Raw genomic sequence first — 57,671 nt, forward strand, 5'->3', positions numbered from 1 at the left:
AGCTTAAGTTTTAACCTTTGGTGTCCGTTTTCTTGGTCTTGCCGGGGTTGTGTGAGGGGGCTTGGCGGGCGTTTCGTGATCCTGGCGGGCGTCCTGGTCCGGGTCGGCTGAATTTCGGCGCGCCGGCGGGTGATCCCGCTGCCGGGCGAATCCGGCGAAATCCCCGCCGGACCCGGGCCGGCGACAGTCGTGCGGGTGCGGCGGGCGGGCGTTCCCAGGGGCGCCGGACGTCCTCGACGAGGCAGCGCGCCAGCCGGAGCTGGGCGTAGACCGCGATCGTCAGCCAGGTCCACCGGTCCGCTGCCTCGGGGGTCCGCAGGCGGGGCGCGGTCCACCCGAGGGTTTGCTTGAGGAACCGGAAGGTGTGTTCCAGGTCGAAGCGCCGCAGGAACGTCTGCCATAACCGGTCCACCAGTTCCGCGGTGGCCGCGGTGGCGGAATGCCACAGCCACAACGGTTTCGGGGCCGTGGCGCCGGGCAGCCGCTCGACCTGCAGCCGGATCACCGTGCCCTCCAAGATCGGGAGAGGGTCGTCGTGGCCGGTCCAGGCGCCGGTGCGGGTGAGCTTGGGGTGCAGCCGGTCCCAGGATCGGGCGTGCGCGGCGCCGTAGCGGGCGGTGTCGGCGGTCGTGGCGTGCGCCGGGGCAGGCCAGGTCGTCGGGTCGCCGAACACGAACCGGGCCCCGTGCCGGGCGCCGCGGCCCCGGGCGCCGGGCTGCCGGGGCGGCGCGGGGAAGGCCAGAACCCGGTCCGAGCGCATCCGCACCAGCACCCGGACCGGGAGGTCGGCCAGCAGGAACGCCAGACGGGGGCCGTCGTAGCCGGCGTCGCCGACGATCCAGATCTCGGGGTCGCCGGCCTGCCAGTGCCCGGCGGCGATCAGGGCGTCGATCACGGTGCGCAGCTGGGCGGCGGCCAGGGCGGTGCCCTCGTCGCCCGGGCGCGCGCGAAGCACGTCGAGCAACGCCGTCCACGACGTGCGGCCCGGTTCCAGCGCCGCGACGAAGGAATAGGGCCAGCCGGGGATCATCTGGGCCCGGCCCTTGCCTCGCGCGTAGGTGTGGCAGAACAGCCGGTCCGGGCTGGTGCCCGCGTCGGGCCGCAGCCAGTTGCTGATGTCGATGCCCAGCGTGATGCGGCCGTCGTCGCCGCGCGGGATCGCTTGGCGGGCCGCGACGTTGCGGAACCGGCCGACGTCGACCCCGCCCCGGTTCAGGCTGTCGTAGAGGCCGCCGTGACCGCGCCGGTGCTCAGGCTCCAGCGACAGCTCGACCAGCGAGCCCACCGGCCCGCCGGCGCACAGCACCGCGTCGGCCAGCTCGAACAACGCGTCCGCCCGCGCGGTCAGGCACCGGTAGAACTCCTGCCGGAACTCGGACAGGTCCCCCAGCGCGGTGGCCGCGCCGGCGTGGTGCACACTGTTCATCGAAGCCCTTGGTTGTGATCTTCCTTCTGTCGCAAGAAGAATGATCAACCAAGGGCTTCATCCATGATCAACCGGGCGCCCCCTCTGACACCCGGACCTTAAAACTCAAGCTCAGGTTCACCCCAAATGGTGGGCAGGGGCTTACGAGGGTTCAGGCAGCCGTTCGGAGCGATTGCTCGAAGTTGTGGGGACTGAGCATCCCGATAGCGGAGTCCCGCCGCACACTGTTGTAGTAACTGACCCATTTGTCAATCGCGGCAATGAGTTCTGTCTTCGTGGCATAGGCGTGCCGGTAGTAGTGCTCGTGTTTGAACGTCGACCAGAACGACTCCGCTGGGCTGTTGTCCTAGCAGATTCCGGTCGCGCCCATCGACCGGCGCAGGCCGTGCCGGAAGCACGCTTTCGCTGTCAGGTGCGCGGTGTACTCGCCGCCACGGTCGGAATGCAGGATCGTGCCACGGCATCTGCCGCCACGGGTGCCCACGGCGGCATCGATCGCGTCGGTGACCATCTCGGTGCCGATGTGGCCGGATATGCTGTAGCCCAACACTTTCCGGGAGTGTCCGTCCCGGATCGCGCACAGGAACATGTCACCCTGACCACACGTCAGGTACGTGATGTCGGTCAGCCAGACCGCGTCGAGCCGGCCCCGGTCGAAGTGCCGGCCGACCAGATCCGGCGGGAACGACGCGGCCGGATCGACCACGGTCGTCTTCACCCTGAACGTGCGCGGGCTGATGCCCTCCAGCCCGATCGAGGCCATGATCTTGGCGACGGTCTTCGCTGTGACCACCTCGCCCCGCTCACGCAGCTCGGCGGTGATCCGCGGCGACCCGTAGACCCCGCACGAGTCCTGGTGCGCCTGGGTGATCTTCACCTCGAGATCGGCTCGGCGTTGCTGCCGCGGCGTCAACACCGTTGCCGCCACACGTTTCACATGCGCGTAGTAGCCCGATGTCGACACGCCCAGCAACCGTGCCATACGCCGCACCGAGAACCGCGTTCGCTCAGGCGAGAGGGTGGTGCCGGCTAACTCGTCGGGGCCGGCGTACTTGGCCATCAGAGCGAACCGGGCCGGTTCTTCTGCATCGCGGCAAAGTATGCCGAGGCTTCTACCAGGAAGGCGTTGTCCTTCTCCAGCTCGGCCACCTGTCCGCGCAAGCGCAACAGCTCGGCCCGCTCGGCGGCCTCCAGAGGTTTGTCTCCGTGGACCTCGGCCGCAGTGACCCGTCGACGTTCGTCTTTGACCCAGACACTCAACATGCCCGCGTCGATACCCAGCTCGCGGGAAACCTCAGCGATCGTCCGGCCGGAATCGATCACGCGGTGAGCAGCCTCGACCTTGTACTCGGCCGTGTACGTCCGGCGCTTGCGAGGAGGCATGAGGACATCCTTTCAGCAGGACGACTGATCCTGCTAACTCGGTGTCCACTACCCGGGGTGAACCTCACGTACCCGTCGTACCTCTCCCACGGCACACGTCCTGACAACGCTCATCGCCTTCTCGCTCAGCAATACGGAGGTGTCCCGGGCGATGATATCGGGTCAGGCCGACATATTTCGCGTAGGCATCGTCGCTGAGCTGACCGCGAGTCTTGGACCATTGCGCGTAGCGATCGCGCCAGACACGTAGCCGGCGAACGCGCGCAGACTGAGCGACTACGCCGAGCTCCGCTGCCGTCCACCGTGCTGATCGTTCCTTGACTGTTGCCCATACAGTGCGCATATGGCCAGCTCACGGACTGCTTGGTGGGCCAAGGGGAAGCGTTGTGGCTGGCGTGCAAGATCGTCCTCCGACGCACGCCGTCGCTATCAGGCATCGACGCAGCGACATCATCTCGCGATCCGCACATCTCGCTGTGGGAGCATGTCGGCGACGACGCTCCGCGGCGGAGTTACCACCTGGCACCGACACCTCACGTGATGGGTTACGGTGCGTACGCGCGAGATGCTGAGGTTGAATTATGCCGGGCATACATCCTGCAATCGATTGGTTAGCGCCCTTGCGACCGCCTTCCGGCTTCGCGCCAAGGAGACCCGACCGCGATACGCACGCTCCCGCTAGCCCTGAGAGGTCTTCTCGACGCCGACTCCCCTGACGGATCAGCGGACGTATCGCCGCCGGACGGCACCCAGAGCGTGATCCAGCCAGACGAACCGCGATACCGACATCCATGATTCCGCATCCAAGGTGAGCCGATCCGCATATATTCATTGTTCTTCAAGCCAAGATCTGCGAATTTCGCGAAAATCAAACGAGCGTCACCCGTAAGCGTGAAATTTGTCGGCTCGCACCGATACCGTCTCCGCCATGAACGTCAATCCGGAGACCGTCCATGCCGAGCGGGAGCCTTCACTGATCGTGACCACTGCCGACGAAGTAGTAGCCACCTTCAAGGTCACCGAGGCGATGGAGAGGAAGTTCAAGAACTGGCATGACGACGAGTCCCGCTCTCAGGTAGTCGACCTCGTCACACGACACCGGACCGCCGAGCTTTACCGACTGACCCTCGACGACGTCCGTCGCGTGTGCACAAGCACCGATCACGCGCTGGGGAATGTCGAACGCAGGAAGGCCGAAAGCGTCGCTAAGGCCCGTGACTGGTGGCCGAAGTTCGCGTTCACCCACGTCATGCACCACTACCTCGAACAACAGCAGGAGCTGCCGACATGGCAGCACCTGCGCCAGTATCTCCTTGGCACCGACGAGGGGATGTTCTTGCTCGGAAACGACGCCACCGAGCTCAGCAACGAGCTCCTGCACGACGGCGTTCCCCAGGACCTCGCCAGGGACGCGATCCAGTGGCGAGTTGGCAACGCTTACTACAGCTTCCTGCGCGAGGTGTACACGATCGTCACACTCCGATCCCGAGGGCTCGACGTCCGTGTACATCCACTAGCCGACGCCCTGTTCCGGGTAGACGCCTGGATGGACAACACAGTGATCAGCCTGTTCGTCGAAAACGAGAACTACCGGCGACAAAAAGGTCTCCCTCCCACCGGCCGCAAGGACCGTCCCAGCGACCTTCTCCGCGGTGCCCTGCAACCGTTCCGGTTCTACGACATCGAGCTGGGCCGAGCGACCGCATGGGGAGAAGTCCACCTCCCCTCGAACACGATGCTCGACCGGGCGACCGCAGCCCTGCAGGCCGCTCGATCCCAGTCGGATCGGGGAACATCTGCCTTCGCCGGTATCGATCACGATCGACCCCAGGGTTCACAATCGGTCTAGGTGGCCCCATCTAGCGGCAAGGTCATCCCCGAGGTGGTGCCCAGCACCTTCGCGACCGCCCGTTCGGCCTGGTAAGCGCCGGGCCGAACGGGCGGAAAACAGGCTGACGACCACGGCATTGGACGCAGACCCGATAGCGTTCGCTGCTAAAATGATTCCCATCTTCATCGCATCGGCCTCAATGCATGCGGATGGTGCGGAAGTCGCCTCCAGGCAGACCGGACTTCCGCTCGGTTCGAGTCCGTATGCTGCCTTGAGCGGCAAGAGCCGTGCGGGATCTAGGCACCCTGAAGCGGCTGCTCGTGGGAAACGTAAGGTGAGTCCCGCAGACCGAGCACGCAGGAGGACACCATCATGGCGCACGGCGACCTGCTTCGTCGGCTGTTCGCCAGTCACGTGCGATCCGACGACGCGGCTTTCCGGCTGGCCGCCGGCGAGTTGATCGCGGAAGAACGTCGGAAGAACCACCGGCTGCTAGCCGATGAGCTCGAGCGCGAACTCAACACCGCAGTGCGGCCCGGTGCGTCGGCTCCTTTGACCTTCCGCGTTCTGCCGAAGAGCCGTGACGACCGGCCACTGCTGCGACTCGCGAAGCCAAAACATGAGCTGGCCAATCTCGTGCTCGCACCGTCCGTGCGGGCTCTCGTCGACGAGATCGTCAACGAGAATCAGTCACGCAGCGTGCTCTCAAGTCACGGGTTGCAGCCACGACGTCAGGTCATGATGATCGGGCTTCCGGGTACCGTACCGGCAAGAGTGCCACCGCGCACGCGATCGCCGCCGAGTTGAGTCTGCCAGCCGCGACCGCATCGCTAGCGGCGATCACGTCGTCGTACTTCGGTGACACCGCTCGGAACCTCGAAGCAATCGTCCAGTTCGCTGAGCAAACCCCCTGCGTGCTGCTGCTGGACGAGTTCGACGCCCTTGGCCAGGAACGCTCGCAACGGGGCGATCATGGCGAGATGCGCCGAGTTGTAGCCACCCTCCTCCAACTGCTGGACGACATGCACGGCGAATCGCTCGTCGTCGCGACCTCCAATCACCCGCAGCTGATCGACACGGCGGTGTGGCGCCGATTCGACGAGGTGATCATCTTCGACAAGCTCAGCGCGCCGCAGGTGGCCGAGCTCATCAGCCTCCGTCTTCGAGGTTTTCCCAGCTCGATCTCCGCTTCCGCTTGGGCGAAGAAGCTGATCCGACGCACGCCTGCGGAAATCGAGCTAGTCTGCTTCGATGCCCTCCGCAGAGCTGTCCTAACCGGGAAGCAATCAGTCGACAACGAGGCCATGACCAGTGCCTCCCGTCGTCTAGCTGAGCGCCTCACCGCGTTGGCCAGCGTCGATGAACCTGGAGAAACGGATTAGCCAATCCGGCTGATCTTGGCACCGGGCAGTATCGCTCGCTGCGTTGAGCAGGTAAGCCGGGAACCATGTCTCGTGCGCTCCAGCTCACGTTTGATGGTGGTCGCTCGCACGGCCACCTCAAGCTCGCTCGCGCATCGGACCCGCTCCCCAGGCGCAAGCCGAGCGGAGGCGGCGGTCGCGGCCCGACGTACCCGGATCCCCGAACACATGCACGCGACCTCGACCGGCAAGTCTCGTCGATCCGCGAGCGGCACAAAGCGCGCCAACCGGTGCTCGGCATCGATCCCGACCTCGTCGTCGTGATCGAATGCAACGACGCCCTCGCGAACCTCAGCGAGGCCCTGGAACGCGCTGGTCTGCAAGTCCTCGCGGCACGCGGCACGTCTGCGCTGGCAGCGTTCTCCGGCGACCCAGAAATGACGAGCTTCCTCGACCAGCGTGCCGCCTACGAATCCGAGACCACGCCCTCGGGCCACCCACGTTTCCAGCAACTCTTCGACGCGATAGACGTCATTCGCGCCCTTGAACCGTCCGATGTCATCGACGAGGACTTGGCGCAACGGATCGCCTCGGCCGAATCCAGCGACGCTCTGATCGTCGACTTCACCTGCTGGTGCACCGAGAACACTCCGGACAACGAGCGCCGCCACGAGGAGACAAAACGCGCTCTCGCTCGTGCCGGAGCCGCTGTCCTGGACAGCACTCGCCGTTTTGCGGTGGGCCTGTCTGTCATCCGCGCGGAGATTCCCTCGCCATTCGTCGTAGACGTCGTCCAAACTGAGCGAATCGCGCGCGCCTCACTCCTGCCGCGGCCGTTGCTCAGCCATCCGGAAGTCGCCCGCCGGACAATCAACCAGCTGCCGACGGTCCAGCCACCCCGGTCTGATGCGCCCATGGTCGCAATCATCGACTCGGGCATCCGGGCCAGTCATCCTCTGCTCGCGCCGGCGGTCTATGAAACATTCAGTGTGGCTTCCCAGTTGCCAGACGGCGGAGATGAATCCGGCCACGGCACGTTCGTAGCGGGTTTGGCTCTTTACGGTCCGCTGGAAAAACTGCTCGACGCAGGAGGAACGCTGCGACCGGCAGGCCGCGTGCTTGGCCTCCGGGTTCTCGACCATGAAAATGCGTTCCCCGACGCGAAGCTATGGCAGTCCCTGGTGGAGACAGCCCTTTCCACAGCAGCCGAACGTGGGGCCAAGGTGATCAATCTGTCGATCGGCGATGATCGGCATCCCTACCACCCGCCAGCTCCGGTCAACATCGCGGGCGTACTGGATAACCTCGTCCAGAAGCACGATCTCGTCCTCGTGGTCAGCGCTGGAAACACCGCACCCGGCGAACATCCGAGTTCGGAATACGCCCGCCACTTGGTTGCCGCCGACCAAACCGGCCTGCTGCCACCGGCGATGTCTGCGCTCGCGCTAACAGTCGGTGCACTAGTTCCCGACGAACATCAAGGGGCCCGTCCCGCGCGCGAATCCGTTTCCACAACACCGATCGGCAAGCCTGGACATCCCAGCCCGGTCACCCGCACCGGCCCTGGCATTGAGCAGGCGACCAAGCCTGAGCTGGTCGCACCGGGTGGAACGTACGTGTACGACAGTGACCGCAAGGCCGTCGACCAGCTCGGATCGGACAAGGCCCCGGTCCGCCTCGGCGGGTTGTACGCCCTGGAACGCCTGGCGCAAGACAATCCGGATCCGACCTTGCGCCAGACCATCGTCAACGTCCTCTGCGCGTACCTGCGGATGCCCCACGAACTGCCGGGCGACGCTCCCGACGCGAATGCCAACGCGGCAACTCATATCACCCATCGCGAGCTGCAACAGGAGCACCAGGTCCGCTTGACTGCACAGCGCATCCTCACCGCCCATCTCAACCCCGGCGACACCGAAGAACAGCCCCTTGCCACGTTCTGGCCTGACGTGGACCTCGACCTCACGGGTGCTGTCCTCACGGCCTTCAACCTCGCGGGATGCCACTTGCGCGCGGCCAAGTTCGACGAGGCGTGGTTTGAAGGCATTACCCACTTCAGCAGAGCACTATTCCAACACTCTGCAAGTTTCGGCGAAGCCGTGTTCACCGGTTTCGCCTTCTTCACCGAGACGAAGTTCACCAAGGCCTCATTTACTAAGTCGCAGTTCGCCGATGCCGCTTGGTTCGGCAAGGCCACCTTCACAGGAAACGCTTGGTTTACCGATACACGGTTTCTCAACGCCGCAGGATTCACCGATGCGCGGTTCAGAGGCCTGGCCTGGTTCAGCAGAGCGAGGTTCGAGGGCGACGCCGGGTTCAGCGGGTCTTCGTTCACCCATACTCCCGACTTCGACGACGCACTGTTCAATCGCCACGCCGAGTTTATCGGTACACAGTTCCCAAGAGAGCCCAAAGCTGAAGTCAGAACGTCCAGATCGCAGACATCGAGCCAGCGAAGCTGCTGGGCGCGGTTGGACGTGTCCCCAGCTGTCGCGCAGAAGCGGGCTTGGCCCGCGAGTTGGCGGATCAGAGATTCCACCGGCGGCTACCCTGACGGGTGGCACGACGGGCAATGGGCCCAAATTACCACAGCATTGATCAGCTATGAGAAAGACGACAGCAGCCGACGCACAGATCCGCCGACGAGATCCATTTGACCGTGAATGATGCATTGAGGCCTTCACGGCCCACGAGACCACACCCACGGACACCGCGCTGAACAGTCTCGAGTGTCGGACATAACCAGGGCTAGCACGAGATCGTGAGGTTCCCCCGGTGTGCCGGACACTCTGATCCTTGGCTTCGGCTTGGGGAAGGATGTTGTTGTGTCTGGTTCGTCGAGGTATCCGGAGGAGTTCCGGCGGGACGCGGTCGCGTTGGCGCGGTCGGCGTCGCGTCCGTTGGCGCAGGTGGCTCGTGAGCTGGGGGTGAATCACGAGACCCTGCGGACGTGGGTGCGCGCGGCCGACCGCGCCGAGAGCGCGGCCGCGGCTGGGGGCGACGCGGCGGAGCGGGAGCTGCGCGCGTTGCGCAAGCGGGTGGCGGAGCTGGAGAAAGAGAAGGAGATCCTGCGGAAAGCGGCCGCCTATTTCGCTCAGGAGATGGGTCGTTGACCCGCAGCTACCGGTTCATCTCCGCCCACCGCGACGCCTACGGCGTCGCCCGGCTGTGCCGTGTCCTCGGGGTGCGCCGCCCGGGGTTCTACGAATGGCTCGCCGCCAGCCCGGCGCGGGAGGAGCGGGCACGGGCCGAGGACCGGCTGGCCGGCGAGATCGCCGGGATCCACGCCGCCCACCGCGGCGCCTACGGCAGCCCGCGGGTCACCGCCGAGCTGCGGCGGCGAGGCCGAGCGGTCAACCACAAACGGGTCGAGCGGGTGATGCGCGAACAGCGGATCGCCGGGAACACCCGGCGCCGGTCGCGGTCGCTGACCCGGCCGAACAAGGCCGCAGCCGCGGTCCCGGATCTGATCGGCCGCGACTTCACCGCCGACGCGCCCGGGCAGCGGCTGGTCGGAGACATCACCTACCTGCCCACCGACGAGGGCTGGCTCCACCTCGCGACCGTGCTCGACCTGCACACCCGCGAAATCATCGGCCACGCCCTCGCCCCGCACATGCGCGCCGGACTCGTCTGCGACGCCATCGCCCTCGCCGCGGACCGCGGTCTGATCAATCCGGGCGCCGTGTTCCACTCCGACCGCGGCACCCAATACGCCTCCGCAGAATTCCGCGCCACCCTGACCGCCCACGGCATCCGCGCCTCGACGGGCAGAACCGGGTCCTGCTACGACAACGCCGCCGCCGAATCCTTCTTCGCCACCCTCAAAACCGAAATCGGCACCCGCACCTGGACCACCCGCCAGCAAGCCAGACGAGACGTCTTCGCCTACCTCGCCTACTACAACCACCACCGACTGCACTCCACCCTCGGCTACCGAACACCCCACGAAACCCGCACCAACTACCGTCCACGCAACACCCACGCAGCATAAAACCCGGTGACCGGCTCCCGGGGGAAACCTCACCCCCGCCGAACGCCTCGCTACACTCCTCACCAAAACCAGTTGAACCNCACCCACGCAGCATAAAACCCGGTGACCGGCTCCCGGGGGAAACCTCACACACTCACCCTTCGGGGTGCCCCGCCCCACCACCCGGGCGCAATGTCGCCCCCAGGCGACGAGCCGCCCCCGAACTACCGCCCCCGAACTACCGCCCCCGAACTACCGCCCCCGAACTACTCAGCCGCCATCCGCTCCCGAAGAGAACGGGGCCGCATATCCGTCCACACCTCGTCCACGTGCCGCATGCACTCCTCCCGGCTCCCCCGGGTCCCGTCGGCCCGCCACCCAGCCGGGACCTCCTTGTCCGCAGGCCACAGCGAATACTGCTCCTCGTCATTCACCAAAACCTGAAAAACAGCACTGTCGTCCATCGATTCTCCCTTTCACCATTCACTGACCGGAAGTCTCTTCAAGCTCACGAACCCGAGGCGCGGCAGGCAACCCCCGCAAAGTCCGGCTGAACGTCGTCGCCAAAGTGACCACCGCGATAGAGCCGGTACACGTCAACACAGCAGACACCGCGGGCAACGCCTCGACCAACCACCCGCCCAGCGCGGGCCCGGCGGCAGCGGCCAACCCGCCAGTCACCCCAAGCACTCCCCCGAGCCGCCCCCGCAGTCCGTCCGGGGTGGACAGCAACTGATAAGTAGCAATAGCAGTATTAGCCGCGGGCGGCAAAAACGCAACAGCCGCGAACAACGCCCCCATCACATATCCATTGTGGACGAACACGGCAAGCGGCGTCAGCACGGTCAAGGCCCAGAACACCCCGATGACCAGACCGTACGCGCTAATCCGCCGATGCAGATAAGGCGCGGCCAGCGACCCGAGAATCCCCCCGGCGCCCAACATCGCCGCCATCACGCCGATCTCCCCCGAGGATACCCCCCGCTCAGTGGCCAGCACAATGATCACGAGGTAATAAGCGGAAAAGAACAGGTTCAAACTGACCACGCACAAAACCGTCGCCCGCAACGGCGGCCGGGTCCACACCCACCGAAGTCCCTCGGCGATCTCCCGCCCCAGATGCTTCGGCGGCCTGTCCTCCGCCCGCTCCGGCCGCCGGGGCAACCGCACGAACAGCAACGACACGAACGCGAACACGTGCGCGACCACGTCGAAGAGGAACGGCACCGCCCGGCCCACCGCGAAGAGAAACCCGCCGAGCGCAGTCCCCGACAACTGCCCCGCACTGGTCCGGGCGGCATTCATCGCCACCGCGGAGGGAACCTGCTCTTCAGCCACCAACCGCGGCAGACTGGCCTCCTCGGCCGGCTCGAACAACGCCCGGCTCAACCCCATCACGACGGCCACCACGACGAGCATCCACACCTCCGCGGCGCCCCGGTACAACGCGAGCACCAACCCGCCCGCAGCGACCGCCTGCACTGCCTCGCACCCGAGCATGATCCGCTTGCGCGGCCACCGGTCCACCAGCGCCCCCGCGGGCAACCCGGCGACCAGCTGGCTGATCGCGACCGCCCCGAGCACCAGACCCGACTGCGCGGCCGACCCGGTGAGCGCCAGCACCAGCAGCGGAAAAGCGATGGTGGTCGTGCTGAACCCGGCCTCGGAGACGACCTGGCCGGTCCAGAGAAGCCGATAGTCGCGATTGCCCGCGATCCCGCTCATGCCCCTCCTCCCCCAGCTCCCTCAGGACGAGCCGCAGTGGCGCCCCCAGCGACGGAGCCCGGCTGACCGGCCCGCCGTGGCCAGTCGTGCCCGGCTGTCCGGCTCATCCTTCGTCCCTCCGACGGTCAGCGGCAGTGGCGGGCAACGCACCGGGCACGGCGAACCAAGCCCCGCAACAGCCCACAGCGGCAAACCCGCTCACGCCCCGGCAATCCGCCACAACAGCACGCACCGCACCCGCCACACCGGACGCGGCGAACCAAGCCTCGGAACCTGCTTGGCCACGCCCCTTGCCGAGAGACCCGCTCACGCCTCATCACCCCGGCAATCCGCCGCGATAGCCCGCAACGCGTCCGCGAACCCCGCGGCCACCCCGGCCACCGTCTCTCGCGAATGCTGATCCGGCTGGTAGTACCAGGAAAACTCCAACTGTCCCTCCCGCGCCCCGCCGACGACCTCCAGCGCGTGCGGCGAGCGGTTCGCCGGGTCCTGGTCCCGGCCCAGCGGCGGAAGCGAGCGCAGGAACAGCCCGTCGCCCGAGCCGGTGTTCTCGCCTTGGCCCAGGTAGTTGAAGGCGACCCGAGGGGCACCCCGGCCCAGGTCCGGGAACCGGAAGCACCGCAGGACCCCATGCCCGAAACCGTTCCCGGGCACCGCGCGCAACTGCCGCCGGACCGACTTGACCTGGTTTCGCCAGCTCGCGGCCGGATCCACCGCCAAGGCGACCGGGAACAAAGTCGTGAACCAGCCGACCGTCCGGGTCAGGTCGACGTCGTCCAGGATTTCCTCCCGGCCATGGCCTTCGAGGTCGATCGCCACCGCTGACTCGCCGGTCCAGCGCGTGAGCGTCCAGGCCAGCGCGGTCAGCAAGACGTCGTTGATCCGCGTTCGATAGGCACCGGGCGCGAGGTGCAACAGGGCATCGGTGTCACGTTCGCCGACGCGGATCGACACCGATTCCTGCGGTTCGGGGGCCGCACCCACCCGGTCCGCCGGAATGTCGCAGCCGGGCAGGTCGCGGGCCCAATGCGAGCGTTCGTCGTCCAGCGCACCGGATTCCGCGAACTCCCGCAGGCGGTGTGCCCAGTCCCGGAAGGACGTCGTCTTCGGGCCAAGGTCGGGCTTTTCCCCGGCTTCGATCTGCCGGTAAGCCCGTTCCAGGTCCTCCAGCAGGATGCCCCACGAGACCGCATCGACCACCAAGTGGTGCGCGACCAGGAAAAGGCACGGATGCTCGGCAGCATCCGACACGAGCGCACGCAGGTGCGGAGGCCGGGCCAGATCGAAGCTCGCCTGGGCCTCGCCTGCGGCCCGCTCCAGGTCCACAGTGGACACTCGGCGCAAGACGGACCCGGAGCCGGCCGGGTCGTTGTGCTGGATCCACCCCTCAGCGGTCCGCTCGAAGCGCAACCGCAGCGCGTCGTGGTGAGCCACCAGCGCGTCGACGGCCTGGCGCAGCACTTCTTCGTCGACCGGGCCGTTCAGCTCGATCAGCACGGACTGGTTGAAATGCGCGGGGTTGACCGGCGAAGCATCCAGGAACCACCGCTGGATCGGCGTCAGCGGGACGGCCCCGACCACGGCCTCGCGATCGTCCTCGGCCGCATCGGCGGGCTGGACCGCTTGAGCCAGTTCGGCGACCGTTTGATGGGTGAACAGGTCCTTCGACCGCATCGCCAGCCCAGCCTGCCGGGCGCGGTGCACGACCTGGATGCTGAGCAGCGAATCCCCGCCGAGTTCGAAGAAGTTGTCCGCGGCGCCGACCCGCGGAATTCCCAGCACCTCGGCCCACACGGTCGCCAGCAGTTCCTCCAAGCCGGTGCTCGGGGCGAGGTACCCGGCGGTCCGCAGCGCCGACAGATCCGGCGCGGGCAAGGCAATGCGGTCGATCTTGCCGTTGGGGCTCACCGGAACCGAATCGAGCGGCACGAACACCGACGGGATCAGGTAGTCCGGCAGCGTCTCGCCCAGGAAGGCGCGCAGCTCCGTGGTTTCGCCGACCACATAAGCGACCAACCGCTTGTGCCCGTTGGCTTCCCGAGCCACCACCACGGCCTCGTGAACCGCCGGATGCCGCCGCAGTGCCGACTCGATCTCGCCGAGTTCCACCCGGAATCCGCGGATCTTGACCTGGTCGTCCACCCGCCCGGCGAACTCCAGCTCACCCGAAGCGGTCAGCCGGACCACGTCGCCGGTGCGGTACATCCGCGCCCCGGGCGGGCCGTAGGGATCCGCGACGAACCGGTCGGCGGTCAGGCCGGGCCGGGACAGGTAGCCGCGCGCCAGGCCGACGCTGCGGACGTACAGCTCGCCCGCCGACCCGATCGGCGCCTCGCGCAAGCCAGCGTCGAGCACGCGCACTTCGGTGTTCCGGATCGGCTTGCCGATCGGCACCGTTCCGCCCGGTGCCAGCGGTTCGCTCCACGAGGTCACGACGGTGGACTCGGTAGGCCCGTACGCGTTGACCATCCGCCGCCCGGGCGCCCAGCGGGAGACCAGCTCAGCGGGGCAGACGTCCCCGCCGACGACGACGGTCCGCAGGTCCGGCAGCGCCGTCTCGGGCACGGTCGCCAGCGCGACGGGCGGGAACTGCGCGTGCGTGATCCGGTGCTCCGCCAGCAGATCGGCCAGTTGCGTGCCGAGCAGCGGGCCCTCCGGCGGCACGACGAGCGCGGCGCCGGAGGGCAGGGTCATGCAGAGTTCCGAGACCGACGCGTCGAAGCTGGGCGAGTTGAACGCCAGCACCCGGTCGCCCGGCCGGATCCGGAAATGCTCGATCTCGGCGGCGGCGAAGGACGCCAGGCCCGCGTTCGGCACGACGACGCCCTTGGGCCGCCCGGTCGAACCCGACGTATAGATGACATACGCGGGTTGATCGGGGTCGACGGGGACGTCGAGGTTCGTGTCGGCGTACTGCCCGGCGTCGAGTTCGCCGTCCACGACGAAGACCGGGTCGGCGTCGCGCAGCATGAACTCGATGCGCTCGGCGGGGTAGCCCGGGTCGACCGGCAGGAACGCGGCCCCGGTCTTCGCCACCGCCAGTTCGGCGAGGATAAGCGTGGTCGAGCGCGGCAGCCGGACGGCGACGATCCGTTCCGCCGCGGCACCCCGATCGACCAGCAGGCGCGCCAGCTGGTTCGCCCGCGCGTTCAGTTCGGCGAAGGTGATTTCTCCGGCAGCGGACACCAAAGCCGGAGCGTCGGGCGTCCGCGCGGCCTGGGCTTCGAACAGCTGGGCCATCGACGCGGCCGGGACGGCCACCGCGGTGTCGTTCCAGGCCCGCAGCTGGTCCAGCTCGGCTTGCGGCAGCAGCGGCAGGCAAGACATCGGCTGGTCCGGCAGCTCGGCGAGAACGGTCAGCGCGGTCCGCAAGCGATCGGCGAGACGCTCGATCGTCGCGGCGTCGAACAGGCCGGTGGCGTAGTTGATCGCGGCGTGCAGCGACCGGCCGTCCTCCTCGAATTGCACGAGCAGGTCGAAGGTCGCGGTCGTGGCGGGCAGGGCGACCTCCTCGGCGACCAGCGCGCCGCCGCCCGGCCGGTCGCCGGTGTTCTGCAGCACGACCATCGCCTGGAACAGCGGCGTCCGGCTCGGGTCGCGGACTGGCTGAGCGGCGTCCACGACGCGTTCGAACGGCACGTCCTGGTGGGCGAACGCGTCGAGCACCGTGTCGCGCACGCCGCCGAGGAACTCCCGGAACGACCCGCGCGAGTCCACTGTGGACCGCAACACCAGAGTGTTGACGAAGAAGCCGATCAACCCTTCCAGCTCGGCCCGCTCGCGTCCGGCGGCGACGGTGCCGACGGCGACGTCCTCCTGCCCGCACCACCGCGACAGCACGACCTGGAAGGCCGCGACCAGCGTCATGAACAGGGTTCCGTGCTGTGCGCCGGCCAGTTCGCGCAGGTTCGCGGCGACCTCGGAGGGGATGGCGAAGCCGAACCACTCCCCCTCGTTCGCGCGGACGGCGGGACGCGGCCGGTCGGTGGGCAGTTCGAGCGGCGCCAGCCCGGCGAGCCGGTCCCGCCAGTGGCCGAGCTGCTCGTCGAGGTCGGGGCTGTCGAGGAAATCCCGTTGCCAGGCAGCGAAATCCGCGTACTGCACCGGCAGCTCGGGCAGCTGCGGCTCCTCGCCGCGGAGGTAGCCGGAGTAGCAGGTGTCCAGTTCGGCGGCCAGCACCCCGGCCGACCAGCCGTCGGTGACGATGTGGTGCAGCACCAGCAGCAAGACGTGCGCACCGGATTCCTCGCGGAACAACCGGGCGCGCAGCAGCGGTCCGGTGCGCAGGTCGAAGGGCCGGAGCGCTTCGCGCACCAGGGTTTCCTCGTCGAAGTCCTCCACCGGGAGGTCGATCGGCGCGGGCTCGTGGACGATCTGCACGGGGTGGCCTTCGATCGCGTCGAAGGTGGTGCGGAGCGATTCGTGCCGGGCGACGACCGTGTTCAGCGCCTTCCGCAAGGCGGCGATGTCGAGTTCGCCGCGCAAGCGCAACGCGGTGGGAGAAATGTACTCCAGGCCGCCGGGTTCGAATTCGTCCAGGAACCACAAGCGTTGCTGAGCGAACGACAGTGGCAGCGCACCGTCCCGCGCGACCACCGGGATCGCCTCGGGCGCAGCCTGCCCGACCGCGAGTTCCGCGGCGAACTGGCTGAGCGCCGGCGCGGAGAACAGCATCCGCGGCGACACCTCGACGCCGAACTCCGCGCGCACCCGGGAGGTGATCCGCATGCTGAGAATCGAATCGCCGCCCAGTTCGAAAAAGCTGTCGTCGGCGCCCACGCGGTCGATTCCGAGGACGTCGGCCCAGATCGCGGCGAGTCGCTGTTCCTCGGTCGTCCGCGGCGCGACGTACTCGGCGGTTCCGGCGCGGCCGGGTGCGGGCAACGCGCGGCGGTCGAGCTTGCCGTTCCGGGTGAGCGGGAGCGTGTCCAGCGACACGAACGCCGACGGGACCAGGTGCTCCGGCAGCCGTTCTCGCGTCCACTCGCGCAAGCCCCGCGCTTCGCCGACGACGTAGCCGACAAGGCGGCCTTCGCGGGCGATGACGGTGACGTCGGCGACCGCCGGATGCCGGCGCAGCACCGTTTCGATCTCGCCCGGCTCGACGCGGAACCCGCGGATCTTGACCTGGTCGTCGACCCGGCCGAGGTAGTCGAGCGAGCCCTCGGCGGTCCAGCGGACCTGGTCGCCGGTGCGGTACATCCGCTCCCCCGGCGGGCCGAAGGGATCCGCGACGAACCGGTCCGCGGTCAGTCCCGGCCGGCCGAGGTAGCCGCGCGCGAGCTGCGGTCCGGCGAGGAACAGTTCGCCGGGCAGGCCGGGCGGCACGGGTTCGCCGGTGTCGCCGAGGACGTACGCGCGGAAGTTGGTCAGCGGACGGCCGATCAGCGGCTGGTCGCCGGTCACCGGCGCGTGGATCGAGTCGACGGTCGCTTCCGTGGGCCCGTAGTAGTTGTGCCCGGTGACGTCCGCGGCGGCCAGCTGCCGCCACAGCGTTTCGGTGGCCGCCTCGCCGCCGGTGATCACCGTGCGCGGCCGGACGTCGCCGGTCGCCAGCCCGGCCTCCAGCAGCTGCTGGAGGTAGGCCGGGGTGAGGTCGAGCAGGTTGAGCCCGTGCGCGCGGACGGCCCGGACCAGAGCGATCGGGTCGAGCCGGGTGTCGTCGTCCAGCACGTGCAGCTCATGGCCGTCGAACATCGCCAGCAGCGGTTCCCACGACGCGTCGAAGGCCAGCGACGCGGTGAGCGCCGCCCGTTCCCGCCCGCGGTCGAGGAAGATCGCGTGGTGCGCGACCAGCAGGTTCACCAGTGCGCGGTGCTCGACGACGACGCCCTTCGGCGTGCCCGTCGAGCCGGAGGTGTAAATGACGTACGCGGCGGTGTCCGCGTCCGGCCGCTTCGAGAGCCGCGCTGGCGGCGCGTAGCTCTCGTCCGGCCTGCCCAGGACGACCACCGGGCGCGCGTCGTCGAGCAGGAAGCGGACGCGTTCCTCCGGCAGGTCCGCGTCGATCGGCAAATACACCGCGCCCGCCTTGAAAATCGCCAAGACCGCGATGACGGCTTCGGCCGACCGCGGCAGCATGACGGCGACCACGCGCTCCGGCCCGGCGCCCCGCTCGATCAGCTCCTCCGCCAGCTGCGTGGCACGGGCGTCGACCTCCGCGTAGTCCAGGACGGTGTCGTGGAAGATCAGCGCGGTCTCGTGCGGCATCCGCGCCACGGTCGCGTCGAACACGTCCAGCACCGTCTCCGCGGGAAGGTCGGCGGTATCGCCGTGTCCCAGAGCCAGCACCTGGTCGCGCTCGCCGGCAGTGAGCAGCGAGAGCGAACCGACGCGACGCTGCGGGTCGTCGACGATCGCGCGCACCAGCTGAGCGAGGTGTCCGGCCAGCCGGTGCGCGGTCGAAGCATCGAACAGCTTCGGGTCGTAGGAAAGTTCGAGCCCGAGCCGGTCGTGGAGATAGGCGGTGAGGTTCAGCGGGTAGCTCGTGGTGTCCAGCGATTCGACGTCCAGCACCCGGACGCCGTCCTGTCCGCTGTCTTCGATCGGATAGTTCTCGAAGACCACCACGCTGTCGAACAACGACGAGCCCGCCGGCACCCCGGTGAAGGTTTGCAGCTGTGCCAGCGCCAGGAAGTCGTGCCGGCGCGCGTCCGCCTGCTCGGCCTGAATCGCGCGCAGCCATTCGGCGGTCGGCTGTCCATTCCGGACTTCCACCCGCGTCGGGACGGTGTTGATGAACATGCCGATCATCACCTCGACGCCGGGCAGCTCGGGCGGCCGTCCGGAAACCGTGGTGCCGAACAAGACGTCCGGCTCGCCGCTGTAGCGCGCGAGCAGCAGCGCCCACGCTCCCTGCACGACCGAGTTGACCGTCAGCGCGGCGGCTTTCGCCATGTCGCGCAGCCCCGCCGACTCCTCGGCGGACAGCTCGACCAGCACCGTCGCCCCGGATTCCGCGCGATGCGCCTCCGTGGGACGGCGGTCGTAGGGCAGCGGCGTCGGTGCGGCGAACCCGTCGAGCACGTCGCGCCAGTGTTCCTCCGCCGCGGCCCGGTCCTGCCCGGCCAGCCAGGCGAGGTAGTCGCGGAACGGCCGTCGCGACGTCAGTTTCGCCGGCGTGCCTTCGACGATCGCCGTGTACTGCTCGCACACCTCGCCGAAGACCTGGGCGGTGCTCCAGCCGTCGAGCAGGACGTGGTGCGAGGTCCACAGCAGCTGCACCTCGTCGTCGGCGACCCGGGCGATCTCCAGGCGCATCAACGGCGGCGTCGCCAGGTCCATGCCCGCGGCCAGGTCGGCTTCGAGCAGTTTCGCCAGCTCAGCCTGCTGCTCTCCGGGAGCGAGGCCGCGCCAGTCGTGCTGCCCGACCGGCACCCGGACTCCGCGATGGACGCGCTGCACCGGCTCGTCGACACCGTCCCACACCGTGCTGCTGCGCAGGATCGGCGTCCGGTCCACCACGCGCTGCCAGGCCTCGGCCAGCGCGCGCGGGTCCCGGACGCCGGCCAGCCGCAGCCGGAACTGGTCGAAGTACGCGCTCGACCCGGTGTCGACCAGGCTGTGGAAGACCATGCCCGCCTGCAGCGCGGTCAGCGGGTAGATGTCCTCGACCTCGCGGCCGTCCCCGGCCAACCGGTCCACCGTCGTCTGGTCGAGCCGGGCGAGCGGGAAGTCCGACGGCGTGCGGCCGCCCGCCCCGGCGCAGTGCGCGATGATCTCGCGCAGCGCCTCGACGGTTGCCCCGGCCAAGTCGCGGACGGTCGTCTCCTCGTGCACCTCGGCGGAGTATTCCCAGGTCAGGTGCAGTTCGCCGGATTCGACCACGCCGACGACGTCCAGCAGGTACGGACGGATGCTGCCGGGTGCGCAGTCGTGGCCGAGGTTCTCCCCGTGGCCCTGGTACAGCCCGTCCTCGGCGGTTCCGACGTCCCAGCGGCCGTGGTAGTTGAAGGAGATCTGCGGTGTCGGGTCGTTCCGCAGCGGCGACTCGGTGAGGTAGCGCAGTGCTTCGTAGCCGACGCCCTTGTTCGGGATGGCGCGCAGCTGTTCCTTGACCGACTTGAGGATCGCGTCCCAGCCGTCTCCGGGAACAGTCAGCGCGACCGGGTACTGCGCGGTGAACCAGCCGATCGTCCGGGACAGATCGAGCGACGCGGCAATGTCTTCCCGGCCGTGGCCTTCCATTTCGAGCACGACCTGCGACCGGCCGGTCCAGCGCGCCAGCACGCGGGCGACGGCGCTCAACAGGACGTCGTTGACCTCGGTCCGGTACGCGCCGGGCACGTCTTGCAGCAGCGCGGAAGTCTCGGCCCGGCCCAGGGAAACCGACACCGAGCGCGCCGACTCCGCGGTGTTGCGCCCGGAGCGGTCGACCGGGAGCCCGGTCTCGACGCCGCGCAGCGCGCGCTCCCAGTACTCCGCCTCGCCGTCGAGCCCGCCGGAGCGGACGTAGCCGGCGAGCGTCCGAGCCCACTGGGTGAACGAACTGCCCGCCGGTTCCAGCGGTTCGCCCTGATAGGCGTGTTCCAAGTCGCCCAGCAGGACGCGCCAGGACACGCCGTCCATGACGAGGTGGTGCGCGGTGAGGAACAGCTGCGGGGAGCGGTCGCGGAAGGTGAACAGGACCGCGCGCCACACCGGGCCGTTGACGACGTCCAAAGAGGTCTGCGCACGCAGGGCCTCCGCGTGCATCGCGGCCACCACGTCGTCCACTTCGGACAGATCGGCGTGCCGCAGGATGGCCGCCGGTTCCGCGGCAGCAGGTTCTTGCTGCCGGCTTCCGCCCGCTTCGGAGAACCGCATCCGCAGTGCGGCATGGCCGGCGGTGACTTCAGCGATCGCGGCGGTCAGCCGCGGAACGTCCACGCAGGACAGTACAAGGTGGACGGACATGGTCAGCCGCCACGGCGCGGCCAGATGCGCGAACAGCCACGACTGGATCGGCCCGAGCGGTGCGGGTCCGGCCTGCTCCGGCAGCTGCGCGACCGGTCCGCCGGTGCTGACGACGCGGCCCAGTTCGGCGATCGTCTGGTGCTGGAAGAGGTCCTTCGACGACACCGTCAGCCCGGCCTGGCGAGCGCGGGACACCACCTGGATGCTGAGGATCGAGTCGCCGCCGAGGCCGAAGAAGTTGTCCTCGACGCCGACCTGGTCGACGCCGAGCACCGCCGACCAGACCTCGGCGAGCAGGGTCTCGGTCTCGGTACGCGGGGCCGCATAACGGTTTTCGGCTCGCGCGCCGGGCGCGGGCAGGGCTCGGTGGTCGAGCTTCCCGTTCGCGTTGAGCGGCAGTTCGTCCAACGCGACGAACACCGCCGGGATCATGTGCGCGGGCAGCGACCGGGCGAGGAATTCGCGCAGCACCGCGGTTCCCGGCACGGTCCCGGTCAGGTACGCGACCAGCCGCCGGGCGTCGCCGGCGCCGTGCGCGACAGCCACCGCGCCGGTCACGTCCGGATGCGCCGACAGGGCCGCCTCGACCTCGCCCGGCTCGATCCGGAAACCGCGGATCTTGACCTGGTGATCGGCCCGGCCCCGGTAGGCGAGTTCGCCGTCCGGGGTCCAGCACAGCAGGTCTCCCGTGCGGTACATCCGGGTGCCCGGCTCGCCGAACGGGTCCGCGACGAACCGGGAGGCGGTCAGGCCGGGCCGGTTCAGGTAGCCGCGCGCCAGTCCCGCGCCCGCGACGTACAGCTCTCCGGCGACCCCGGGCGGCACCGGTTCGAGGCAGGCGTCCAGGACGTAAGCGCGCAGGTCTGGGATCGGCACGCCGACGGTCGCGCGGTCGTCCAGTTCGCGGTACGTCACGTGCACGGTGGTCTCGGTGATGCCGTACATGTTGACCAGCCGCGGGCCGTCGGGATGCCGCCGTCGCCATTCCTCCAGGCGCACCGGGTCCAGGGCCTCGCCCCCGAAGATCACGTACCGCAGGCTCAACGGCGCGGACGGCAGCGAGCCGAGCCGGTAGAACGCCGACGGCGTCTGGTTGAGCACGGTCACCCGCTGTTCGGCCAGCAGGGCCAGGAATTCTTCCGGCGAGCGGACGGTGCCGGACGGGACCACCACGAGGCGGCCGCCGTGCAGCAGCGCGCCCCACAGTTCCCAGACCGAGAAGTCGAAGGCGTAGGAGTGGAAGAGCGTCCAGACGTCCTGGTCGCCGAAGCCGAACCAGTGCTCGGTCGAGGAGAACAGCCGGGTCGCGTTCGCGTGCGGGACGAGCACGCCCTTGGGCACGCCGGTGGAGCCGGAGGTGTAGATGACGTACGCGGTGTTCTCCGGCCGGACTCGCACGCCGGGCTCGGTGTCGGGCTGGTCGTCCGCGGCGACCGTGTCCACGACGCACACCGGCTGCGCGTCGGCGAGCATCGCCTCGATCCGCGCGGGCGGGTAATCCGGGTCGATCGGCAGATAGCCCGCACCGGACTTCAGCACCGCGAGGATCGCGACGACCAGGTCCGGCGAGCGCGGCAGCCGCAGGGCCACCAGGCGTTCCGGCCCGGCGCCCTCGCCGATGAGCCGGTGCGCCAGGCGGTTCGCTCGCCGCTCCAGCTCGCGGTAGGTCAGGTCGATGCCTTCGCAGGTCACCGCGACCGCGTGCGGGGTGCGGGCGGCTTGCGCGGCGAACAGCCGGTGCAGCGTCGGCTCCGGGGGCGCGACGGCGACCGGGTTCCATTCGCGCAGGACGCGGTCGCGCTCGGCGGAGGTGATCCACGGCAGGCGGCCGAGCGGCTGCGCGGGCGTCGCCGCGATTCCGGCCAGCAGGATCCGCAGCCAGCCGCTCAGCTGCTGGACGGTGGCCGCGTCGAACAGGTCGGTGTTGTAGTTGACGACCGCGTCGAGCCGCCCGGCGGTCTGCTGGAAGTGGATCGCCAGGTCGAAGCCGGCGGTCACGATCGGCGGCGCGACCTCCTCGACGGCGAGCCCGGGCAGCGCGGGCCGGGCGTCCGGGGTGTTGTGCAGCACGACCATGACCTGGCACAACGGCGTGCGGCTGGGGTCGCGTTCGGGTTGGACGTCGTCGACGACGCGGTCGAATGGCACGGCCTGGTGCGCGAACGCGTCGAGCACGGTGTCCCGGACTTCGCCGAGGAAGGCGTCGAAACCTCGGTTCAAGTCCACTGTGGACCGCAGGACGAGAGTGTTGGCGAAGAAGCCGATCAGGCCTTCCAGCTCGGTGCGTTCCCGGCCGGACACGACAGTGCCGACCGCGACGTCGTCCTGTCCGGACCACCGCGCGAACAGCAGCTGGCAGGCGGCGAGCAGAGTCATGAACAGCGTGCTGCCCTGGTGCCGGGACAGCTCGGCGAGCCGCGCGGTGGTGCCGGCCGGGATGCTGAACTCGTGCAGGGCGCCGTTCTTCGTGCGGACGGCCGGGCGGGGCCGGTCGGTCGGCAGTTCCAGCGGCTCCAGACCGGCGAGGCAGTGCCGCCAGTAGCTGAGCTGACCGTCGAAGTCGGTGCGGTTCCGTTGCCAGACCGCGTAATCGGCGTAGTGCACGGGCAGCGGCGGCAGCCCTGGCTCGTCGCCGCGGGTGAACGCGGTGTAGCAGGCGGCGAGTTCGCTCAGGAGCACGCCGGCGGACCAGCCGTCGGTCACGATGTGGTGGAGCACCAGCGTGAGTACGTGGTCGTCGGGGCCGAGCCGGGTGAGCGCGGCGCGCAGCAGCGGGCCGGTGTGCAGGTCGACCGGGCCGGTCGCGGCGGCCAGCGCGGTGGCGAGATCGCCGTCGGCTGCCTGGAGATCGACGGCGTAGGGCGGGTGGACGATCTGCCCGCCCCGGCCCTCGGCTGTCGCGAAGGTCGTGCGCAGCGATTCGTGCCGGGCGACGAGTGCGGTGAGCGCCTGGTTCAGCGCACGCACGTCCAGGTCGCCGCGCAGCCGCAGCGCCGTCGGCGAGACGTACTCGGTGCTGCCGGGGTCGAATTCGTCGAGGAACCAGAGTCGCTGCTGGGCAAAGGAAAGCGGAGCTTCGAACGGTCCTTCGCCGCGCGGGATCAGCGGGATCGCTTCCTGCGGCGCGGAGGCGGCGGGCAGTCGCGCGGCCAGCAGCGCCGGGGTCGGTGCGGTGAAAACGAGCCGGGCGGGCACGTCGGCGCCCAGTTCGGCGCGCAACCGCGCGACCACGCGGATGCCGAGCAGCGAATCGCCGCCGAGGGCGAAGAAGTCGTCTTCGACGCCGACTCGCTCCAGGCCGAGCACCTCGGCCCAGACGTCGGTCACGAGCCGTTCGCGCTCGTCTCGCGGAGCGAGGTACTGCGCTGACGCGGAAACCTCCGGCTCCGGCAGCGCCCGGCGGTCCAGTTTTCCGTGCCGGGTCAGCGGCAGCCGGTCGAGGCGGACGAACGCCGACGGCACCAGGTGGGCGGGCAACGACTGGGTCAGCGCGGCGCGCAGTTCGGCGGGCTCGGCGTCGCCGACGAGATACGCGACGAGCCTGCCGTCACGCGCGTCGACGGCGGCATCGACCACCTGCGGCTGCGCGCGCAGCGCGGTCTCGACCTCGCCGGGCTCGATCCGGAAGCCGCGGACCTTGACCTGGTCGTCGGTCCGGCCGAGGTGTTCCAGCTGCCCCTCGGCGGTCCAGCGGGCGCGGTCGCCGGTCCGGTAGAGGCGGGTTCCCGGCGCGCCGAAGGGGTTCGGCACGAAGCGGTCGGCGCTCAGGCCTGGCCGGCCGAGGTAACCGCGCGCGAGCTGGGCTCCGGCGAGGCAGAGTTCGCCGGGGACCCCGGCCGGGACGAGGCGGAGCTGTTCGTCGAGAACGTACGCGCCGACGTTCCCCAGCGGACGGCCGATCGACGGGCGGTCCCCGGTCACCGGAGCCCACGTCGAGTCCACAGTGGACTCGGTCGGGCCGTAGTAGTTTCCGGCGGCCACCCCGGATCCGGCGAGTTCGTGCCACAGGCTCGCCCCGATGGCCTCGCCGCCGACCATGAGGAACCGCGGCCGCTGTTCGCCGTCGAGCAGTCCGGCGGGCAGCAACTGCCGCAGGTAGGACGGGGTCACGTCGAGGAAGCCGATGCGCTCCTCGCGGACATAGCGGGTGAGCGCGGCCGGGTCGAGCCGGGTTTCGTCGCTGATCAGGTGCAGTTCGTGGCCGTCCGCCAGCAGCAGCGGCCCTTCCCACGACGTGTCGAACGACAGCGACGCGGTGAGCGCCGCGCGCAACCGTTCGCGGCCGAACGCGGACCGGTGGTTGGCCAGCAGGTTCGCCAGCGCCGCGTGCTCGACCACGACGCCCTTGGGCGTGCCGGTCGACCCGGAGGTGTGGATCACGTAGGCCGCGTCCGACGGCTTGGGCGCGGGCGGGCGCGGACCGTCGGTGAAGCCGCCGATGCGGTCCAGCACCACCGCCGGCCGGGTGTCGGCCAGCAGCGTCTCGATCCGCTCGGCGGGCAGGCCGGGATCGATCGACTGGTGCACCGCCCCGGCTTTGAGCACGGCGAACAGCGCGACGATCGCGTCGGCCGAGCGCGGGAGCAGCACAGCCACCACCCGGTCCGGCCCCGCGCCCCGGCCGGCGAGATCCGCGGCGAGCACGTCGGTGCGCGCGGCGAGTTCGGCGAAGCTCAGCCGGACGTCGCCGCACACCAGCGCGGTCGCCGCCGGCTGGGTCCTGGCCTGGTGGTCGAGGAGGTCGACGATCGTGCCGTCCGGGACGTCGAGCACCGGGCCGCGCCAGCCGAGCAACCGGGCTTCCTCGGTCCCGGTGGTCAGCGGCAGGTCGGCGATGCGGCGGCCCGGGTCGGCGGCGATCCCGGCCAGCAGCCGCAGCAGGTGGGCGATCAGCCGGTCGATCGTCCCGGCCTCGAACAGTTCGGTGCTGTACTCGACGAGCCCGGCCAGGCGGCCGCCGGATTCTTCGAACTCGACAGTGAGGTCGAAGGTGGCGGAATCCCGTGCCACCCCGGCCGGTTCGGCGGCCAGGTCCGGGAACACCGGCCCGGTCCCGGTGGCGTTGTGCAGCAGCACCATGACGTCGAACAACGGGTTGCGGCCAGGGTCCCGGCCCGCGTGCACCGCGTCGACCACTTCCTCGAACGGAACGTCGTCGTGGGCGAAGGCGTCGAGGACGGTTTGCCGAGCCGCGGCCAGGTGGTCGGCGAACGGAGCCGACCGGTCTACTTCGCAGCGCAGGACGACGGTGTTGACGAAAAACCCGACCACCCGCTCCAGCTCCGGGCGGTCCCGGCCGGAGACGACGGTGCCGAGCGCGATGTCCTCCTGCCCGGTGTAGCGCGCGAACAGCGCCTGGCAGGCCGCGAGCAGCACGGTGAACAACGTGGTTTCCGAGGTGCGCGCCAGGTCCGCGAGCCCGCGCGCCACGTCGGAGGGAACGGCGAACTCGCGCACCGCACCCGCTGTGCCGCGAGCAGCCGGACGCGGCCGGTCGGTCGGCAGGTCGAGCGGGGGCACACCGGCCAGCTGCCGGGTCCAGTGCTCCAGCCCGGCCGCACGGGTCGGGCGATTGTGCTGCCACACCGCGAAATCCGCGTACTGCAACGGCTGCGGCGGCAGGTCCGCGCGCTCGCCGTCGCGGTAGAGGAGGCCGAGTTCTTCGGTCAGCACGCCCATCGACGCGCCGTCGGTGGCGATGTGGTGCACGCACACCAGCAGCACGTGCTCGGCCGGACCAAGCCGCACGAGCACGGCGCGCAGCAACGGCCCGTGCGAGAGGTCGAAGGGCCGCGAATACTCCGCCTTCAGGACAGCGTCGAGGTCTTCCGGCGCGGCGTCCGCCACTGCAAGCGCCACCTCGTACGGCGGCCGGATGACCTGCCGGGGTTCGCCGCCGGCTTCTTCGAAGGTCGTGCGCAGCGGTTCATGCCGAGCGACCAGCAGCCGCAACGCCGTCGCCAACGCCTCGACGTCCAGCTCACCGGTCAGCCGCAAGGCGAACGCGCTGTTGTACTCGGGATCGTCCGGGCGCAGCTGGCTGAAAAACCACAGCCTGCGTTGCGCGGACGACAAAGGGACTGGGCCGGAACGGCCGGCGGCCGCCGGGATCTCCGGCGCGCGGCCGGCCGTTCCGGCCATCCGGCGGCGCAGCGCTTCCTGCAGGTGAGCGGGCAGCGCCGCGATGCGGTCCGCACGGGACGAGGTCATGGGGGTCCTCACGATTCCAGTTCTGCGGCAAGCCGTTCCAGCTCGCTCAGCACGAGGTCTTCGACGGTTTCGGCCAGCGCCGCGACGGTGCGCGCGGCCAGCACGTCGGCCGGGGTGAGCCGGACGTCGAACAGCGCGCTGGCTTGGGCGGAAATGTGCAGGCCGCGCAGCGAATCGCCGCCGAGGGAGAAGAAATTGTCCTGGGCGCCGACGCGGTCCGCGCCGAGCACCCCGGCCCAGATCCCGGCGAGCGCGCGCTCGGTCTCGGTAGCCGGTTCGACGTGCCCGGTTTCCGCCGCCTGCGGGGCGGGCAGGGCACGCCGGTCGAGTTTTCCGTTGGCGTTCACCGGAAGCCGGTCGAGCGCGACGATCGATGACGGCACCAGGTAGTCCGGCAGGGACCGGGCCAGGAACTGCCTGAGCGTGTTCTCTCCGGCCGCCGAGACGACGTAGGCGACCAGCTGCTTCGCGCCCGGCCGGTCCTCCCGGACGAGCACCGCGGCCTGCGCGACGTCCGGATGCCGGGCCAGCACCGCCTGGACCTCGCCCGGTTCGACCCGGAACCCGCGCAGTTTGACCTGGTCGTCGCGGCGGCCGAGGTATTCCAGGGCGCCGTCGGGCCGCCAGCGGACCACGTCGCCGGTGCGGTACATCCGCTCCCCCGGCGGGCCTTCCGGGTCGGCGACGAACCGGTCCGCGGTCAGCCCCGGCCGGTCCCGGTAGCCCCGGGCCAGGCCCGCTCCGGCCAGGCACAGTTCGCCGGGCACGCCGGGCGGCACTGGGCGCAGGTCCGGGTCGAGCACCCGGGCGTGGGCGCCGTCCAGCGGGCGGCCGATCGGGATCCGGTCCGGCGGCGGCGCGTCCATCGGGTAAGCGGTGGCGAACACGGTCGTCTCGGTCGGGCCGTAGCCGTCGACGACCCGCAGCCCGGGACACGCGGCCAGTACCCGCCGCACCGCCTCCGCCGGGACGACGTCGCCGCCGGTCCAGACCTCGCGCAGGCCGGCGAAGCACTCCGGCGTTTCCTGGGCGAGGATCCGGAACAGCCCGGCGGTGACCCAGACCGAGGTCAGGCCCTGCTCGCGGACCAGGCCGCGCAGCAGCGGCGCGTCGAGGCCGGTGTCCGGGCCGGTGACGACCCAGCCGCCGGTGAGCAGCGGCACCCACAGCTCGTAGGTCGAGGCGTCGAACGCGAGCGGCGAGTGCAGCAGGATCCGTTCGTGCGCTCCGCCTCGGAACCGGTGGTCGGCGGCCAGCGCCGCGATGTCGCGGTGGCGCACCACCACGCCCTTCGGCACCCCGGAGGACCCGGACGTGTACATCACGCAGGCCGCCTGGTCCGGGTCGGCGGCGATCTCCGGGTCGCTGTCCGGCTCGTCGTCCACAGAGGACAGCAGCACGGTCTGGCCGAGCGGATGCTCTTCCGCGGCAACGACGAACCGGACGCCGCCGAGCAGCGCCCGCTGCCGCTCGATCGGAGCGCGCGCGTCGATCGGCAGGTACGCGCCGCCCGCCTTGACCACGGCCAGTTCGGCGATCACCGCGGCCGTGTGGTCCACGGCGAGCCCGACGGGTTCTTCCGGCCGCAGCCCGAGCCCGGCCAGCCGGTTCGCGAGGCGGTTGGCCCGCCGGTTCAGCTCGGCGTAGGTGACCGGTTCGCCGCCGAGGACGGCCGCGAGCGCGTTCGGCCGGAGCCGGACCTGCTCGGCGAACAAGTCCGGCAGCGACCGGGGCTCCGGCTCGTCGCAGGTGGCGGCCCGTTCGGCGAGAAGCTGGGTCTCGGCCGCGGTCATGACCGGGACGGCGCCGAGCGCGCGCTCGCCGTCCGCGGTCAGGCCGCCGAGGATCTCCAGCAGCCGTGCGGCCAGGCCGGTCACCGTCGCGGGGTCGAACAGCGCCGGGTCGTAGCCGACGTCCACCGACAGCTCCGAACCGGGCGAGGCGACGACGGTGACCGGGAAGTTCGTCGTCTCCCGGGCGGACAGGTCGCGCACGGTCAAGCCGCGCCCGGCCGCTGCCTCGGTGATCGGGTAGTTCTCGAACACCACGAGGCTGTCGCAGAGGTTCACCCCGCCCGGCAGACCTGCCCAGCCCTGGACCTTCGCGAGCGGGACGTGCCCGTGCCCGCGCGCTTCGGCCTGCGCCGCCTGCAACCTGGCGAGCCAGTCCGCGACGGGAACACTCCGGTCGACAGCGACCCGCACCGGCAGCGTGGTGATGAAGATGCCGGGAATGTCGTCCACCCCGGGCACCTCGGCCGGGCGGCCGGAAGCGGTCGCCCCGAACACGACGTCTTTCTGTCCGCTGTAGACCGACAGCAGCAGCGCCCACGCTCCCTGAAGCACCACGTTGTGCGTGAGGCCGTGGCGTTTGACGAAGGCGTCCAGCCGGGCGGTGGCGGGCCGGTCCAGGCGGACCGGCAGCCACTCGGCCGAGCACGGGGCGTGTCCGGACGGCGGGGTCCGGTCGCCCGGCAGCGGTGTCGGGCCTTCGATGCCGGCGAGCGCGGCGCGCCAGAACTCTTCGGAAGCGGCCTGGTCGTGCTCGCCGAGCCAGGCGAGGTAGTCGCGGAACGGCGGCCGGGACGGCAGCGGCTGCCCGGCGTAGGCGGTGCAGACGTCCGAGAGCACCTGGAAGACGCTCCAGCCGTCGAGCAGGACGTGGTGGAAGGTCCAGAGCACCAGGACTTCCGTGCCGGACAGCCGGGCGAGCGCGATCCGGGCCAGCGGCGCGAGGGCCAGGTCCAGGCCCTGCGCGCGGTCTTCGGCCAGCAGCCGCGCCAGCTCCGCATCGTGGGTTTCCAGATCGCTCCAGTCGAGGTGCCGGACCGGCAGCTCGGCTTCGCGGTGCACGAGCTGGACCGGCTCGTCCACGCCGGCCCAGACGAACGAAGTGCGCAGGACCGGCGTGCGGTCGACGACCTGCTGCCACGCCCGGCCGAGCCGCCGCGGATCGGTGACTCCTTCGAGCACGAAGCTCGCCTGCTCGAAGTACATGCCCTGCGAGGTCTGGGACAGGCCGTGGAAGACCATCCCGCCCTGCATCGGCGTCAGCGGGTAGATGTCCTCGATTGCCCGCCCCGCGACCAGCTGGTCCACTCCGGCCTGGTCGAGCGCGGCGAGCGGGAAGTCGGACGGGGTGCGTCCGCCCGCGTCCGGCTCGGCGCAGTGCGCGATGATCTCCCGCAGCGCCGTCAGCATCCGCCCGGCCAGGGTTTCTACGGCGTCCCCCGCGGTGGCGTGCGACCAGGTCAGTTCCAGCACGCCCGCTTCGACCCGGCCGACGACGTCGAGCACATGGGTGCGGGGCGCCTCCGGGTCGACGTCGGCATCCAGGCCGCCGACACGGAACAGCCCGCCTTCGGCCGCGCTGAACTGGCCGAGGTAGTTGAAGCTCACCTGCGGGTCGATCGCCGGTGCCGTGCCGGTCAGGTAGCGCAGTGCGCCGTAGCCGATGCCTCGCCTCGGGATCGCGCGCAGCTGTTCCTTCACGGACTTCAGCGCGGGACCCCACTCGTCCGGGACGTCCAGCGCGACCGGGAACATGCTGGTGAACCAGCCGGCCGTGCGCGACAGGTCGACGCCCTCGAACAGCTCCTCGCGGCCGTGGCCTTCGAGATCGATCACCGGGATTTCGCCGGTCCAGTCCCGCAGGACGCGGCCCAGCGCGGTCAGCAGCACGTCGTTGACCTGCGTCCGGTAGACCTCGGGGACGTCCTGCAGCAGCGCCCGGGTTTCCTCGGCGGCGAGGCGGACGGTGACCTCGCGGGTGTCGGCGACGACGCCCGGCTCGCCCGGCGCGACCGGCGGGAGGGACTGCCAGTGGGCGAGTTCGTTGTCGAAACCGCCTGCCGCGGCATGTTCGGCCAGCCGCCGGGCCCAGGCAAGGAACGACGTCGTCTTCGGTTCGAGATCCTCGCCCCGGTAGGCGGTTTCCAGATCCTCCAGGAGAATCCGCCACGAAACGCCGTCGATGACCAAGTGGTGGGCGGCCAGCAGCAACCGTCGCCCGTCGAGGACCGCGTTCAGCAGCGGGCCGCGGTTGACGTCGAAAGCGGGCTCGCCGACCAGCAATTCCACCGGGCCGGGCGGGTCGCTGTGCTGGGTCCGGTCGAAGCGCAGGCGCAGGGCGTCGTGGTGCGCCCAGACCTTGGCCAGCGCCCGTCGCAGCGCGGGCTCGTCGACCTCCTCGGCGAATTCCAGGACGACCCGCTGGTCGAACCGCTCCGGCTGGGTCTCGAAGTACCAGCGCTGGATCGGCGTGAGCGGTGCCTCGCCGACGACCGGTCCTTGCTCGGCCTTCGGCCCGCGGTCGCCGCCGGCGTGCGCGGCCAGCGCGGCCAGCGTCGGATGCCGGAACACCTCGTGCGGCACCAGGACCAGCCCGGCCCGGCGGGCCCGGGAGACGACCTGGATGCTGAGGATCGAGTCGCCGCCGAGTTCGAAGAAGTTCGTCTCGGCCCCGACGTCCTCGACGCCGAGCACCTCGGACCAGATCCCGGCCAGGACCCGTTCGGCTTCCGTCGCCGGTGCGGTGCGGGCGCCTGCCGCGGCGAAGTCCGGGGCGGGCAGGGCGTGCCGGTCGAGCTTGCCGTTGCCGGTCAAGGGCAACCGGCCGAGTCGCACGAACGCGGCCGGGACCAGGTAGTCCGGCAAGGTCCGGCCGAGGAACGCGGGCAGCTCGTCCGCTTCGCCGGTGTAGTAGGCGACGAGCCGTTTGACGCCGTGGTCCTCGCGGGCCAGCACGGCGGCCTGGGAAACGCCGGGGTGCGCGGCGAGCGCGGCCTCGACCTCGCCGGGTTCGATCCGGAACCCGCGGATCTTGACCTGGTCGTCCACGCGACCGGCGAAGTCCAGCTCGCCCCGCGCGGTCCAGCGGACGAGGTCGCCGGTGCGGTACATCCGCTCCCCCGGCGGCCCGAACGGGTCGGGCAGGAACCGCTCGGCGGTCAGGCCGGGCGCGCCGTAGTAGCCGCGCGCCAGGCCCGCGCCGGCGAGGTGGAGTTCGCCGAGCGCGCCCGGCGGCACCGGCCGCAGGTCCGGGCCGAGGACGTAGGCGCGGGTGTTGTCCAGCGGTTTCCCGATCGGCACGACGTCCGGCACCGGGCCGAGGACCGGATGCGACAGGGCGAACGTCGTGGTCTCGGTCGGGCCGTAGACGTCCACGACGGTCGTGTCCGGGCAGGTTTCGCGCACGCGCCGCACGGCAGCCGACGGGACCGCGTCGCCGCCGGCCCAGACCTCCCGGAGCCCGCGGAAGATCTCCGGGGCTTCCCGCGCCGCGAGCCGGAACAGACCAGTGGTGAGGAAGGCGGCGTTGACCCGGTGCTCGGCGAACAGGCGGCCGATGGTGGCCAGATCGAGATCGCCGGGCGGGGCGAGGACGACCGTGCCGCCGCCCAGCAGCGGCACCCAGAGTTCGTACGTCGAGGCGTCGAAGGCCTGCGACGCGTGCAGCAGGACGCGGCTGTGTCCAGCGAAGCGCCGGTCGGCCGCGAGCGCGACGATGTCGCGGCGGCTGGCTGCGACGCCCTTCGGCTTTCCGGTCGAGCCCGAGGTGTACATGACGTAGGCCAGGTTGGCCGGGTCTGCCTTCGGGAGCAGCGCGGCCGCGGTGTGCTCGCCGGGCACGACCGTGGGTCCACTGTGGACCTTCGCTGCGGTATCGCGCCACGTATCGTCGGCGACCAGGATCTTCACGCCGTCCAGGAGGGTCTTGAGCCGCGGTTGCGGCGCGCGGGTGTCGAGCGGCAGGTAGGCCGCACCGGCTTTGACGATCGCCAGCTCGGCGATGACCAAGCCCGGCGAGCGGTCCATCAGCACGCCGACGAGCGTCTCCGGCCCCGCACCGAGCGAAACCAGGTAGCGGGCGAGCCGGTCGGATCGCCGGTCCAGCTCCGCGTAAGTCAAGCGGATCCCGTCGCCCGCCACCGCCACCGCTTCCGGCGCTTGCCGGACCTGCTCGGCGAACAGTCCGGCCAGGTCCTCGTCCGGGAGCGGCCGGCCGGTGTCGTTCCACTCGACCAGCACCCGGTGGCGGTCCGCCTCGGTGAGCAGTTCGATGTCTTCCAGCGATCCCGGGCCCGCGCCGAAGGCGTCGAGCACGGTGAGGAGCTGCCGGGTGATCCGCTCGGCGGTGCCGGTGTCGAACAGGTCGGGGTCGTAGCCGACGTCGAGGGTCAGCTGCTCTCCTGGCGACGCGACGACGCTGATCGGATAGTTCGTCGTCTCGGCCGCGTCGACGTCGCGCAGCCGCAGCCCGGGCGTCGACGCGTTGTCGATCGGATAGTTCTCGAAGACCACGATGCTGTCGAAAAGGCTTCCGCCGCAACCACTCCACGCTTGCAGCTTCGTCAGCGGAAGGTGGCCGTAGCGACGAGATTCGACCTGCGCGGACTGCAACTCAGCCAGCCACTCGGTCACGTCGGCCCCGGTCACGGTGGTCCGCACGGGCAGGGTGTTGATGAAGATGCCGGTGATGTCGTCCGCGCCCGGCAGGTCTACCGGACGGCCGGAAACCGTGGTGCCGAAGCAGACGTCGCGCTCGCCGCTGAGCCGCGCGAGCACCAGCGCCCACGCACCCTGCAAGACGGTATTGAGCGTGAGACCGGCTCGGCGGGCGAAGTCGCGCAACCGTCCGGAGTTTTCGACCGGCACGCGCAGCCATTCCGACGACCGGCTCGTGTGCGCCTGCGCCGGAGCCCGGTCGTAGGGCAGCCGGGCGGGTGCGACGAGACTGCCGAGTTCGCGCCGCCAGTGGTCCTCGGCGGCCGCGTCGTCCTGCCGGTCCAGCCAGGCGATGTAGTCGCGGAACGGCGGTCGCTCGGGCAGTTCGGCACCGGAGTAGGCGGCGAGGACGTCGGACAGCACGCCGAAGACGCTCCAGCCGTCGAGCAGGACGTGATGGAAGGTCCACAGCACGCGGACCTCCGTGTCCGACAACCGCGCGAAAGCCAGGCGCAGCAACGGCGTCTCGGTGAAATCGAGCCCTTCGGCCCGGTCCGCGGCGAGGAGTTCCCGCCACGCCTGGTCGCGTTCGTCCGGGGTGCGGGCGCGCCAGTCGTGCCGGGCGATCGGGACCGGGACCTGCCGCCGCACGACCTGGACCGGTTCGGGCACGCCCTCCCAGGCGATCCGCGTCCGCAGCACCGGCGTCCGGTCGACCACTCGCCGCCACGCCCGTTCCAGCGCGGCCAGATCCTCGACGCCGTCGAGCACGAACCCGACCTGCTGGAAGTAGACCCGTTCGCCGGGCTGGGACAGCGCGTGGAACACCATCCCGGACTGCATCGGCGTCAGCGGGCAGACGTCCTCGACCTCGCGGCCGTCGCCGGCCAATTCGTCCACAGCAGACTGATCGAGCGCGGCGAGCGGGAAGTCCGACGGCGTCCGGCCGCCCGCCGCCGGGTCGCCGCAGTGCCGGATGATCTCGCGCAGCGCGGCGGTCATCGCGACGGCCAAGGTGTCCACAGTGGACCGGTCGTGGCCGCCTTCGGCGTAGTACCAGGTCAATTCCAGTTCGCCGGTCTCGACCCGGCCGACGACGTCGAGCAGGTGCGCGCGAGCCGAGCGCGGGCTTTCGTCGGACTCCAGGCGGCCGGAGCCGAACTGGCCGAGGTAGTTGAAACTCACCTGCGGATCGATCTCCGGCGCAGTACCCGTCAAGTACCGCAATGCGCCGTAGCCGATCCCGCGCCGCGGTACCGCGCGCAGTTGTTCCTTGACGGACTTGAGCGCCGTGCCCCAGTCGTCCGGGACGTCCAGCGCCACCGGGAAGACCGTGGTGAACCAGCCGACCGTCCGGGAGAGGTCGACGTCGTCGAACAGGTCCGCACGGCCGTGGCCCTCCAGATCGACCACGGCGGTCCCGCCGGTCCAGTCGCGCAGGACCCGGCCCAGCGCCGTGAGCAGCACGTCGTTGACCTGCGTGCGGTAGACCTTCGGGACGTCCCGCAGCAGCGCGCCGGTCTCCGCCGCGGACAGCCGGGCGGTCACCGAGCGCATCGAAGCGACGGTCGCGTCGCCTCGGCCGTCGACCGGCACCGTGGTCCGGCCGGACACCCCACGCCAATAGCCGAGTTCGTCGTCGAACCCGCCGCCGGCAGCGTGTTCCGCGAGCCGGATCGCCCAGTCGCGGAAGGACGTCGTGCGGGGGCCGAGGTCGATCGGTTTGCCGTGCAAGGCCTGATCGTAGGCGCGCTCGAAATCCTCGATGAGCACGCGCCACGAGACGCCGTCGACGACGAGGTGATGCACGGACAGCCGATCGTGCTCGAACCGGACCAGCGGCGCCTCAGCACCGACCGGGCCGTTCTCCTGGAGCCAGTGCGTTTCGCCGCGGGCGAAGCGCATCCGGAGCGCGTCGTGGTGGGTCAGCAGCGCCTCGACGGCCGCGTTCGCCGCGTCCGGGTCGAGCGCTCCCCATTGGACGAACTGGTGGAAGTGGTCCGGCTCGGCGGTTTGCGCCGCGAAGAACCAGCGCTGGATCGGGGTGAGCGGCACCGGGCCGTGGACCGGGCCGCGCTCGACCGCCGTCGTCGCGATGCGGGCCGCCGCGGCGAGCGCGGCCGGGGTCCGGTGCGCGAACAGGTCGCCGGGCTGCAGTTCGAGCCCGGCCCGGCGGGCGCGGGAGACGACCTGCATGCTGAGGATCGAATCGCCGCCCAGCTCGAAGAAGTCGTCGGTCGCGCCGACACGATCGACGCTGAGCACGTCGGCCCAGATCTCGGCGATGGCGCGTTCGCGCCCGGTCCGCGGCGCGACGTGGTCCCGCGCGCCGAACTCGGGGGCCGGCAGCGCGTGCCGGTCGAGCTTCCCGTTGACGTTCACCGGGAACCGCTCCAGCCGGACGAACGCGGCGGGCACCATATAGTCCGGCAGCGTCCGGCCGAGGAAGTCCGCGAGGCCGTCGGTCTCGCCGAGGACATAGGCGACCAGCCGCTTCACGCCGCCGTCCTCGCGGGCCAGCACGGCGGCCTGCGCGACGGCGGGATGTTCGCCGAGCGCGGCCTCGATCTCGCTCGGTTCGACCCGGAACCCGCGGATCTTCACCTGCTCGTCCGCCCGGCCGACGAACTCCAGCGCGCCTTCCTCGTTCCAGCGCACGAGGTCGCCGGTGCGGTACATCCGCTCCCCCGGCGGGCCGAACGGATCCGCGACGAACCGCTCGGCGGTCAGGCCGGGGCGGCCGAGGTAGCCGCGCGCCAGGCCCGCGCCGGCGAGGTGCAGTTCGCCGGGCGCGCCGGGCGGGGCGAGCCGGAGGTCGCCGTCGAGGACGTACGCGCGGGTGTGGTCGAGCGGTCCGCCGATCGGGACGACGTCCGGGACCTCGCCGGGCAGCGGGTGCACGGTCGCGAACGTGGTGGTCTCGGTGGGGCCGTAGACGTCGGCGACCAGGGTGCCCGGGCAGGCCGCCCGGACGCGGCGGAGAGCGGCCGCGGGGACGGCGTCGCCGCCGGTCCAGACTTCCCGCACGCCCGCGAAGACCTCCGGCGATTCCTGCGCGACCAGCCGGAACAAGCCGGTGGTGAGGAACGCGCCGGTCACGCCGTGCGTGGTGAGCGAGCGGCCGAGCGTCTCGACGTCCACGTCTCCCGGCGGGGCCAGCACGACGGTGCCGCCGGTGAGCAGCGGCACCCACAGTTCGTAGGTCGCGGCGTCGAAGGCCTGTTGCGAGTGCAGCAGAACCCGGTCGTGCCGGGCGAACCGCCGGTCGATCGTGAGCGCCACGACGTCGCGATGCCGCGCCGAAACGCCCTTCGGACGGCCGGTGGAGCCGGACGTGTAGATGACGTAGGCGAGTTGTTCGGGATCGACCCGCACGGCCGGCGGCGTATCGGGGGCGTCGCTCTCGCCGGTGACAATGACGCCGGTGTGGACTTCCTCCGCAGTCGCCAGCCAGGCCGCGTCAGCTGTCAGCACCGACACTTCGGCTTCCTCCAGGAGCAGGCGCAGCCGCTCGGCCGGAGCGCGCAGGTCCAGCGGCAGGTAAGCGCCACCGGCCTTGACGATCGCGAGCTCCGCGACGACGAGTTCCGGCGAACGGTTCATCAGGACGGCAACCCGGTCTTCGGCCCGCACGCCCGCGGCGATCAGGCGGTGCGCCAGCCGGTTCGCGCGGGCGTCGAGTTCGCGGTAGGTGATCTGCTCGTCGTCGGTCACCAGGGCGACGGCGTCCGGAGTCCGCCGGGCCTGGGCCTCGAACAGCTCGGGCACCGCCTTGGCCGGGAGCGCGCGGGCAGTCTCGTTCCGCTCGGCGAGCAGGTGCTCGATCTCGGTCCCGGAGAGCATCGGCACCCGGGACACCGGCTCGTGCGGGGCCGTGATCATGCCCCGGACCAGTGCTTCGAGGTGCGCCGCGAGCCTTGCCGCCGCTGGAGCGCCGATCCTCTCCGGGTCGTGCGTGAGAACGAGTGACAGCTTCCGCCCGGGGTAGGCGACGACGCCCAGCGGGTAGCTGGTCCGTTCGGCCGCGCGGACGTCCCGCAGCCCGGACACCTCGTCGATCGGGTAGTTCTCGAAGACGACGATGCTCTCGAACAGGCTCCCGCCGCCGCTCCACGCTTGCAGCTTCGTCAGGCCGATGTGCCCGAACCGGCGTGATTCCGCTTGCGCTGCTTGGAGATCGCGCAGCCAGTCCGGGACCGCGCGGGTGCCGTCGAGCCGGACGCGCACCGGCAGGGTGTTGATGAAGATGCCGGGAATGTCGTCCGCGCCGGGCAGTTCCGCCGGACGGCCGGATACCGTCGCGCCGAAGCACACCTCGGTTTCGCCGCTGTAGCGCGCCAGCAACGCGGCCCACGCGCCTTGGACGACGGTGTTTACAGTCAGCCGGTGCCGCCGTGCGAAGGCGTACACCGCGGCGGAGGTCTCGTCGTCCAGCTCGACGGGGATCCGGCCGGTCGAACTCGACGTGTGCGTGCGGACGGCTGGGCGTTCGAGAGGCAACGGAGTCGGGGTGACCCCGGCGAGTTCGGCCCGCCAGTGTTCCCCGGCGCGCTCGTCGTCCTGGGCGGCGAGCCAGGCCGCGTAGTCGCGGAACGGCGGGCGGACGGGCGGTTCTTCGCCGCGCAGCAGGGCGACGACGTCGGAGAGAATGCCGAAAACGCTCCAGCCGTCGAGCAGGACGTGGTGGAAGGTCCAGAGCACGCGCACCCTGGTGGCGGACTCCTTCGCGATGACCAGCCGGGCCAGCGGGGCTCGGGCGAGATCGAATCCCTCCGCAAGATCCTGTTCCAGAAGCTGCTTCAGCGCTTCCTCGGAATCCACAGTGGACCAGTCCAGATAGGACACGGGCAGTTCGACCGCGCGGTGCACGACCTGCAGCGGCCGGGGCACGCCGTCCCACACGATCCGGCTGCGCAGGATCGGGGTCCGCTCGACGATCCGCCGCCAGGCCTCGCCGAGCCGGTGCGGATCGGGCACGTCGTCCACAGTGCACGAAACCTGTTCGAAGTAGACGCGATCGCCGGGCTGGGCGAGGTCGTGGAACACCATCCCGGCCTGCATCGGCGTCAGCGGATAGCTGTCCTCGACGTCGCGGCCGTCGCCGGCCAGCACGTCCACTGCGGACTGATCAAGCCCGGCCAGCGGGAAGTCCGACGGCGTCCGCCCGCCCGCACCTGGCTCCGCGCAGTGCCGGACGATCTCTCGCAGTGCTTCGGCTGTCGCCGCGGCCAACCGGTCCACAGTGGATTCCTCGTGGACGCCCTCGGCGTAGTGCCAGGCCAGTTCCAGCTCGCCGCCCTCGACGCGGCCGACGACCTCCAGCAGGTGCGGACGGACGGTGTCCGGCGAGACGTCCAGCGCGAGTTCCCGGTGCGGGGTCAGGTCGCCGGGCAGGTCGAACCGGCCGAGATAGTTGAAGCTCACCTGCGGTTCGATCATCGGCGCGGACCCGGCGAGATACCGCAGCGCGCCGTAGCCGATCCCCCGTCGCGGGACCGCGCGCAGCTGCTCCTTGACTGCCTTGAGCGCCGCGCCCCAGCCGTCCGGAACGTCCAGCGCCACCGGGAAGACCGTGGTGAACCAGCCGACCGTCCGCGACAAGTCGACCCCGTCGAACAGCTCCTCGCGGCCGTGCCCTTCGAGGTCGAGCACCGGCCGGTGCCCGGTCCAGTCCCCCAGCACCCGGCCCAGCGCGGCCAGCAGCACGTCGTTGACCTGCGTCCGGTACGCCTGCGGCACCTCGCGCAGGAGCGCGTGCGTCTCTTCCGCGGTGAGCCGGGCGGTGACGACGCGAGCGCGGCCGAAGGTGTTCTCCGCCGTGCCGTCGACCGGGAGCGGGCTGGGCGCGGGCAGCTCCCACCAGTGCGCCAGTTCGTCGTCGAAGCCGCCCGCTGCCGCGTGCTCGGCGAGCCTTCCCGCCCACTCGCGGAAGGACGTCGTCCTCGGGCCGAGGTCGATCGGTTCATCGCGCACGGCCTGCCGGCAGGCGCGGTCGAGGTCTTCGAGCAGCAACCGCCACGACACGCCGTCGACCACCAGGTGGTGCGCGGCCAGGTGCAGGGTCCGCGGCTCGCCGGTCAGCGACCATCGCAGCTGCGTGTGCCCTTCGCCGACCGGGGTGTTGTGCTGGCGCCAAGCCTCGCGGTCGTGGGTGAACCGCATCCGCAGCGCGTCGTGCCGTTCGGACAACGCGGCCAGCGCGCGGATCAGCGCGGTCAAGTCGACGTCGGCGGGCAACTGGACGGCGATCGTCTGGTCGAAGCGGTCCGCGCCCAGTCCGAAGAACCAATGCTGGATCGGGGTGAGAACGACCTCGCCGCTTTCCGGACCGCGCGCCGGGATCGCCGCCGCTTCGCCGACGACCGGGGCGAGCGCGGCGATCGTCTGGTGGCGGAACAGATCGGCGGTGCTCACGCTGAGCCCCGCTTGCCGGGCCCGGGAACTCACCTGGATGCTCAGGATCGAATCGCCGCCGAGGGCGAAGAAGTTGTCGTCCACGCCGACGCGGTCCAGGCCGAGCACGTCAGCCCAGATCCCGGCGAGCACGGCCTCCCGTTCGGTGCGCGGGGCCGCCGTCCGTTCGCTGGCGGCCCGCGGCTCCGGCAGCGCGCGACGGTCGACCTTGCCGTTGGCGGTGAGCGGCAGCTCGGCCAGCGGGAGGAGCACCGAAGGCACCATATAGTCCGGAAGCGTGCGTGCGACGGCTCGGCGGAGCGCTTCGGTGTCCACGTTCGCCGGGACCACGTAACCGGCCAGCTGCTTGCGTCCGCCGGTGGTCCGGATCGTCACGAACGCCTGCGCCACCTCTTCCTCGGCGGCCAGCGCGCGTTCGATTTCGGCCGGTTCGACCCGGAAGCCGCGGATCTTGACCTGGTCGTCCACGCGGCCGAGGAATTCCAGCGGCCCGTCGGAGCGCCACCGGCCCCGGTCGCCGGTCCGGTACATCCTGGCCCCGGGCTCGCCGAACGGGTCGGCGACGAACCGCTCCGCGGTCAGGCCCGGCTGGCCGAAGTACCCGCGCGCGAGCCCGGCGCCGGCGACGCAGACCTCGCCTGCCGCGCCGCGCGGCAGCAGCCGGAACCGGTCGTCGACGACGTGGATCCGGACCTCCCGCAGCGGCGTGCCGATCGGGATGACGTCCGGGACCTCGGCCGACATCCGGAACGAGGTGGCGAAGGTGGTGGTTTCGGTCGGGCCGTAGCCGTCTACGACGGCGATCCCGGGGCAGCGGTCGAGGACCCTTCGCACCGCGGGCGGGGGCACGACGTCGCCGCCGGTCCAGACCTCGCGGAGCCCGGCGAAGCACTCGGGCGTCTCCTCGGCGAAAAGCCGGAAGAGTCCTGCGGTCAGCCAGAGCGCGGTGATGTCGTGCTCCGCCACCAGCTCCTGGATCGCATCGGCGTCCAGGTCGCCGGGCGGCGCGACGATCACCGTGCCGCCGCCCAGCAGCGGCACCCACAGTTCATAGGTCGAGGCGTCGAAGGCCAGCGGGGAATGCAGCAGGACGCGTTCGTGGCTCGCGAAGCGCGGGTCGGTCGCGAGTGCCGTGACGTCCGCATGGCGTACTGCTACGCCCTGCGGGACACCGGTGGAACCCGAGGTGTACTCGACGTAGGCCAGATTCTGGTCGCTCAGCGTGATTTCCGGGGCCGGTCCGTCGACGTCCGCCACGATCAGCGACGTTCCCTTGTGGACAGTGACGGCGGTGTCATGCCAGGTGCGGTCGGTGAGCACCAGCGAAACTCCGTCGAGGACGCGGCGCAGGCGGTCGGCCGGGGCGCGCAGGTCCAGCGGCAGGTAGGCCGCGCCCGCCTTGAGGATCGCCAGCACGGCCACGACGAGGTCGGCCGAGCGGTCCATCAGCAGGCCGACCCGTTCCTCCAGGCGGACGCCTCGCCGGACCAGGTGCTGCGCGAGGCCGTTTGCCCGGGAGTGCAGTTCTGCGTAGGTGAGGCGGACGTCGCCGCTCACTACCGCGGTCTGGCCGGGCTGGAGCGCCGCGCGTCGGTCGAACCGCTCGGGCACCGTCTCGGCGGGCGTGCGTTCGGCCGGTGCCGGAAGCAGGAACCGGCGGTCCTCGGCGGTGAGCAGCGGGAGGTCCCCCACCGGCCGCGCCGGGTCGGCGGCGATGCCGGCGAGCAGGACTTCCAGGCTTTGCGCGAGGCCTTCGACGGTGGCGGCGTCGAAAAGCGCGGTGGCGTATTCGACGGTGACGCGCAGGCCGTCCGGCTGCGGCCAGAACTCGACCACGAGGTCGAAGCGCGCCGAGGGACGCGGCAGGGCGTACTCGCTGACCCGCAGCCCGGCGACCGTCCGGTCCGATACCAGCGGGCGCTGCAGGACGACCACGGCCTGCGCCAACGGCGTCCGCGACGGGTCGCGTTCGGGCTGGAGTTCCTCCACCACGCGGTCGAACGGGACGTCACCGTGGGCGAACGCGGCCAGCACGGTTTCGCGGAAGTCCGCCAGGAAGCGCTCGAACGGCTGCGCACCGTCCACTGAGGACCGCAGCACGAGGGTGTTGACGAAGAATCCGGTCAGCTGCTCCAGTTCGGCCCGGTCACGTCCGGAGACCGCCGTGCCGACCGCGATGTCCCGCTGCCCGCTGTAGGCGGCCAGGACCACCTGGACGGCCGCGGTCAGGGTCATGAACAGCGTGGCGCCCTGCGCGCGGCCCGCTTCCGCGATGCCGCGGACCAGGCCGGCGGGCAGGTCGTGCCGGTGCACCGCGCCTTCGGTGGCGCGCTGCGCGGGCCGGGGGCGGTCGGTCGGCAGCGCGAGGGGTTCGAGACCGTCCAGGGTTTCGCGCCAGTAGCCGAGCTGGTCGAGACGTTCGGACTCCAGCCGCCACTGGGTGTAGTCCTGGTAGCCGAGCGGCAGCGGGGGCAGCGGCTTGCCGCCGTAGAGGTCGAGAAGTTCGCCGGTGAGCACGGCGATCGACCGGCCGTCGGTGACGATGTGGTGCTGGCACAGGAGAAGCAGGTGCTCGTCCGGGGTGAGCGGGAACAGGACGGCTCGGGTCAGCGGGCCTGTCCGGAGGTCGAACGGTTCGCGCAGTTCAGCCTTCAGTGTCTCGTCGTCCGGGGCGGAATCCGCTCTGCGCAAGGGGATTTCCCCGGTCGGCGCGATCCGCTGCATGCCTTGTCCCGCAACGGACTCAAAGGTCGTGCGCAGCGATTCGTGCCGGGTGCACAGAGAGGCCAGCGCCCGGTGCAGCTCGCCGGGATCGAGCGGCCCGGACAGGCGGATCCCGACGCCGGTGTTGTACTCGGTGCTGCCGCCGGTCATTTCGTCGAGGAGCCACAACCGCCGCTGCGCCGGAGACAGCGGAAGCAGTTCCCGCGGCGACCCGACGGGGATCGCCTGCTCGGCTCGCGGGCCGTTTTCCAGCAGCCGCGCGAGCTGTGCCACGCTGGGCGCGTCGAACAGCGCCCGCGCCGAGAGGTCCGCGCCGAGCTTCCGGCGCAAGCGGGACAACGCCTGCACCGCCAGGATCGAGTCGCCGCCCAAGGCGAAGAAATCGTCCTCGACGCCAATGCGGTCCAGGCCCAGCACTTCCGCGACGATCTCGGCGACGGCGCGTTCGGTGTCCGTTCCCGGCTCGATGCCCTCCGGTTCCGCCGACGGCGCGGGCAGCGCTTTCCGGTCCACCTTTCCGTTGGTGCTCAACGGAAACTCGTCCAGCACGACAATCGCCGACGGAACCTGGTAGCTCGGCAATGCCGCCGCGGCAACAGCTTTCAGGTCTTGCCGCGGTGCGCCCGGCACCAGCACGACGTAGGCGACCAGGCGCTTCGCCCCCGGCCCGTCCTCGCGCGCGAGGACCACGGCTTCGGCGACGGTGTCGTCCCCGGCCAGCACGGATTCGATTTCGCCAGGCTCCACCCGGAACCCGCGGATCTTGACCTGGTCGTCGGCGCGGCCGAGGAATTCCAGCTCGCCCCGGTCGTTCCAGCGGACCACGTCGCCGGTGCGGTACATCCGCTCGCCCGGCACGCCGGGATCGGCGACGAACTTCTCCGCCGTCGCCCCGGGTCGCGCCCAGTAACCGCGAGCCAGCCCCGCACCGGCCAGATACAGCTCGCCGGACGCGGCCGGATTCAACGCGTCGTCCAGGACATACGCGCGCACACCGTCCAGCGGGCGGCCGATCGGCATCGCCGTCACCTCCGCCGACTGGACCGGGTGGGCCGTCACGAAGGTGGTGGTCTCGGTCGGGCCGTACCCGTCGACGACCGTGACGCCGGGACAGGCCCGCAGCACCCGCCGCACCGCTGCGGGCGGGACGACGTCGCCACCGGTCCAGACCTCTCGCACGCCGTGGAAGCAGTCCGGCGCTTCGTGCGCGACGACCCGGAAAAGGCCCGCCGTCAGCCAGATCGCACCGACGTCGTACCGGGACAGAACCTCGCGGAGACTCTCGACGTCGAGGTCGCCGGGCGGGGCGACCACCACGGTCCCGCCGGTCAGCAGCGGCACCCACATTTCGTAGGTGGAGGCGTCGAAGGCCGCGGGCGAGTGCAACAGCACCCGTCGATGCGCGTCCCCGGCGAATCTCCGGTCCGCCGCGAGCGCCGCGACGTCCCGATGCCGGACCGCGACCCCCTTGGGCGTTCCGGTCGAGCCGGACGTGTGCATCAGATACGCCAGATTGTCCGGATGCGTCGCCACCGAAGGGACCTCCGCCGCCGGCAAGACCCGGCCGAGCGCGACGATCTGTCCACTGTGGATTTCCGCCGCGCGGGCCGGGTCCTCGGCGAGCAGCACGGTGACCCCGGCCTCGGCCAGCAGCGTCCGCAACCGGCTGTCCGGCGCGCGCTGGTCGAGCGGCACATACGCACCGCCCGCCGTGACCACGGCCAGCTCCGCGACGATCAGCCCGGCCGACCGCTCCGCCAGCACCCCGACCCGGTCCTCCGTGCGCAACCCCAGCCGCAGCAGGTGCGCGGCGAGCCTGCCTGCCGCGCCGGCCAGTTCGGCGTAGGTCAGCCGGGTCTCCGCGCCCTCCACGGCGAGCGCGTCCGGCGCCCGCCGCACCTGTGCGGCGAACAGCGCGGGCAGGGTCGCGACCGGGTCCGGTTCGGCCGGTTTGTCTTGGGCGGTCATCGTTGTTCGCTACCTTCCGGGCACACCAAGGGATCCCGCCTGGCGCGGGTGGGGAGGAGAAGTTCGGAGGGCGGGCTCAGCACCGCCGCGCGAGCCGGCCGCCGATTTCGACGGCGGTCGCCGCTCCGGGTTCGCCGCGGAACCGCCCGCACGGGGCGGCACGGCCGGTCGCCGGGTCGCGGACGGTGAACGAGCCGTCGGCGTACCGGGTCAGGTCCGGGAAGACGTCGCCGTCCACGTCGAGACACGCGCCGCCGTCGGCGTCCGGCCGGACCGTGTATCCGATGGCGCCGTTGCGATAACTGCCGAAATCGCCGTCCGGCAGCGGAATCGGGCAGGATTCCGCACTCTGGACGCGGTGCGGTGGAAGACCGAGTTCCGGCAGCTCCCCGGCCAGGTCGTGCCAGAGATCGGTGCCGCCCGCGCCGTTGGCGGTGAGCGCGAGCACACAGGCTCCGGCCTGGTCGATCCGCAGGTGGCACGAGGTGCCGTCGGCCGTCCCGTCGTGGCCGAGCCAGCGGAAGTCCTCGTCGCCGAAACAGGCCAGCCCCAGCCCCCAGCCCTCGGCGAGGCCGAACGGCTCGGCGACCGGCACCGGCCGGTGCAGGTCGCTCGCGGTGACGACGTCGAGCAGTCCCGGTTTGCCGAGGTGGACCCGCCCGAGCGCGACCAGGTCGCGGGCGCTCAGCGCGAGCGCGCCCGCCGGGTCCAGCATCGGCGGCAGCACCTGCGCGAGCGGGCGCTCGCCGTCGCGCGCGTGCCCGGTCGCGACGCCGGGACTGTCGACGTAGACCGGCTCGATCTCCAAGGGCCGCAACAGGATCGACTCGACCGCCTCGCGCCAGCCCATCCCGGTGACCTCTTCGATCAGCAGGCCGGCCAGCGCGTAGCCGAGGTTGGAATAGGAGAACGCGGCCCCCGGCTCGCAGACGAACTCCGCGGCCCGCACCTCTTTCCGGCAGGACCCGGCGGCGTCGGCCGGGTCCGAGGGCAGCCCGCCGGTGTGGCTCAGCAGCCTGCGCAGGGTCAGCCCGGCCGACAGCACGGGCTCGCCCAGGATTTCGCCGACCGGCTGGTCCAGGCCGAGATCGCCCTCGGCGACGAGCATCATCGCCAGCGTCGCGGTCGCCACCTTGGTGATCGAGCCGATCGGCACCCGCGAGTCCTCCCGCATCGGCCTGCCGCCGCCCGCGACACCGGTCTGGACCATTACGGTCTCGCCGCCGGACCAGACCGCGACCTGCGCTCCCGGCACCCGATGCCGGGCGGCCAGCCGCGGAAGCGCGGCGGCGAGCCGGTCCGCATCGCCGGCCCCAGGCACCGGGCGCGGTCTCGGGACAGCGGATCTTTCTTTCCGGGAGTGCATGACCATGCCTTTCGAATACTCGTAGGAGCCGCCCGGGGAATTGCCCCCCTGCCCGCGCGGCACTAGCCCCAGCAGAGCGCGGGCGTCTTCAAGTCCAGACCCGCGCCGGAATCCATACCCTGCCTAGCTCGGTTGCACTCCAGCAACCGCCAAACGAAGGACCCCCGCATACGCCGGTTCACACCCAGCGTCACACATTGCCGAGAGCATTCCAAAATATGAACAACGGACTCACACCTCGGGTCGGCACGCAGATAAGCGGACAGTCCGCCTTCGCATTCGGCCGACGAAGGGCCCGCGCACCGCACCGTTTCCCGCTGCTCCGACCAGCGTACACCGGCCATTCTCCGGGCCGCCGGATCAATGATCGCCACCAGCGAAGTGGTGCCAACAGCCGCTGCCGCTGCCCCGACCGCAGCACAATCCCCGCTGCGAACCGGACTTCCGCCGCTTCCCGGAAAAAAGATCACCTTCCGCCTTCCCGGAAACGCCCCCGAACAGCTGGCGGGACAAGTCGATCAGGAAAAACGGCGATTCGCTCCGCTAAACCTCACCCGATCACCGGAAAATTCCGCCGGATCCCCGCCGCGCGGAATTCGCCGTTCCCCGCACGACCACACGAATGGCGCGCGACGACAGTCGCCCGTACCGCCGGGTAACTCGATCTCCCGCCGTCACTGCCGATTCCGTCACCAGCACCTCCGCCCGCACAGTCGCCTCCGCCGCCGGAAACGTTGCAGCTTTTCCGCAACCAATATCCGAACAGCGGAACCCTCTTCCCGGACGGTGCGGCGCAAATGCCCGCTATCGGCAAACTGCCAATAAGATGCACATTCCGCAGCGTGCCCGACCGCGCAGATCGGTAAAGGGAACCACAGGGCCGGTTGCCCACGAATTGACCTTCGCCCCCGGCCACGTCTGTCCACTAAGGACCGCAGACTGCGCACCTCACCGCGCGGGCTTCCCGGCGCGCATCGCCGAAAGAAGCACCGGCAGCGCCGCGACCAGCGCGATCCCCCGCACCGCACCGGCCACCGGATACGCCGCCCGGATGCCGAGCACGTCCGCGATTAGTCCCCCCGCCAGCGATCCCAGCGGCATCAAACCCCAGCCCAGCATCCGGTAGACGCTGTGCACCCGCCCGCGCAGGTCCGTAGGCACCGCCTGCTGCCGAAGGCTGACCGTGACCACGCTCCAGAGCGTCGTAGCAAACCCGTTGACCCCCAGCAGTGCCCCAAGAACGACCGCGTTCGGACTGGCGCCGATGAGCACGAAGATCACCGCATTGGCGATCAACGCGGTCAGCAACGCCGGCAATGCCCCGATTTTCGCCACGACCCGCGCGTTGACCGTCCCGCCGAGCACACTGCCCGCCGCGGCCCCCGCGAGCAACACGCCGTAACCGCGCTCGCTGACGTGCAGGGTCTGCGTCGCGAGCAGCACGACCGTGACATTGCCGAGCTGGTAGCAGAACGTGTTCACCGCCAGCAGCCCGGCCAACGTCCGCAACAGCCGGTGCCGCCCGAGCCAGCGCACCCCCTCCGCCACCGCGACCCGGACCGGCGGCCGAGCCCCTCGCGGCACCGGACGGCGAGGCAAGGCCGCCAGCAACGCGGCGGACCCCGCGAACGAAACCGCGTCCACGCCGAACGGCAACGCCGCCGCGCCCGCGAACAGCAGGCTGCCGATCGGCGGACCGACGAACAACTGCCCGGCGCTGGCGATCGCGTACTGACTGCCGTTCGCCCGGTGCAGCTGCGCCTCGGAGACGAGATCCGGCACCACCGCGAGCGACGCGGTGGCGAACACGACCTCGCACGCGCTGAGCCCGAACCCCGTGACCGCCAGCCCCGCGATGCCGATCCGGCCCAGCCCGATCAGCACAGCCGCCACCGCGACGATCGCCGCCTGGAGAGCCTGCGACCGCCAGAGGAGACCGACCCGGTCGCGCCGATCCACGAGCGCACCCGCGGGCAAGGAGAGCAGAAGCCAGGGGAGGTAGGTCGCGGCCGAGACGACCGAGACCAGCACCGGATCGCGGGTGAGCGCGACCGTCAGCAACGGCACGGCGGCCGAGAAGATCCCGTCGCCCACGTTGTCCACCGCCGAGGCCCACCACAACCGCCAGTACGCGGCCGGGAGCTTGGTCTTGGGGTCGCGTTGCTTCATGGTCCGGAGCTTTCCCGGGTCGAACATGTGTTCGCCATGATGTAGGCTGGAGCTACATCGAATGTTTCGCTGTGCGGTGGTCGGGCTTCCTGGTATTTCGCTTGCCGCAGGATCGCGGGCACCGCAGACTGGCGCGGCCGATGCCAAGTCCTGCGCGAATCCAGAACCAGCCCGACGCGTCCGTACCAGGGCGTGCCTGCCGTCGTGGGGCCACGACGCCTGGATGCGCCGCGCTCGCGATCGCTGCGGGTGAACGGACGGCCGAGCGGGCGACGGCGAGCTGTACGGCCAGGTGCGCCGCGACGGCCAGGCGCGCCACCAGCCGCACCACGTCAGCCAGGCGCACTACCAGCCGCACCGCGACGGCCAGGCGCGCCACCAGCCGCGCCGCGACAACCAGACGCGCCACCAGCCGCACCGCGACAACCACGCCCACCACCAGCCGCACCGCGACAACCAGGCACGCCACCAGCCGCACCGCGACGGCCAGGCACGCCACCAGCCGCACCGCGACAACCAGGCACGCCGGGGCCGTACTCGCCACAGCCAAGCACCCTGGAGCACCCCGCCGCGGCAATGCCAGGGACTTAACCTGCGCGGCTTCACCATGCCAACCGTCCACAAGGGACGCCACGCTCGCCGAAATGCCCGTTCCACGCCCTCACGACCGCTTGCTCGCGTCCGTGAGGGGAACCCTGAGGGACTCTGATTCCCTCACGGACAGCACACCCCGAACCTGCCTCGCCAACCCCGCGCTCAGGACAGAGACCTCATACCGCAGCGGCAGCGCCGCCTTAGGGCCCTGGGCATTGATCCCCGCCTCGCAGCGCGCAGCAGCCGAACCCCCGGCAACGAACCGCACCACACCTGAACGAACGGATGCTTCATGATCGACGCAATCATCGCCGGCTGCGGTCCGACCGGCGCGACGCTGGCCGCCGAGCTCCGGCTGCATGGCGTGCGGGTTCTCGTCCTGGAGAAGGAAACCGAGCCGGTCCCGCTCGCCCGCATCGTCAGCCTGCATATCCGCAGCCTCGAACAATTCGCGATGCGCGGGCTGCTGGAGCCGCTCCTCCAGCGCGGACGGCGGCGTCCGGTCGGCGGCGTCTTCGCCGGCATCGCCAAACCCGCGCCCGAGGACCTCGCCACCGCGTACCTGCTGGGCATCCCCCAGCCGGTCGTCGTCCGCCTGCTCGAAGAGCACGCGGCCGGGCTGGGCGCGGAAGTCCGGCACGGCTGCGCGATCGCCGGTTTCGAGCAGGACGAGGACGGAGTGACCGTCGAGCTGGCCGACGGCGAACGGCTGCGAGCGAAGTACCTCGTCGGCTGCGACGGTGCGCGCAGCACTGTGCGCAAACTGCTCGGCGTCGGCTTCCCGGGCGAACCCTCGCGGACCGAGACCCTCATGGGCGAGATGGCCGCGGCCGCGCCGCGGGAGGAGATCGCCGCCAAGGTGGCCGAGGTCCGGCAGGCCACCAAGCGTTTCATGCTGGGGCCGGTCGAGGAGGGCGTCTATCGCGTCGTGGTCCCCGCCGCGGGACTCAGCTCCGAACCGCCCGTTATCGAGGACTTCCGAGAACAACTGCGCGCCCTCGCCGGAACCGATTTCGGCGTGCACTCCCCGCGCTGGCTGTCCCGCTTCGGCGACGCCACCCGGCTGGCCGACCGGTACCGCGTCGGCCGGGTGCTGCTGGCAGGCGACGCCGCGCACATCCACCCGCCCACCGGCGGCCAAGGCCTCAACCTGGGCGTGCAGGACGCGTTCAACCTCGGCTGGAAGCTGGCCGCACAGGTCCGCGGCTGGGCCCCCGAGCCCCTGCTGGACACCTACCAGGCCGAACGCCACCCGGTCGCCGCGGACGTCCTCGACAACACCCGCGCCCAGATGGAACTGTCGTCCGCCGAAGCGGGACCGCGGGCCGTGCGCAGGCTGCTCGCCGAGCTGATGGACGTCGACGAGGTCAACCGCCGCCTGATCGGGAAAATCACCGCGATCGACCTCCGCTACGACCTCGGCGAAGGCCCCGGCCTGCTCGGCCGCCGCCTGCCCGACCTCGACCTCAAGCAAGGCCGCCTCTACGACCGCCTGCGTCAGGGCCGCGGCCTGGTGCTCGACCGCACCGGAGAGCTGACCGCCGAAGGCTGGGCGGACCGGGTCGACCTCCGCACCGACCCCGCCGCCGCCCTGGACGCCCCGGCCGTCCTGCTCCGCCCCGACGGATACGTCGCCTGGATCGGCGAGGACCAGCAAGAGCTGAACCGCCAGCTCGCCCGCTGGTTCGGCCCGAGTGCCGGATAACCAGGACCTCGCCGAACCAGCGGGAACCGGGAGTCGCGCCCCGCTGGTTCGGCAAGCCGCTGCTCCCCTGGGCAACCGCACTGCCGCGCACCCGCTCGAACCGACGAGAAGCAGCAAAACCTCAACCGCCCCGGCCGCGGAAAACCCGCCGCCGGGACCGGCGAAGGCAAGACCCCGCCCGCCCGAAACTGCNACCTCAACCGCCCCGGCCGCCGAAAAACCTGCCGCCGGGACCGGCGAAGGCAAGACCCCGCCCGCCCGAAACTGCCGCCAGACCGACAACGCAGGACCTCAACCGCCCCGGCCGCCGAAAAACCTGCCGCCGGGACCGGCGAACGCAAAACCTCGCCCGCCCGCCGAAAACCGCCACCAGACCGGCGAACGCACAACCTCGGCCGCCGAAAACCGCCGCCGGACCGGCGAGGGCACCAGCTCACCCTCACTCGCCTGCCGCTGCCCTGGAACACCCGCCGTCTGCCGCATAATCGCGACGTGCCGCTCACCCTCGAACTGAGCACCGGCGACCTGGCAGGCACCAGGCTCGCCGTCTCGCCGCTGTCCGAAACCGTCTCCGGCCTGCAGACTCTGGCCGGGTGCTGGGGCCGGACGCGGCACGGGCACTGGACCCGCTGGGCCGCCGGCGAACTCGCCGTCCGGCCGCTGGACCTGTCGCGGACCTGGCCGCTGCTCGTCACCGGCCGGACCAGCTGGCCGCAGTTCCTGCTGCCCGCCCCGGCCCGCGCGGCGAGCACGATCGACGAGGCGCTCGCCGCGATGTGCCGGACCACCGCGCGCGAGGTCCGGCGAAGCCTGCACGGCGTGTTCGGCGACCGCTTGCCCGCCCCGGCCCGCGCGCTCGCCGACGACCCCGCCTCCGGGCTTCGCGCCATCGCCGCCGAACTGCGGCGAGCGCACGACCGTCTGATCGCACCGCATTGGACCCGGCTGCACGCCGTCCTCGACGCCGACATCGCCTACCGCGCCAAACAATGGGCCGACGGCGGCGCGCGCCGTCTGTTCACCGACCTGCACGCCGGACTGAACTGGCACAACGGCCGCCTGACCCTCGACGGCGACCATCGCTCCTCGCCCGGACGCCCCGCCGGCGGGCTGGTGCTTTCCCCCGTCGTGCTCGGCCCGCCGTGGGTGATGATCAAACTGCACACCACCACCCAGACCACGATCCGCTACCCAGCGCGAGGCAGCGGTGCACTGTGGACAGCCGCCGGGCGTCGCCCCGCCGGACACGCCATCCGCCTCCTGGGCCGACGTCGCGCCGAACTGCTGGAGACACTGCGCTCCCCCGCCACGACCACCGGCCTCGCCGAAGCCCTGCACGTCTCGCCAAGCGCGGTTTCGCAACACCTCCGGGTCCTGCGCGACAGCGGCCTGGTCACCGGGCGACGGTCCGGCCGCGCGGTCCTCTACCGCACCACCGAGCAAGGAATCCGNCCGTCTTCTGAACCCCGGCTCGCCGATATCTCGGCGCCATGACGCGCAGCCGGGCTCCGATCCCACGACCGAGGCACAACTGTGACAACTCCACTCCGGGTGCCACATTTCCGGAGTACGATCTCGCCGACCGCGACCGGCCTCGCGGAGAGGGGAAGCGGCGGGGATGAGCGACTGGCGGGTGCCCGGGTTCACTGAGGTCGACGTGCTCGGCGTGGGCGGCTTCGGGCGCGTCGTGCTGGCCAAGCACCAGGAATCCGGCCGGATGGCGGCGATCAAGTACTTGCTCGCGGAGCACCTCGCCGACCCGGACATCGCGGCCGGGTTCCGTCGCGAGGCGTGGCTGCTGTCCGGGGTCCGAAGCCCGCACGTCGTCCAGCTGTTCGACTTCATCGAAACGCCGCAGGGCGCCGCGCTGGTGATGGAGGCCGTGCCCGGCGTGTCCCTGCGCGCGCTGCTGGCGGCGGAGAACGTCCTCGCCCCGGAATCCGCGCTGGCCGTCCTCAAGGGCTCGCTGCTCGGTCTCGCCGACGCACACGCCGCCGGGGTCGTCCACCGCGACTACAAGCCGGGAAACGTGCTGGTGTCGCGGGAAGGCCAGTCGAAACTGGTCGACTTCGGACTGGCCACTTTGGACGGCCGCAACGGACTGACCGCCGGTTCCCCGTCGTACCTGGCGCCCGAGCAGTGGGCCGGGCAACCGGGCCAGCCCGCCACCGACGTGTATGCCGCCACCTGCGTGTTCTACCAATGCATCACCGGGCATCAGCCGTTCGAGGCGACCACCGCCGACGAACTGCGCTCGCTGCACCAGATGGCGCCCGTGCCGCTGGACGGGGTGCCCGAGAAACTCCGTCCGCTGATCGCGCGCGGGATGGCCAAGGACCCGGCGTGGCGACCGTCCACAGCGGACGCTTTCGTGTCCGAACTGGAAACCATCGCCCGCATGGCTTACGGAAAGGACTGGGAGAAACGCGGCTGGAAGCGCCTGGCCGTCGCGTCCGCCGCACTGACCGCGCTCACCCCGCTGGCCCTTCTGGCCACCGCCGGCACCGCCGCCGCGCCGATCGGAGCAGGCGCCGGCGCGGTCGCGGCCGGGGTGCCGACTGCGACGGGCACCGGGGCCGGGGCGACCGCGGTGATCGTCGGCAAGGCCGTCGCGGTGCTGGTGGTCGTCGGCGCGCTCGTCACCGGCGGAATACTGGTCTTCAATCGCCAGGACGATCCGCCGCCGCCCGCAGCGCTCACCGTCGCGATCCAAACCGATTCCGGCCGCGATCAGGCCCTTCCGATCACCTACGACCTGCAGTATCCACAAGTGTCCGGCGGACCGGACGCCGCGGTGCGGAAACGCGTCAACGACGCCTTGCGCGCCCCGGTCGACAAGCGGCTGAAGGCCATCCGCGACGCACGCGCCAATCCCGGCTGGCAGCCGCAGTTCGCCGAAGCCGGGGAAACACCAGCCGCCCGATCGACCGCCCGGATCCTGGTGCAGACCCCCACCCTGCTTTCCGTTCGCTACGACCATGATCTCGATTCGAACGTCCTGTCCCACACGACGTGGCGCTTCCCGGAAACCGTGACCGTCGATCTCGCCACGGGGAACCCGCTCGGCCCCCAGGACATGTTCCGGCCGGAAATTCTGACCGCGGCCGGGATGAAAACGCTGACCGAGCGCATCGAACCGCACACCAGGAACGGTTTCTGCCGGATAGTCTCCGTCGACGACGAGGGCCGCACAGCCACCATCGACGCCGCGGACCGGGTCCCCGCCCGCGACCACGTCCCGGGAGCGTCGGTCGGCTTCACCAAGACCGGGGCCGAATTCGAAATCCTCTGGTACGACCTGGGCTGCGACATGGCTTCCGGAAAAGAAACAGCGACCGTTCCGTACGCCGAGATCGCCGACCTGCTGCGGCCGAAGCTCGTGACAATGCTCGGCGTCACCGCGCCTTCTTCGGCCCCCACACCGCCGGCCTCGTCTTCCCCGGCGGTCAGCAACACCTACACCAACCCCCGGTTCGGCTTCACCACGCGCGTTCCCCAGGGCTACACCGCAGCGCCCTACAGCCCGGACAACGGCGACGGAATGACGTTCACCGACACCTCCCTCGACGCGACTTTGACCGTCTGGGGCACCAACTCCGGCGGCCGCACCACCGCGGCGGCCTTGGCCGACGCGGCCGCCGCGGCAGAGGCGAACGGCGGCCGGGTGACCTATCGCAAGGACGAGGGCGGCCACTACTCGATTTCCGGCTACCAAAGCGACGGAAAGATCTTCTACGAGCGAGGTTTCTCCGGAGCCGGGTCGACGGCCTCGCTGCGCTGGGTCTATCCGCGCGAGCACAAAGCCGAACTCGACACGCCGGTGAGCACTACCGTGGAAGCCTTCCGTCCGGGCGATCTGTCCCAGCCGCACTGACGTCAAAAATTTGCCGTACCGCCGCCGAGACGGCCCGCGAGTTTCCCGGCGAGACAGCCGACAGCCATCCGCGCCCGGCGCGGAACCGAATGCGCGGAAGGGTAAACCGCGTAGATCGGCGCGTCCGGAGCGGGAATGTCAGCGAGACTTGGATCAATTCGCCGCACCGCGGCATTGGCGCGACCTTCCACCGCGACCGCGTCAACAGCCCGTGCCCGGCCAGACACCAGTGCGTCGCGATCCCGCCGTCGTTGCTGATCATCGCGCCGGGGACCTTGACCGCGGCCTCGTCGCCGTCCGTGCCGAAGCGCCAGATCGCGTAGTCCGAGCCGTTTTCGCGGAGGACGATGCACTCGTCCTGAATGGACCGCGGCGGCTCCCGGTCCCGGCGATGCTCCGGGCGCGCAGGCTGGAATCCCTCGCCTGCCGACCCGGATCGCGAAGTCGAACGGCGTGCCCGCGATGTGGGGCGGCAAGTGCGACAGCTCCAGATCGATCTCGACACCGGGGTGCCGCCGCTGGAACTGCCCCAGCACCGGCGCGATGTGCGCCCGGCCGAGCCCGATGGTCGAACGCACCGCGACTCGCCCGCGCACGCCGTGGCGGAGGCGGCCGGCCTCGTCCTCCAAGTCGGTGATCTCGGGCAGCAGCCGCGCGGTGCCGGCGGCGTAGCGCTCCACCTCGTCGACGAGGTTCAGCCGACGCGTGCTGCGGGTGACCAGCTGCACGCCGAGCCGCCGCTCCAGCGCCTGCCGCGCGGCGAGTGGGCGGCGGGTGGCCGGAGAAGGAGCCCCGGTGGCTCCTCCGGCTCGCGCCGCATCTGCCGTTGGCGATTCCCGGGCCGGTCGCGCTCGGATCGCCGGGCGAAGGCTATCCGTGGCACTGGCCGGTGTCCCGCTGGCTGCCGGGCCCGACCGCGGCCGAGCTGACCCGGTTCGTCGCGGCTCTCCAGCGGCTCCCCGCTCGCCGACGACGCGCACAAACGGGTTCATCGGCACGCCGCTCGCTCGCCGCGGCACCGAAACCCGCGCAGCGATCGCCGACGTCTTCGACCGAGCCGCGCTGACTGCGGTCTGGGACGCCGCACTCGCCGCACCGCCGTGGCCGCATCCGCCGGTGTGGGTGCACGGCGACCTTCATCCCGGCAACCTCCTGCTGGCAGCCGGACAGGTCAGCGCCGTCCTCGGCTTCGGCGGGCTCGGAGTCGGCGATCCGGCGTGCGACGCACTGATCGCGCGGCCCCTCCCGCCTTGCGCGCGGGCGACCTTCCGCGCCGTGTCCGGTCTCGACGACGACATTTGGACACGCGGACGCGGATACGCGCTGAACACCGGACTCAGCGCGTACACCGCTTATGCGGCAACGAATCCCCGGGTGGCGGCGAGCACGAGGCACCAGATCACGGAGACGCTGGCGAACTTCCAGCGCGCCTGATTCCGCACCCCAGCTCGCCGATACCCGACAAATCCGGCGCACACTGTTGCTCCATTCGGATGATCGACAACTTTCTCGCCCGGCATCCGCCCCCTGTCGCACCTAGCCTCGACGGACCCGGCGGCCGCGGACTGTCCCCCGGCAGCGAGGCCCGGCTCCGCGGCCGGTTCCGACGTCGTCGCCGGCCGGGGCAGCACGGCTGGACGAGAGGAAGATCGATCGATGGCTGATCGGATCACCGAGCAGGGCCAGGGCGGCCCGGACACTCCGGGCGAGGCGGCCGCGGAGAAGGCGGCTCCGGCCGAGGCTGCCGAGCGCACGGCGACCCCGTCCGAAACCGCCCGGGGCAAGGCGGCCGCGAGCGCGGCGACCTCAGGCAAGACTGCCGCAGCCGAGACCGCCCAACGCACGGCAACTCCAGCCGGAGCAAGCCCGCACAACGCGACCCAGGCCGAAACAGCGGCGACCCCCGCCGGCGACCCCGCAAAGCTCCGCTCCCGCCACATCACCATGATCGCCCTCGGCGGAATCATCGGAGCCAGCCTCTTCGTCGGTTCCGGCAACGTAGTCCGCGCAGTCGGGCCCGCCGCTGTCATCTCCTACCTCATCGGCGGCCTGCTCGTCTTCCTCGCGATGCGCATGCTCGGCGAGATGGCCGCCGCACGGCCCGCGATCGGGTCGTTCATGGAGTACGCCCGGGTCGGGCTCGGCGAGTGGGCGGGGTATCTCGTCGGGTGGCTGTACTGGTACTACTGGATCGGCGTGATCGCCTTCGAGGCGGTCGTCGGCGGGTCGGTGCTCGGCGGGTGGTTCCCGGACGTGCCGCAGTGGGTGTTTTCGGTGGTGCTGCTGCTGTTCTTCACCACCACGAACCTGGTGTCGGCGCGGTCGTTCGGCGAGGTCGAGTACTGGCTGGCGAGCATCAAGGTCGCCGCGATCGTCGTCTTCCTCGCGGTCGGCGCGCTGTTCGCGTTCGGGCTCTGGCCGAAGGCGAGTTTCTCGATCCCGAACCTCTGGCAGCACGGCGGGTTCGCGCCGCAGGGCTGGTGGCCGGTGCTCAGCGGCGTCGCGATCGTGATTTTCTCCTACTTCGGCACCGAGATCGCGGTGATGGCCGCGGCCGAGTCCGAGGATCCGGCCAAGGGCGTGCGGCGGGCCGTCGTCACGGTGATCTGGCGGATCCTGCTGTTCTTCGTCGGCGGGGTGCTGCTGATCGTCACCATCGTCCCGTGGAACCAGCTGCCGGATCCCAAGCAGGAAGGGCCGTTCGCGCACGCCTTCACGTTGTTCGGGCTCCCCGGCGCCGGGCTGGTGATGAACGCGGTCGTGCTCACCGCCGCGTGTTCGGTGCTCAATTCCGGCCTCTATTCCGCCGGGCGGATGTTCTCCGCGCTCGCCGAGAAGCGACTGGCCCCGCGCGCAGTGGCGAAGAAGAGCAAGTCCGGCGTGCCCGCCGTCGCGGTGGTCGCTTGCACGATCGGCGGGTACATCGCGGTCTTCGTCAACTTCGTCGCGCCCGGCTCCGGCATTTTCGACTTCATCATGAACTCCGCGGGCCTGGTCGCGCTGTTCGTGTACTCGTTCATCGCGTTCACCCAGATGCGGATGCGGCACAACATGACGCCGGAGGAGCGCGCCGGGCTGAAGCTCAAGATGTGGCTGCACCCGTGGCTCGGCATCCTGACCGTCGTCGGCGTCGTGGCGATCATCGTGGTCATGCTGCTGACCGACGACTCCGCCCGCACCCAGGTGTGGACGAGCATCGTGTCGCTGGCCGTGATCGCGGCGTTCTGGCCGCTGGTGCGCAGGCAGCTGCGCAAGGGCGCGGCGAAGGAGAGCTGAGGCCTGCCGCGCGGGCTGGTCTTGTGGTTCAGCGTCGTCGGCCAGCGGGAGTCCGTCGTGGCGGCGACCGCGGCACGAGCAGCCGAACCCCAGGCCGGTCGTCACGATCGGGAGCCGGAGGGAGCGGTCGGAGGACAGTCGGGGAAAGCGCGCTCTAGGCTGTCGCGGTGACCGCTCCGCAGGTGATCGCCGGACGTTACCGACTCGAAGAACGCCTCGGAGCCGGCGGGATGGGTGTCGTCTGGCGGGCGAGCGACCTGGAACTGCGCCGGACGGTCGCGCTCAAGCGCTCGCTCGACGGCGACGAACCGCAGATCCGCCGCGAAGCCCG

23 protein-coding genes and 1 pseudogene (1 of these 24 running past the window's edge) are annotated in these 57,671 nt (G+C 70.7%); 12 read left to right on the top strand and 12 right to left on the bottom strand.

The window, feature by feature from the left end; genetic code table 11:
- Window positions 1-10 precede the first annotated feature (10 nt).
- The 4 genes and pseudogenes from A4R44_RS22660 to A4R44_RS49195 all read right to left on the bottom strand — a co-directional run bounded on the left by A4R44_RS22660 (window position 11) and on the right by A4R44_RS49195 (window position 2,809).
- Entirely contained in the window at window positions 11-1,426 is a 1,416-nt protein-coding gene (locus A4R44_RS22660; protein WP_067584114.1) for an NF041680 family putative transposase, read from the bottom strand.
- Window positions 1,427-1,577: 151 nt separating this feature from the next.
- A pseudogene (locus A4R44_RS52510) lies at window positions 1,578-1,760 on the bottom strand (integrase core domain-containing protein); the annotation flags it as partial.
- A 12-nt stretch (window positions 1,761-1,772) separates the two neighbouring features.
- Window positions 1,773-2,486 carry an IS3 family transposase gene (locus A4R44_RS22665; RefSeq protein WP_095213527.1) on the bottom strand — a complete coding sequence of 238 codons (714 nt, stop codon included), beginning with the start codon at window positions 2,484-2,486 and terminating at the stop codon, window positions 1,773-1,775.
- A complete protein-coding gene (locus A4R44_RS49195; RefSeq protein ID WP_067584117.1) occupies window positions 2,486-2,809 on the bottom strand; it encodes a transposase in 324 nt (107 codons plus the stop codon). Before A4R44_RS49195 ends, A4R44_RS22665 begins: the two co-directional genes overlap by 1 nt.
- A 928-nt stretch (window positions 2,810-3,737) precedes the next feature.
- Here A4R44_RS49195 and A4R44_RS22675 point away from each other — a divergent pair.
- The 5 genes from A4R44_RS22675 (at window position 3,738) to A4R44_RS22700 (ending at window position 9,995) form a co-directional block, all read left to right on the top strand.
- A complete protein-coding gene (locus A4R44_RS22675; protein WP_067584119.1) occupies window positions 3,738-4,658 on the top strand; it encodes a hypothetical protein in 921 nt (306 codons plus the stop codon).
- 354 nt (window positions 4,659-5,012) lie between these two features.
- Window positions 5,013-5,447 carry a hypothetical protein gene (locus A4R44_RS49200; protein WP_067584122.1) on the top strand — a complete coding sequence of 145 codons (435 nt, stop codon included), beginning with the start codon at window positions 5,013-5,015 and terminating at the stop codon, window positions 5,445-5,447.
- Window positions 5,444-6,022 carry an AAA family ATPase gene (locus A4R44_RS49205; protein ID WP_067584125.1) on the top strand — a complete coding sequence of 193 codons (579 nt, stop codon included), beginning with the start codon at window positions 5,444-5,446 and terminating at the stop codon, window positions 6,020-6,022. The genes A4R44_RS49200 and A4R44_RS49205 overlap by 4 nt, the downstream gene beginning before the upstream one ends.
- Before the next feature lie 65 nt (window positions 6,023-6,087).
- On the top strand, window positions 6,088-8,658 hold the full coding sequence (locus tag A4R44_RS22690) for a S8 family serine peptidase (protein ID WP_095213528.1): 2,571 nt from the start codon (window positions 6,088-6,090) through the stop codon (window positions 8,656-8,658).
- A 168-nt stretch (window positions 8,659-8,826) separates the two neighbouring features.
- Window positions 8,827-9,995, top strand: a protein-coding gene (locus A4R44_RS22700) for an IS3 family transposase (RefSeq protein WP_369805925.1) whose coding sequence is annotated in 2 segments (ribosomal slippage) — window positions 8,827-9,093 and window positions 9,096-9,995 — 1,167 coding nt in all. Because the reading frame shifts where the segments join, the coding sequence is not laid out codon by codon here.
- Between the two features lie 245 nt (window positions 9,996-10,240).
- Here the strand turns inward: A4R44_RS22700 and A4R44_RS22705 are convergent.
- From A4R44_RS22705 to A4R44_RS22735, 7 genes are all read right to left on the bottom strand, one after another.
- On the bottom strand, window positions 10,241-10,438 hold the full coding sequence (locus tag A4R44_RS22705) for an MbtH family NRPS accessory protein (protein WP_067584135.1): 198 nt from the start codon (window positions 10,436-10,438) through the stop codon (window positions 10,241-10,243).
- A 19-nt stretch (window positions 10,439-10,457) separates the two neighbouring features.
- Window positions 10,458-11,699, bottom strand: a complete 1,242-nt coding sequence (locus tag A4R44_RS22710) for an MFS transporter (RefSeq protein ID WP_067584138.1) — start codon at window positions 11,697-11,699, stop codon at window positions 10,458-10,460.
- A 306-nt stretch (window positions 11,700-12,005) separates the two neighbouring features.
- The gene (locus tag A4R44_RS22715; RefSeq protein ID WP_067584142.1) at window positions 12,006-26,804 is read right to left on the bottom strand and encodes a non-ribosomal peptide synthetase; all 14,799 of its coding nucleotides are present in this window, start codon (window positions 26,802-26,804) and stop codon (window positions 12,006-12,008) included.
- An 8-nt stretch (window positions 26,805-26,812) separates the two neighbouring features.
- On the bottom strand, window positions 26,813-44,356 hold the full coding sequence (locus A4R44_RS22720) for a non-ribosomal peptide synthetase (protein WP_067584145.1): 17,544 nt from the start codon (window positions 44,354-44,356) through the stop codon (window positions 26,813-26,815).
- A 76-nt stretch (window positions 44,357-44,432) separates the two neighbouring features.
- The gene (locus tag A4R44_RS22725) at window positions 44,433-45,677 is read right to left on the bottom strand and encodes a serine hydrolase (RefSeq protein WP_232791724.1); all 1,245 of its coding nucleotides are present in this window, start codon (window positions 45,675-45,677) and stop codon (window positions 44,433-44,435) included.
- 993 nt (window positions 45,678-46,670) lie between these two features.
- Complete coding sequence (locus A4R44_RS22730; protein ID WP_198545401.1) at window positions 46,671-47,891, bottom strand: MFS transporter; 1,221 nt, start codon at window positions 47,889-47,891, stop codon at window positions 46,671-46,673.
- Between the two features lie 52 nt (window positions 47,892-47,943).
- The gene (locus tag A4R44_RS22735; RefSeq protein ID WP_157904964.1) at window positions 47,944-48,435 is read right to left on the bottom strand and encodes a hypothetical protein; all 492 of its coding nucleotides are present in this window, start codon (window positions 48,433-48,435) and stop codon (window positions 47,944-47,946) included.
- A gap of 342 nt (window positions 48,436-48,777) precedes the next feature.
- On the opposite strand from A4R44_RS22735, the gene A4R44_RS22745 reads away from it, so the two are divergent.
- From A4R44_RS22745 to A4R44_RS22755, 3 genes are all read left to right on the top strand, one after another.
- Window positions 48,778-50,190: an FAD-dependent monooxygenase gene (locus A4R44_RS22745; protein WP_067584156.1), complete on the top strand. Its 1,413-nt coding sequence runs from the start codon at window positions 48,778-48,780 to the stop codon at window positions 50,188-50,190.
- 492 nt (window positions 50,191-50,682) lie between these two features.
- Window positions 50,683-51,684 (top strand): helix-turn-helix transcriptional regulator, encoded by a 1,002-nt coding sequence (locus tag A4R44_RS22750; RefSeq protein ID WP_067584159.1) that lies wholly within the window; start codon window positions 50,683-50,685, stop codon window positions 51,682-51,684.
- Window positions 51,685-51,808: 124 nt separating this feature from the next.
- Window positions 51,809-54,064: a protein kinase gene (locus A4R44_RS22755; protein ID WP_067584162.1), complete on the top strand. Its 2,256-nt coding sequence runs from the start codon at window positions 51,809-51,811 to the stop codon at window positions 54,062-54,064.
- Window positions 54,065-54,066: 2 nt separating this feature from the next.
- Here the strand turns inward: A4R44_RS22755 and A4R44_RS22760 are convergent, their stop codons facing one another.
- The gene (locus A4R44_RS22760; RefSeq protein WP_067584165.1) at window positions 54,067-54,792 is read right to left on the bottom strand and encodes a hypothetical protein; all 726 of its coding nucleotides are present in this window, start codon (window positions 54,790-54,792) and stop codon (window positions 54,067-54,069) included.
- 35 nt (window positions 54,793-54,827) lie between these two features.
- On the opposite strand from A4R44_RS22760, the gene A4R44_RS52515 reads away from it, so the two are divergent.
- The 4 genes from A4R44_RS52515 to A4R44_RS22775 form a co-directional block, all read left to right on the top strand.
- Entirely contained in the window at window positions 54,828-55,130 is a 303-nt protein-coding gene (locus tag A4R44_RS52515; RefSeq protein ID WP_369805926.1) for a phosphotransferase, read from the top strand.
- Window positions 55,127-55,498, top strand: a complete 372-nt coding sequence (locus tag A4R44_RS22765) for a phosphotransferase (protein WP_369805928.1) — start codon at window positions 55,127-55,129, stop codon at window positions 55,496-55,498. The genes A4R44_RS52515 and A4R44_RS22765 overlap by 4 nt, the downstream gene beginning before the upstream one ends.
- A 222-nt stretch (window positions 55,499-55,720) precedes the next feature.
- Window positions 55,721-57,340, top strand: a complete 1,620-nt coding sequence (locus A4R44_RS22770) for an amino acid permease (RefSeq protein WP_067584171.1) — start codon at window positions 55,721-55,723, stop codon at window positions 57,338-57,340.
- Between the two features lie 167 nt (window positions 57,341-57,507).
- On the top strand, window positions 57,508-57,671 hold the beginning of the coding sequence (locus A4R44_RS22775; protein WP_095213531.1) for a serine/threonine-protein kinase. The gene runs 1,621 nt beyond the window's last position; only the first 164 of its 1,785 coding nucleotides appear in the window; the start codon lies at window positions 57,508-57,510; the stop codon falls past the right edge of the window.

The sequence above is a fragment of the Amycolatopsis sp. M39 genome, assembly GCF_001651785.1.
GTDB lineage: Bacteria > Actinomycetota > Actinomycetes > Mycobacteriales > Pseudonocardiaceae > Amycolatopsis > Amycolatopsis rubida.

Bases quoted from the DNA above. Each gene is read 5' to 3' on its own strand.
- A4R44_RS49200 (WP_067584122.1), top strand. From the start codon at position 5,013: ATGGCGCACGGCGACCTGCTTCGTCGGCTGTTCGCCAGTCACGTGCGA.
- A4R44_RS22720 (WP_067584145.1), bottom strand. From the start codon at position 44,356: ATGACCGCCCAAGACAAACCGGCCGAACCGGACCCGGTCGCGACCCTG.
- A4R44_RS22705 (WP_067584135.1), bottom strand. From the start codon at position 10,438: ATGGACGACAGTGCTGTTTTTCAGGTTTTGGTGAATGACGAGGAGCAG.
- A4R44_RS22745 (WP_067584156.1), top strand. From the start codon at position 48,778: ATGATCGACGCAATCATCGCCGGCTGCGGTCCGACCGGCGCGACGCTG.
- A4R44_RS22710 (WP_067584138.1), bottom strand. From the start codon at position 11,699: ATGAGCGGGATCGCGGGCAATCGCGACTATCGGCTTCTCTGGACCGGC.
- A4R44_RS22665 (WP_095213527.1), bottom strand. From the start codon at position 2,486: ATGGCCAAGTACGCCGGCCCCGACGAGTTAGCCGGCACCACCCTCTCG.
- A4R44_RS22730 (WP_198545401.1), bottom strand. From the start codon at position 47,891: ATGAAGCAACGCGACCCCAAGACCAAGCTCCCGGCCGCGTACTGGCGG.
- A4R44_RS49195 (WP_067584117.1), bottom strand. From the start codon at position 2,809: ATGCCTCCTCGCAAGCGCCGGACGTACACGGCCGAGTACAAGGTCGAG.
- A4R44_RS22755 (WP_067584162.1), top strand. From the start codon at position 51,809: ATGAGCGACTGGCGGGTGCCCGGGTTCACTGAGGTCGACGTGCTCGGC.
- A4R44_RS22660 (WP_067584114.1), bottom strand. From the start codon at position 1,426: ATGAACAGTGTGCACCACGCCGGCGCGGCCACCGCGCTGGGGGACCTG.
- A4R44_RS22690 (WP_095213528.1), top strand. From the start codon at position 6,088: ATGTCTCGTGCGCTCCAGCTCACGTTTGATGGTGGTCGCTCGCACGGC.
- A4R44_RS22770 (WP_067584171.1), top strand. From the start codon at position 55,721: ATGGCTGATCGGATCACCGAGCAGGGCCAGGGCGGCCCGGACACTCCG.
- A4R44_RS22715 (WP_067584142.1), bottom strand. From the start codon at position 26,804: ATGACCTCGTCCCGTGCGGACCGCATCGCGGCGCTGCCCGCTCACCTG.
- A4R44_RS22675 (WP_067584119.1), top strand. From the start codon at position 3,738: ATGAACGTCAATCCGGAGACCGTCCATGCCGAGCGGGAGCCTTCACTG.